This window comes from Rhodococcus sp. 5A-K4 (assembly GCF_046097995.1).
Taxonomy (GTDB): domain Bacteria; phylum Actinomycetota; class Actinomycetes; order Mycobacteriales; family Mycobacteriaceae; genus Rhodococcus_F; species Rhodococcus_F erythropolis.
Genome location: NZ_JBJURM010000009.1, coordinates 1 through 57,422, shown reverse-complemented (window position 1 = coordinate 57,422; position 57,422 = coordinate 1). Strand labels below are relative to the sequence as shown.

52 protein-coding genes and 1 riboswitch (1 of these 53 running past the window's edge) are annotated in these 57,422 nt (G+C 63.5%); of the genes, 25 read left to right on the top strand and 27 right to left on the bottom strand.

Annotated elements, in window-relative coordinates:
• A protein-coding gene (locus ACKAMS_RS14090; protein WP_019747082.1) for a response regulator transcription factor crosses the window boundary here: on the bottom strand, positions 1-130 show its 5' portion. 584 nt of this gene lie to the left of the window's left edge; the window shows 130 of its 714 coding nt (coding positions 1-130); it begins with the start codon at positions 128-130; its stop codon lies off the left edge, out of view.
• A gap of 215 nt (positions 131-345) precedes the next feature.
• Between ACKAMS_RS14090 and ACKAMS_RS14085 the strand changes: the two genes are divergently transcribed.
• Together ACKAMS_RS14085 and ACKAMS_RS14080 are read left to right on the top strand one after the other, a co-directional pair.
• Positions 346-996, top strand: coding sequence for a DUF305 domain-containing protein (locus ACKAMS_RS14085; RefSeq protein WP_019747083.1), 651 nt, complete (start codon positions 346-348; stop codon positions 994-996).
• A gap of 127 nt (positions 997-1,123) precedes the next feature.
• On the top strand, positions 1,124-3,202 hold the full coding sequence (locus ACKAMS_RS14080; RefSeq protein ID WP_197941707.1) for a heavy metal translocating P-type ATPase: 2,079 nt from the start codon (positions 1,124-1,126) through the stop codon (positions 3,200-3,202).
• Positions 3,203-3,220: 18 nt separating this feature from the next.
• Here the strand turns inward: ACKAMS_RS14080 and ACKAMS_RS14075 are convergent, their stop codons facing one another.
• The 4 genes from ACKAMS_RS14075 to ACKAMS_RS14060 all read right to left on the bottom strand — a co-directional run bounded on the left by ACKAMS_RS14075 (position 3,221) and on the right by ACKAMS_RS14060 (position 7,100).
• Positions 3,221-3,991, bottom strand: coding sequence for an alpha/beta fold hydrolase (locus ACKAMS_RS14075; RefSeq protein WP_197941750.1), 771 nt, complete (start codon positions 3,989-3,991; stop codon positions 3,221-3,223).
• Positions 3,992-4,134: 143 nt separating this feature from the next.
• Entirely contained in the window at positions 4,135-4,674 is a 540-nt protein-coding gene (locus ACKAMS_RS14070; RefSeq protein ID WP_197941706.1) for a hypothetical protein, read from the bottom strand.
• A 51-nt stretch (positions 4,675-4,725) separates the two neighbouring features.
• Positions 4,726-6,327 carry an ABC-F family ATP-binding cassette domain-containing protein gene (locus ACKAMS_RS14065; RefSeq protein ID WP_408989155.1) on the bottom strand — a complete coding sequence of 534 codons (1,602 nt, stop codon included), beginning with the start codon at positions 6,325-6,327 and terminating at the stop codon, positions 4,726-4,728.
• 218 nt (positions 6,328-6,545) lie between these two features.
• Positions 6,546-7,100, bottom strand: coding sequence for a hypothetical protein (locus ACKAMS_RS14060; protein WP_020968571.1), 555 nt, complete (start codon positions 7,098-7,100; stop codon positions 6,546-6,548).
• A 96-nt stretch (positions 7,101-7,196) separates the two neighbouring features.
• Here ACKAMS_RS14060 and ACKAMS_RS14055 point away from each other — a divergent pair, with 96 nt between their 5' ends.
• The 3 genes from ACKAMS_RS14055 (at position 7,197) to ACKAMS_RS14045 (ending at position 11,569) form a co-directional block, all read left to right on the top strand.
• The gene (locus ACKAMS_RS14055) at positions 7,197-9,014 is read left to right on the top strand and encodes a penicillin-binding transpeptidase domain-containing protein (RefSeq protein WP_408989154.1); all 1,818 of its coding nucleotides are present in this window, start codon (positions 7,197-7,199) and stop codon (positions 9,012-9,014) included.
• A gap of 107 nt (positions 9,015-9,121) precedes the next feature.
• Positions 9,122-10,801 (top strand): NTF2-like N-terminal transpeptidase domain-containing protein, encoded by a 1,680-nt coding sequence (locus ACKAMS_RS14050; protein ID WP_408989153.1) that lies wholly within the window; start codon positions 9,122-9,124, stop codon positions 10,799-10,801.
• 30 nt (positions 10,802-10,831) lie between these two features.
• Positions 10,832-11,569, top strand: coding sequence for a sulfite exporter TauE/SafE family protein (locus tag ACKAMS_RS14045; RefSeq protein ID WP_003945554.1), 738 nt, complete (start codon positions 10,832-10,834; stop codon positions 11,567-11,569).
• A gap of 6 nt (positions 11,570-11,575) precedes the next feature.
• Here ACKAMS_RS14045 and ACKAMS_RS14040 read toward each other — a convergent pair whose 3' ends face one another.
• From ACKAMS_RS14040 to ACKAMS_RS14025, 4 genes are all read right to left on the bottom strand, one after another.
• A complete protein-coding gene (locus ACKAMS_RS14040; RefSeq protein WP_019747095.1) occupies positions 11,576-13,048 on the bottom strand; it encodes a peptide MFS transporter in 1,473 nt (490 codons plus the stop codon).
• A gap of 57 nt (positions 13,049-13,105) precedes the next feature.
• Positions 13,106-13,483: a DUF3054 family protein gene (locus tag ACKAMS_RS14035; protein ID WP_172932313.1), complete on the bottom strand. Its 378-nt coding sequence runs from the start codon at positions 13,481-13,483 to the stop codon at positions 13,106-13,108.
• A 64-nt stretch (positions 13,484-13,547) separates the two neighbouring features.
• Complete coding sequence (locus ACKAMS_RS14030) at positions 13,548-14,096, bottom strand: YceI family protein (RefSeq protein WP_019747097.1); 549 nt, start codon at positions 14,094-14,096, stop codon at positions 13,548-13,550.
• A gap of 78 nt (positions 14,097-14,174) precedes the next feature.
• Complete coding sequence (locus tag ACKAMS_RS14025) at positions 14,175-15,911, bottom strand: 2-isopropylmalate synthase (RefSeq protein WP_408989152.1); 1,737 nt, start codon at positions 15,909-15,911, stop codon at positions 14,175-14,177.
• Between the two features lie 163 nt (positions 15,912-16,074).
• Here ACKAMS_RS14025 and ACKAMS_RS14020 point away from each other — a divergent pair, with 163 nt between their 5' ends.
• Positions 16,075-16,755 (top strand): FadR/GntR family transcriptional regulator, encoded by a 681-nt coding sequence (locus ACKAMS_RS14020; RefSeq protein WP_007734477.1) that lies wholly within the window; start codon positions 16,075-16,077, stop codon positions 16,753-16,755.
• Here ACKAMS_RS14020 and ACKAMS_RS14015 read toward each other — a convergent pair.
• Both ACKAMS_RS14015 and ACKAMS_RS14010 read right to left on the bottom strand, forming a co-directional pair.
• Entirely contained in the window at positions 16,752-17,828 is a 1,077-nt protein-coding gene (locus ACKAMS_RS14015; protein ID WP_408989193.1) for a YbhN family protein, read from the bottom strand. The two genes, ACKAMS_RS14020 and ACKAMS_RS14015, sit on opposite strands and share 4 nt — an antisense overlap.
• Before the next feature lie 39 nt (positions 17,829-17,867).
• Positions 17,868-19,346, bottom strand: a complete 1,479-nt coding sequence (locus tag ACKAMS_RS14010) for an adenylate/guanylate cyclase domain-containing protein (RefSeq protein WP_003945952.1) — start codon at positions 19,344-19,346, stop codon at positions 17,868-17,870.
• A gap of 192 nt (positions 19,347-19,538) precedes the next feature.
• Between ACKAMS_RS14010 and ACKAMS_RS14005 the strand changes: the two genes are divergently transcribed.
• The 4 genes from ACKAMS_RS14005 to ACKAMS_RS13990 are packed head-to-tail and all read left to right on the top strand — an operon-like array spanning position 19,539 to position 23,331.
• Entirely contained in the window at positions 19,539-20,717 is a 1,179-nt protein-coding gene (locus ACKAMS_RS14005) for an AI-2E family transporter (protein ID WP_019747101.1), read from the top strand.
• Positions 20,710-21,933, top strand: a complete 1,224-nt coding sequence (macS, locus tag ACKAMS_RS14000; protein ID WP_003945490.1) for a MacS family sensor histidine kinase — start codon at positions 20,710-20,712, stop codon at positions 21,931-21,933. Before ACKAMS_RS14005 ends, macS begins: the two co-directional genes overlap by 8 nt.
• A gap of 28 nt (positions 21,934-21,961) precedes the next feature.
• Positions 21,962-22,594 (top strand): response regulator transcription factor, encoded by a 633-nt coding sequence (locus tag ACKAMS_RS13995; RefSeq protein ID WP_047269712.1) that lies wholly within the window; start codon positions 21,962-21,964, stop codon positions 22,592-22,594.
• Between the two features lie 17 nt (positions 22,595-22,611).
• On the top strand, positions 22,612-23,331 hold the full coding sequence (locus ACKAMS_RS13990) for a DUF1707 domain-containing protein (RefSeq protein WP_019747103.1): 720 nt from the start codon (positions 22,612-22,614) through the stop codon (positions 23,329-23,331).
• 4 nt (positions 23,332-23,335) lie between these two features.
• Here the strand turns inward: ACKAMS_RS13990 and ACKAMS_RS13985 are convergent, their stop codons facing one another.
• Positions 23,336-23,788 (bottom strand): MaoC family dehydratase, encoded by a 453-nt coding sequence (locus ACKAMS_RS13985; protein WP_021333131.1) that lies wholly within the window; start codon positions 23,786-23,788, stop codon positions 23,336-23,338.
• 35 nt (positions 23,789-23,823) lie between these two features.
• On the bottom strand, positions 23,824-24,351 hold the full coding sequence (locus ACKAMS_RS13980) for a cupin domain-containing protein (RefSeq protein WP_283567140.1): 528 nt from the start codon (positions 24,349-24,351) through the stop codon (positions 23,824-23,826).
• 150 nt (positions 24,352-24,501) lie between these two features.
• Here ACKAMS_RS13980 and ACKAMS_RS13975 point away from each other — a divergent pair, with 150 nt between their 5' ends.
• Together ACKAMS_RS13975 and ACKAMS_RS13970 are read left to right on the top strand one after the other, a co-directional pair.
• Positions 24,502-25,074, top strand: coding sequence for a TetR/AcrR family transcriptional regulator (locus ACKAMS_RS13975; RefSeq protein ID WP_019747106.1), 573 nt, complete (start codon positions 24,502-24,504; stop codon positions 25,072-25,074).
• A gap of 121 nt (positions 25,075-25,195) precedes the next feature.
• Complete coding sequence (locus ACKAMS_RS13970; protein WP_408989151.1) at positions 25,196-27,040, top strand: DUF2339 domain-containing protein; 1,845 nt, start codon at positions 25,196-25,198, stop codon at positions 27,038-27,040.
• 1 nt (position 27,041) lies between these two features.
• Here the strand turns inward: ACKAMS_RS13970 and ACKAMS_RS13965 are convergent, their stop codons facing one another.
• The 3 genes from ACKAMS_RS13965 to trmB are packed head-to-tail and all read right to left on the bottom strand — an operon-like array spanning position 27,042 to position 31,421.
• The gene (locus ACKAMS_RS13965; RefSeq protein WP_141487721.1) at positions 27,042-29,948 is read right to left on the bottom strand and encodes an MMPL family transporter; all 2,907 of its coding nucleotides are present in this window, start codon (positions 29,946-29,948) and stop codon (positions 27,042-27,044) included.
• Positions 29,949-29,958: 10 nt separating this feature from the next.
• The gene (locus ACKAMS_RS13960) at positions 29,959-30,666 is read right to left on the bottom strand and encodes an NYN domain-containing protein (protein WP_003945733.1); all 708 of its coding nucleotides are present in this window, start codon (positions 30,664-30,666) and stop codon (positions 29,959-29,961) included.
• Positions 30,663-31,421: a tRNA (guanosine(46)-N7)-methyltransferase TrmB gene (gene trmB / locus ACKAMS_RS13955; RefSeq protein ID WP_019747110.1), complete on the bottom strand. Its 759-nt coding sequence runs from the start codon at positions 31,419-31,421 to the stop codon at positions 30,663-30,665. Before trmB ends, ACKAMS_RS13960 begins: the two co-directional genes overlap by 4 nt.
• A 163-nt stretch (positions 31,422-31,584) precedes the next feature.
• Between trmB and ACKAMS_RS13950 the strand changes: the two genes are divergently transcribed.
• The 6 genes from ACKAMS_RS13950 (at position 31,585) to epsC (ending at position 38,130) form a co-directional block, all read left to right on the top strand.
• Entirely contained in the window at positions 31,585-32,517 is a 933-nt protein-coding gene (locus tag ACKAMS_RS13950) for a hypothetical protein (RefSeq protein ID WP_397510420.1), read from the top strand.
• 181 nt (positions 32,518-32,698) lie between these two features.
• Complete coding sequence (locus ACKAMS_RS13945; protein ID WP_408989150.1) at positions 32,699-33,850, top strand: hypothetical protein; 1,152 nt, start codon at positions 32,699-32,701, stop codon at positions 33,848-33,850.
• Between the two features lie 133 nt (positions 33,851-33,983).
• The gene (locus ACKAMS_RS13940) at positions 33,984-34,322 is read left to right on the top strand and encodes a DUF6802 family protein (RefSeq protein ID WP_408989149.1); all 339 of its coding nucleotides are present in this window, start codon (positions 33,984-33,986) and stop codon (positions 34,320-34,322) included.
• 277 nt (positions 34,323-34,599) lie between these two features.
• Positions 34,600-36,429 carry a phosphoenolpyruvate carboxykinase (GTP) gene (locus tag ACKAMS_RS13935; protein WP_020906412.1) on the top strand — a complete coding sequence of 610 codons (1,830 nt, stop codon included), beginning with the start codon at positions 34,600-34,602 and terminating at the stop codon, positions 36,427-36,429.
• 181 nt (positions 36,430-36,610) lie between these two features.
• Positions 36,611-37,546, top strand: a complete 936-nt coding sequence (gene cysK / locus ACKAMS_RS13930; protein WP_019747115.1) for a cysteine synthase A — start codon at positions 36,611-36,613, stop codon at positions 37,544-37,546.
• A 5-nt stretch (positions 37,547-37,551) separates the two neighbouring features.
• Positions 37,552-38,130 (top strand): serine O-acetyltransferase EpsC, encoded by a 579-nt coding sequence (gene epsC, locus ACKAMS_RS13925; protein WP_019747116.1) that lies wholly within the window; start codon positions 37,552-37,554, stop codon positions 38,128-38,130.
• A 58-nt stretch (positions 38,131-38,188) separates the two neighbouring features.
• Here epsC and ACKAMS_RS13920 read toward each other — a convergent pair whose 3' ends face one another.
• Genes ACKAMS_RS13920 through ACKAMS_RS13910 form a run of 3 tightly spaced genes read right to left on the bottom strand, consistent with a single transcriptional unit; the run spans position 38,189 to position 40,428 of the window.
• Positions 38,189-38,491: a hypothetical protein gene (locus tag ACKAMS_RS13920; protein ID WP_020906413.1), complete on the bottom strand. Its 303-nt coding sequence runs from the start codon at positions 38,489-38,491 to the stop codon at positions 38,189-38,191.
• 28 nt (positions 38,492-38,519) lie between these two features.
• The gene (locus ACKAMS_RS13915) at positions 38,520-39,479 is read right to left on the bottom strand and encodes a cation diffusion facilitator family transporter (protein WP_019747118.1); all 960 of its coding nucleotides are present in this window, start codon (positions 39,477-39,479) and stop codon (positions 38,520-38,522) included.
• Positions 39,480-39,489: 10 nt separating this feature from the next.
• Entirely contained in the window at positions 39,490-40,428 is a 939-nt protein-coding gene (locus ACKAMS_RS13910) for an alpha/beta hydrolase (RefSeq protein WP_408989148.1), read from the bottom strand.
• A 52-nt stretch (positions 40,429-40,480) separates the two neighbouring features.
• On the opposite strand from ACKAMS_RS13910, the gene ACKAMS_RS13905 reads away from it, so the two are divergent.
• The 5 genes from ACKAMS_RS13905 (at position 40,481) to ACKAMS_RS13885 (ending at position 44,937) form a co-directional block, all read left to right on the top strand.
• The gene (locus ACKAMS_RS13905; protein ID WP_113682193.1) at positions 40,481-41,089 is read left to right on the top strand and encodes a TetR/AcrR family transcriptional regulator; all 609 of its coding nucleotides are present in this window, start codon (positions 40,481-40,483) and stop codon (positions 41,087-41,089) included.
• Between the two features lie 16 nt (positions 41,090-41,105).
• Positions 41,106-41,243, top strand: a riboswitch (cobalamin riboswitch).
• A 115-nt stretch (positions 41,244-41,358) separates the two neighbouring features.
• Positions 41,359-42,366 carry a FecCD family ABC transporter permease gene (locus tag ACKAMS_RS13900; protein ID WP_408989192.1) on the top strand — a complete coding sequence of 336 codons (1,008 nt, stop codon included), beginning with the start codon at positions 41,359-41,361 and terminating at the stop codon, positions 42,364-42,366.
• Complete coding sequence (locus ACKAMS_RS13895; RefSeq protein ID WP_172932321.1) at positions 42,363-43,181, top strand: ABC transporter ATP-binding protein; 819 nt, start codon at positions 42,363-42,365, stop codon at positions 43,179-43,181. The genes ACKAMS_RS13900 and ACKAMS_RS13895 overlap by 4 nt, the downstream gene beginning before the upstream one ends.
• The gene (locus ACKAMS_RS13890) at positions 43,178-44,239 is read left to right on the top strand and encodes an ABC transporter substrate-binding protein (protein WP_172932322.1); all 1,062 of its coding nucleotides are present in this window, start codon (positions 43,178-43,180) and stop codon (positions 44,237-44,239) included. The genes ACKAMS_RS13895 and ACKAMS_RS13890 overlap by 4 nt, the downstream gene beginning before the upstream one ends.
• Positions 44,236-44,937, top strand: coding sequence for a (2Fe-2S) ferredoxin domain-containing protein (locus ACKAMS_RS13885; protein WP_205907500.1), 702 nt, complete (start codon positions 44,236-44,238; stop codon positions 44,935-44,937). Before ACKAMS_RS13890 ends, ACKAMS_RS13885 begins: the two co-directional genes overlap by 4 nt.
• A 330-nt stretch (positions 44,938-45,267) precedes the next feature.
• On the opposite strand, the gene ACKAMS_RS13880 is transcribed toward ACKAMS_RS13885, so the two are convergent.
• The 5 genes from ACKAMS_RS13880 to ACKAMS_RS13860 form a co-directional block, all read right to left on the bottom strand.
• Positions 45,268-46,713: an aldehyde dehydrogenase gene (locus tag ACKAMS_RS13880; RefSeq protein ID WP_003945530.1), complete on the bottom strand. Its 1,446-nt coding sequence runs from the start codon at positions 46,711-46,713 to the stop codon at positions 45,268-45,270.
• Between the two features lie 4 nt (positions 46,714-46,717).
• Complete coding sequence (locus ACKAMS_RS13875; RefSeq protein ID WP_021333147.1) at positions 46,718-47,887, bottom strand: hypothetical protein; 1,170 nt, start codon at positions 47,885-47,887, stop codon at positions 46,718-46,720.
• Between the two features lies 1 nt (position 47,888).
• On the bottom strand, positions 47,889-49,076 hold the full coding sequence (locus tag ACKAMS_RS13870) for a phosphotransferase family protein (protein WP_408989147.1): 1,188 nt from the start codon (positions 49,074-49,076) through the stop codon (positions 47,889-47,891).
• A 139-nt stretch (positions 49,077-49,215) separates the two neighbouring features.
• The gene (locus ACKAMS_RS13865) at positions 49,216-50,103 is read right to left on the bottom strand and encodes an ROK family protein (protein ID WP_269577664.1); all 888 of its coding nucleotides are present in this window, start codon (positions 50,101-50,103) and stop codon (positions 49,216-49,218) included.
• A gap of 4 nt (positions 50,104-50,107) precedes the next feature.
• A complete protein-coding gene (locus tag ACKAMS_RS13860) occupies positions 50,108-50,878 on the bottom strand; it encodes a bifunctional 2-polyprenyl-6-hydroxyphenol methylase/3-demethylubiquinol 3-O-methyltransferase UbiG (RefSeq protein ID WP_003945692.1) in 771 nt (256 codons plus the stop codon).
• Positions 50,879-51,051: 173 nt separating this feature from the next.
• On the opposite strand from ACKAMS_RS13860, the gene ACKAMS_RS13855 reads away from it, so the two are divergent.
• Positions 51,052-52,266, top strand: a complete 1,215-nt coding sequence (locus ACKAMS_RS13855; protein WP_408989146.1) for a glycosyltransferase family 4 protein — start codon at positions 51,052-51,054, stop codon at positions 52,264-52,266.
• On the opposite strand, the gene ACKAMS_RS13850 is transcribed toward ACKAMS_RS13855, so the two are convergent.
• Positions 52,213-53,952, bottom strand: coding sequence for a hypothetical protein (locus ACKAMS_RS13850; RefSeq protein ID WP_400822708.1), 1,740 nt, complete (start codon positions 53,950-53,952; stop codon positions 52,213-52,215). The genes ACKAMS_RS13855 and ACKAMS_RS13850 overlap by 54 nt on opposite strands.
• 33 nt (positions 53,953-53,985) lie before the next feature.
• On the opposite strand from ACKAMS_RS13850, the gene ACKAMS_RS13845 reads away from it, so the two are divergent.
• Complete coding sequence (locus tag ACKAMS_RS13845; RefSeq protein WP_408989145.1) at positions 53,986-55,212, top strand: lipopolysaccharide biosynthesis protein; 1,227 nt, start codon at positions 53,986-53,988, stop codon at positions 55,210-55,212.
• On the opposite strand, the gene ACKAMS_RS13840 is transcribed toward ACKAMS_RS13845, so the two are convergent.
• The gene (locus ACKAMS_RS13840) at positions 55,193-56,149 is read right to left on the bottom strand and encodes an ABC transporter substrate-binding protein (protein WP_408989144.1); all 957 of its coding nucleotides are present in this window, start codon (positions 56,147-56,149) and stop codon (positions 55,193-55,195) included. The genes ACKAMS_RS13845 and ACKAMS_RS13840 overlap by 20 nt on opposite strands.
• Before the next feature lie 169 nt (positions 56,150-56,318).
• A partial coding sequence (locus ACKAMS_RS13835) for a DUF3068 domain-containing protein (RefSeq protein ID WP_408989143.1) occupies positions 56,319-57,422 on the bottom strand: 1,104 nt, incomplete at its 5' end.

The window sequence follows — 57,422 nt, the reverse complement described above, 5'->3', positions numbered from 1 at the left end:
CGTCGTGGGCGAGGCGCACGGTGAATCCTTCGCGTGTCAGATAGTTGGCGACAACCTTCGCGAGGGCAGTCTCGTCGTCGACGACAAGAACACGCCCCGGTTCCTCACCAGGTCGTAGTTCGGCGCTCATCAAACCGAGGTTAGTCGACTGCGTGTCTGCATTGCTGTCGTGTGGTGGTTTCCGCTCGACTGTGAAGATTCGATGAAGGAAGCCTGTTTGGGCCGGTTATCGGGCTTCGAGGCGGATTTTCGCCGGTAACGTGGCAACTGTGCATGTGCAGCATTGTTGTCAAATCAATTGTGGTGCAGTGCATATCGAACAGAATCAATTTTCGGGAGTGAAACATGTCTTTGACGGTCAGGAAGAGCGCCGCACGGTTCGTACCGGTTGTGGCAGCGGCAGCACTGTTGATTGCCGGATGCTCGGACAACTCCGGGGAGAGCGTCAACCATTCTTCCGAAACAACCAGCGTCGCAGCACAGTCGGAGATTCCTGCGGGTGTCAATGCTGCCGACATCGAGTTTCTCGAAGGGATGTACCCGCATCACGCGCAGGCATTGGACATGGCCAGAATGGTCGACGGTCGAACCGACAATGCCGAACTTCTCTCTCTTGCAGCGCAGATAGAGGCAGCGCAAGGCCCGGAAATGGCTCAGATGACGGAATTGCTGACGAAGTGGGGACGCCCCGATCCTTCGTCGAGTTCGATGGAGGGCATGGATGATTCGGCGCATGCGGGACACGGCGTCGGGATGGCCGAGATGCCGGGCATGATGTCGGCCGACGACATGACCGCCCTCACCGACGCCAGTGGCGCGGAGTTCGACAAGTTGTGGCTGACGATGATGATCGAGCACCACAAGGGTGCCATCACCATGTCCCAGACCGAACTCGACAACGGGCTCGATCCATCGGCGGAAAAGATGGCAGAAGCGATCATTGCCGGTCAGCAGGCGGAAATCACTCAGATGGAAGCGATGTTGAAGGAGAAATGAACGGTTGACCTCGGCCGCGTGACCTTGCTCGGTGGCCGAGTCGGGCATACGTTCGAGGCTGATGGTTTGACCGCTGCAGTGCCGAAATCACACGCGAGGGGATGACCGCCACATGGATCACAGTCAGATGGACCATAGCGAGACGGACCATAGCGAGACGGACCATAGCGCGATGGACCATGGCCAGATGGAGCACGGTGCACACGGTGGTCACGCGGATCATGTCGCACAGTTCCGGACGTTGTTCGCAGTCATGCTGGTAATCGCAGTTCCGGTTGTTGCGGCAGATGCGATGTTCGCTGATCTGGTCGGGTACACATTGCCGGAAAACGCTCTGGTGGAATGGATCTCACCGGTACTCGGCACCGTGATGTACTTCTGGGGAGGCAAGCCGTTCCTCACCGGCGCTGTCGCCGAAATACGTTCTCGGCAACCCGGAATGATGCTTCTGATCGCACTTGCCATCACCGTTGCCTTCTTCGCTTCTTGGGCTGCAAGTCTGCACTGGGTGGATCACACTCTTGATTTCTGGTGGGAGCTCGCGCTTCTGATCGTGATCATGTTGTTGGGTCACTGGATCGAGATGCGTTCGCTCAGTCAGACATCGAGCGCCTTGGATTCGCTTGCCGCTTTGCTGCCCGACGAGGCCGAACGGGTGGTGGGGGAGTCGGTGGAAACCGTGCCCACCGCAGCTCTGGCCACCGGCGACCTGGTGATAGTTCGTCCCGGCGCCCGCGTTCCCTCGGACGGAACGGTCGTCGAGGGAAGCGCCGACATGGACGAATCCATGATCACGGGCGAGTCGAAGACCGTCCGCCGGACTGTCGGAGATCAGGTGGTGGCCGGCACCGTAGCCACCGACTCGGCACTTCGGCTTCGAGTCACCGCTGTGGGAGAAGACACCGCGCTCGCCGGTATCCGGCGCCTGGTCGAACAGGCCCAGAACTCGTCGAGTCGTGCTCAGGTGTTGGCGGACAAGGCCGCTGCTCTGCTGTTCTGGTACGCACTGGGCGCGGCAGTGCTGACCGCGATCGCCTGGAGTATCTGGGGCACACCCGAGAGCGCAGTCACCCGGACGATCACCGTTCTGGTGATCGCCTGCCCGCACGCGCTCGGGTTGGCGATTCCGCTGGTCGTCTCCATCGCGACGGAACGGGCAGCTCGGGCTGGGATTCTGATCACCGACCGCATGGCCCTCGAGGCGATGCGCAACGTAGACACCGTTCTCTTCGACAAGACCGGCACTCTCACCAAGGGGGAGCCCGCAGTGGTCGGTGTGCGCGGCGTCGACGGGTACTCCGACGACGAAGTTCTCAGCGCAGCCGCTGCCGTCGAATTCGACAGCGAACATCCACTCGGGCGCGCCGTCGTCGCAGCAGCGCGGGAGTTGTCGCTCGAATTTACTTCGGGTTCCGACTTTCAGGCGCACAACGGGATCGGGGTTGCTGCGGACGTCGGCGGCGTTCGCGTCGGTGTCGGCGGACCGGGGATGTTGAGATCGGTCGGGGCCACAGCGATCCCGGGGACCGAAGAGTGGCTCAGTGACGGGTCGACGGTCCTGCATGTAGTGCGTGACGAGAAGGTAATCGGCGCATTGGCATTGGCCGACGAGATTCGCCCGGAATCAGCATTGGCCGTCGACGCCCTCCACGCTCGCGGTGTTCGAGTGGCCATGGTCACCGGAGACGCGGAGGCCGTGGCTCATTCGGTCGCCCGCAGACTCGGAATTGACGAGGTCTTCGCCGAGGTGCTTCCTCAGGACAAGGGCGCGCAGGTATCTCGGCTTCAGGCTGCGGGCCACCGCGTTGCGATGGTCGGTGACGGGGTCAACGATGCGCCGGCACTCGCCCAGGCGGATGTGGGTATCGCGATCGGTGCCGGAACCGACGTGGCGATCGCATCGGCGGGGGTTGTTCTGGCCAGCGATGATCCGCGTTCGGTGAGCTCGGTCATCGAGCTGTCCCGCGCCACCTACCGCAAGATGGTTCAGAACCTCTGGTGGGCAGCGGGATACAACGCGATCTCGGTTCCCCTCGCTGCGGGAGTACTGGCGCCCGTCGGGTTTGTGCTGCCGATGGAGGTCGGAGCAATCCTGATGTCGGTATCCACTGTGGTCGTTGCCGCGAATGCCCAGTTGCTGCGACGCTTGGACTTGCGGCAACCACCGGTGACCGCGTTCGAGTCGAGAGTGCTCACACCGCAGTAGTGAGCGGATGAAGGCGGACTACTGTCGGCTGAGGAACGGAACGAGCGCACGCAGCACAGCTTCGGAGTCCGCGACTGCGCTCGCGTGATCAGCCCCCTCGATCACAGTCAAGGCACTGTCCGGGATCAGCGACGCGAGATGCTCGGTATCCGGCAGGCGCTCGCGATCTCTCGATCCGACGAACAACAACGCCGGTGTGGTGATCCGTTGAAGCACGGCGTCGTCGATGCCCTGCTCCTTCTCGGCCCGGCGCATGTAGGCCGCGAGTGCGAGGGCATCGTTGATTCGAAAGGCAGTCGCAGTCTGTGGATCCACCGGTTTGCCGCGCCTCGCGCCCCAACCGCTCAGAAACCCCTCGATACCGCCGCTTTCGAGTGCGTCGATGCAGCCTGGGAAGAACAATGCGTCGAACGCCCCCGTCATCGGCCGGCTACTACCGCCCCCGACGGTCAGCGATCGCACCCGTTCGGAGTGCTCGACGGTCAGCGACATCACCGAGCGCCCGCCGAACGAGTATCCGAGGACGTGAGCCGGTTCGAACGGAGACTCCGTGTCGAGGATCTCCAGGAGGTCGCCGACCACCAGATCCATTGCATACGAATCGGAGTCGTGTGGTTTGTCACTGCGTCCGTGACCCCGCATGTCGACGAGGATCAGACGATACTGTTCCTGGAGCGCCTTGACGTACCCGAAGCCACGCCAGATGGAGCGCGACAACGCTGTGCCGTGCACCATCAACAGGGGTGGGCCATCGCCCACGATCTGATAGGTGATCCGCGCACCGTCCACCGGATTTCTCACGTCGTGCAACACCCGTCCAGTATGGGTGCCAGCTACTGCGCACACGAACTCGAGTAGTCGTCCGGAGCCATTCCGACGGATGCCGTGAACTTTCACGACCAGTCGAGCAATCAACTCGGCCTCCCTCAGAGCTACCGGTCACTGCCCGGCCGGGCAGTACCCACCGTTCCAAGCAGTGCATCGGTGAAGGGGTCTGCCGTGCTGACGCCTGCGCCTATGCCCCGAAGCAGAGCCTCGAAATCAGTGGCAACTACGGTGACCTCCTCGAACTCAGGCTCTCCCCCACGGACAACCTGACCGTCCGGTGCGAGCGCCAGGTACTCGTACCCATTGCGTACCGACAGCAGAACCGGGAGGTGAGTGGACCAGAAGGCGTTGATCGCCGCGCGCTCAGCCGGCCCGGAAGCGACCGCCAGGCTCTCGTGCCGGAACGCATTCCAAGGAAACGCCTCATCACTGACGCCGACTCCACCGGCATAGTTCTCCGCCGAGAGAAACCACACCTGGTCGTCGGAACTGGCAAGTACGGAGAACGAACTCGCCCACACGATGAGTTGATCACAAACGCCGACCAGCGGTTGCGGAACTGGGGCAGAGGCCGATCGAGTAGGTTCTTCGCGAACCCAACCTGCGATCGACAGCGCGGCGGTTGCGTCGAGGTGAAGGCACATCGCCCCACAGTAAGGCCAGACCGTCTCGCACCGATAGCGTCAACCGTCGGCCTACTCGGGATCGATGTCCTGAATACCATTCTCGTCCATGCTGATCCATCGCGTTATGCCGATGTCGCGCAGGAACGGCAGATCGTGACTCACCACCACCATGGCACCGCGGAAATCGGAAAGTGCCTGCGTGAGGTGAGCGAGACTCGGTAGGTCCAGGTTGTTAGTCGGCTCGTCGAGAAGAAGCAGCTGGGGCGCGGGTTCGGCCAGAAGGATCGTCGCTAACGCCGCGCGCAATCGTTCACCGCCGGAGAGCGCAGAAGCCAACACATCGGAATCCGTTCCCCGGAAAAGGAACCGTGCCAACTGCCCACGAATTTCCTCGGCTGTCGCGTGTGGCGCGGCCAAAGCGACGTTGTCCGCCACCGAGAGATTCTCGTCGAACACGTCGAGACGTTGGGGGAGCGCACGAGAGGCTACGAACGGAGTCGACGCAGCGAGTGCATCGAGCAATGTTGTCTTGCCGATTCCGTTGCGTCCCAGTAGCGCAATCCGCTCCGGCCCGGTGATCTGGAGCGATACCCCTTGGCCGCTCCGCAACGTAACCTCGGCGAGCCGCGCAACCTGCTGCCCCGGATGAACCTCTGTAGCAGGAAGGTCCAGGCGAATCTCGCGATCGTCTCGAAGGAGTTCCTCTGCCTCCGACAGGGCGGACTTGGCCTCGTCCACCTTCCCGATATGGTTGAGGGCCAGCTTTCCGGCCGAAACTTGGGCTTGGCGTTTTCGTTCCTGCGCGATAATCAGTGGCACCCGCTTGTTCTCGAACATCTTCTGCCCATAGCGCTTACGTCGGTCCAGTTTTGTTCGAGCGTCGATCAGCTCGCGGCTCTGCTTCGCCAGATCGGCCTTGGCGTCGCGAACAGTGGCGAGTGCGTTTTCCTGCTCAGCGGTCACGACCTCCTGGTAGTGCGAGTAGTTGCCGCCGAACACGCGTAGATCCCCCCGACGTAGTTCGACCGTGTACTCCGCGGTGTCGAGCAGTTCCCGGTCGTGGCTGACGATCAGTACGGTTCCCGGAAACTGTTGGACTGCAGCATGAACTCGTGATCGAGCGTCGCGGTCCAGGTTGTTGGTCGGCTCGTCGAGGAGCAGCACCTGCGGATTCTTCAGCAGCGTTGCGGTCAGGCCGAGTAGGACGGTCTCTCCGCCGGAGAGGGTGCCCACGGTTCGGCGCAGTGCCGCCGTATCCGGAACTACCTTCGCGAGGCCGAGTCGATGCAAGGTGGAGAGAGCGCTCTCCTCGATATCCCAGTTGTTGTCCACGAGTGCAAAGTCGGACTCGGATCCGTCACCGGTTTCGATGCGGTGCAATGCGTTTCGTAGTTCGTGGATACCGAGGATGCCGTCCACCCGAACACTCGGATCGAGTGTGATGTCTTGGCGGAGGTAGCCGACCTCGCCGGAAGCGGTTACTGATCCGGATTCCGGTGAGAGCTCTCCCGCGATCAATCGCAGCAGAGTCGACTTTCCCGATCCGTTAAGTCCCACGAGACCGACACGGCCACTGGGGAATACAAAATTAGTGCGGGAAAAGACTGATTCGCCGTCCGGCCAGATGAAGGTGAGATCCGAGAGCGACAGAGAAGGATGGGATTGGGTCATGAGTACTCCAGAGGGTGCTTGGACTGTGCGCCCGGCTCAGCAATTGCTGATGGGTGCGAGTGCCTTCGCGTGATGAACCTCTAGAGGAGCAACGGCCCGTTTCCTGTTCTGTCGGGAATGATTCGTGTTCCAGGTTAGAACACTCGAGTGGTCCCCTGCAATCGAATTAATTTGTGCTGTCGGTCTCGTCAGTCTTCGGTGCTGAGATTTTCTGGTCCTCAGATTTTCGGGCCTTCGGACCGAAGATCGTCGACCTTCGACATCGCTTCGCGGAGTTCCGTGAGCCATTGTTCGCTGTGCTTGCCCGCCAACCGGACTGTCCACATGAGAGCGTCCGCTCGCGAGCGAGCAACTCCCGCGTCCACCAAGGTGTCGAGAACCTTGCGTTCGGGCTGACGTAGTCGTGTCATCACCGGAACTGCGAGATGTGTGAACAGGACGGTCTTTTCGTCCAGGCGTACACCCCAGGCGACCTTGCGTCCGTAGCGAGCCTCGGCCTCGTCGGCGATGCGCATCCGGTCGGCGCGCGTGGTTTCACGAAAGCGCGAGATCCTTCCGTCCGCGGCGGCCTCGCCACCGTCGACTGACGGGAGTTCACCGATCACGACGATTTCTTCGCGGTCGACCTGGACGTCGGCGGTCCCGGTGAACCAGTCATCTGGAAGTCGACCGGCAAACCAGTCGGACGCATCACTCGCGTCGGGAACCGATGCTTGTTGCCAACCTCCGGGACGGCCGAACCTGCGGTCGCCGGAGCTTTGTGAGTTCTTCATGGCGTTCTCCTCGGAAAGCTGGTGGAGCATGACGTGCGTTTATTGCACTGATTACATGATTACACCGATAGTCGAACCGGCGCCACAAATTCGGGCATGATCGGAGTCGTGCGCCTTTCACACGCTCGTCAGAGCTTCCGAACTTTCCGTCGTCCCGTGGCTGCCGTGGCTCTGGGGGTATTGGCCGCAGGATCGGTAGTTGCCTGCAGTTCTGGCCCTGACCAGCCGAAATCAGTGGCGGAGGAGTTCGCCTCCGCGCTCACATCGGATGACGTGCAAGCGGCGGCAGCCCTGACCACTGATCCGGCGGCGGCCTCGACTGCGATTTCGGCTCTGATCGACGGGCTGGGCAAGGACGAGGGAACATTCACCGTCTCCGACGCCACCGAGTCCGGTGATTCTGCGGGGACGTTCACACTCGATGCGGCGTGGAAGTTCGGTGAAGGTCAGGACTGGAACTACTCGACGCAGGGAAACGCGTCGAAAAGCGGGGACAACTGGCTGATCCAGTGGGATCCGGCGCTGCTGGCTCCGGACCTGACCGCCTCGACCACGCTGCGCTACACGCCCACGACCGGTGCGCCGCCGTCCGTGCTGGACGCAGCAGGCCAGCCGATCATGGAGCAGCAGGTGGTGACGCTGGTCAATCTCGATTCCGCTGCGGTTCCTCCGGTGGACACGGCAGCCGTGGCCGCCCTGCTCTCGCCCATCGCACCGACGATCACGGCGGCATCGCTCAGCGGCGACCTTGCGTCGGCGAGCGGGAAGCCGGTCACCGCAATCACTTTGCGTGCCGAGGATCTTGCACCGATCGAGGAGCGGTTGGCGGCGATTCCCGGAGTGAGCTTGGCGCCGCAAGCGCGGTTGCTCTCGGTGGACAAAACTTTGGCGTCGCCGACGTTCAGTGGGCTGTCCGATCTGTGGCAGGAGGGGCAGGACAAATCCGCAGGCTGGGCGGTGCAGCAGGTGAAGCAGAACGGAACCGTCACCACCGTCGCCGGCCAAGACGGGCCGGTTGCTCCGAACATCGCGACCACCATTGACCGACCACTGCAACTCGCGGCCGAGAACGCGCTCGCCGGGGTGACGCAACAGGCGGCGATCGTAGCGCTACAGCCGTCGACCGGAGCGGTGTTGGCGGTGGCCCAGAATGCCCCCGCCGACGCACAGGGCCCCATTGCGTTGACCGGCCTGTACCCGCCGGGGTCCACGTTCAAGACCGTGACGACCTCCGCGGCGCTGCAAGCCGGCGTCGCTACACCGGACACCGTTCTGGCGTGCCCGGGTACCGAGAACATCGAGGGCCGTCAGATCCCCAACGACGACGAGTTCGACCTCGGATCGGTTCCGCTGCACACCGCGTTCGCGAAGTCGTGCAACACCACCATGGCCAGGATGGCCGTCGGTCTGCCTGCCGATGCTCTACACAACGCGGCTCTGCAGTTCGGGCTTGGCGTCGACTACGTCACTCCGGGCCTCACGACGGTGACGGGCAACGTCCCCGATGCGAACACACCCGCCGAACGCGTCGAGTCCGCGATCGGACAGGGCACGGTGACCGCCACGCCTTTCGGGATGGCTCTCGTGGCGGCCTCGATCGCCAACGGGACGACACCCGCGCCGATGTTGGTCAAGGGACAGCCCGGCGTGGCAGATCAGACCGTGGCACCGGCTCCCACCGAGGTGACCGAACAGTTGCGGGTGATGATGCGCGAGACCGTCACGGGCGGTACGGCAACGTCGTTGCAGGACATTCCGGGGCTTCTGGGCAAGACCGGTACGGCCGAAACCGAAGGTGGTCCAGCACACGGGTGGTTTGTCGGAATCAAGGGAGATCTCGCATTTGCGGTGTTCATTGCCGGCGCGGACAGCTCTTCGCCTGCGGTGCAGGTAGCGGGCACTTTTCTGCGCTGAAACCTGTTTTCCGTTGCAGTTGGATCACGCCGTCGTAGCTCAACCGTGACACGTTCGTAGGCATCCCGTGCTTGTTACTCGTGTGACAGAAGTAAAGAGTTACATGCATGGGGCCCGGAGGACAGCACAACCGTCGTGGAAAATATGTCGTTGCTTCGATAACTGCTGTCGTTCTGACAGTGGCGCTCGCGTCATGTGTCATCGGTGGGGAGAAGAAAACCGACGCCGCTTCGGTGGTGGAAGACTTCGTCACCGCCCTCAACAACCACGACGCCGAAGCTGCTGCGGCGCTCACGTCGTACCCCAACGCAGCCCGGCCCTCGATCCAGCAGATGTTCGACGGACTGGCCGCCAAGTCCACCGACTTCGACGTCGCTCAGGTCATGGATCTGGGTAGCGACTCCGGACTCTTCACACTCGACGCGTCCTGGAACTTCGGCGAAGGCAAGGACTGGAGCTACCAGTCGCAGGGCGAGGTTCGCGATCTTTCCGTCGGCTGGCGGGTGTCCTGGGACCCGTCAGTCCTGGTTCCCGACCTCGGAAACGGGCGCACCGTCTCGTACACCCGCACCGACGCAGCGCCCCCGAAGGTGGTCGACAGCACGGGCACCCTGCTCATGAACGAGCAGACCATCAACGCGATCACTCTCGACCCGACGACCATGCCGGACCCCGTCGACACCACTCGTCGCCTCGCCGCAGTTCTCGAGCCCGTCGCACCATTGGTGACCTCGGAGTCGATGCTGGCCGACCTCGCGGCCAACCCGGGCAAGCCCGTCACCGCCGTACTGCTCCGCGATCCCGACTACGCGTACCTGGAAAGCGATTTTGCAATCCCCGGCGTCGTCGTGGTCAAGACACCCAAGCTGATCGCCTCCGATCGTCGTATCAACTCGCCGCTCCTGGACCCGCTGCGGACCGTGTGGCAGGCCAACCGCGACGCCACCGCCGGCTGGGCGGTCAACCTGGTGGAGTCCAACGGATTCCCGATCAAACAAGCCGGCTTCCAAGGACCTCCCGGCCCCGACGTCGCCGCAACCCTCGACTCGCACGCTCAACTCGCTGCGATCGAAGCCGTCGTCAGTGCAGGTACTCCCGCCGCCATCGTCGCGATCCGCCCGTCGGACGGCGCCATTCTGGCTGCAGCACAGAACAATCAGGCCATCGAACAGGGCCCGATCGCATTCACCGGGTTGCGCCCGGCCGGCGGCGCCCTCGATCTGGTCCGCCTCGCATCGTCGATGCAGAACGGCGTCGACCCCGGATCTGTGTCACCCGAACAGTTGGCCGACACCGGGCAGCAACTCGGACTCGGCAACGGCTTCCACATTCAGGGACTCGATCAGCAGACGGCAGTACTTGCCGCGAACCGCCCCGGCGTGGACCAGGCGATGAACAACGTCATGGCCAACAAGACGTCCAACGACGCGGACGCGCCGACAGTGACTCCGTTCGGAATGGCGATGCTCGCGGCATCGATCGCCCGCGGCAGTGTCCCGCTGCCGATGATGGTATTCGGACAACCGGCTACCGCCGACGTCACGCCGACGGCATTGCCCGGCGACGTCAACAATCGTCTGCGCGACGCGATGCGAGGGGCCGGCGGACTCGCCGGGTACCCGGACATGATGGCGGCCGGTGCAGCGAGCGGTGACGATCGTTGGTTCTATGGATCACGTGGTGACTTCGCGTTTGCAGTGTTCGTCGCAGACGCCGACGGCGGCGATCGAGCAATGCAGATGACGGACAAGCTCTTCCAGGAACTCGGCAAGCCTGCCGACAAGTAGTACCAGGCACCGCGGGTAGATTCCTGGTTCGTGAACCTGCTCGATTTCCTTTTCCTCGTCGTAGCGGGATTCTTCAGCGGTCTAGTCGGTTTTGTCACCGGTCTCGCATCGATTGTTTCGTATCCGGCGCTGCTGAGCGTCGGGCTTTCGCCGGTCAGCGCGAACATGACCAATACCGTCGCGTTGGTGGCCGTCGGCGTCGGCGCATTGGCGAACTCGTCCCGTGAAGTTGCCGACACGGGTCCGAAACTTGTTCGCTGGTCTCTCTATTCGGCTGCCGGTGGCATCATCGGTGCCCTGATTCTGTGGCTGGCACCGGAAGGTTCGTTCGAATCCGTTGTGCCGGCGATGGTTGTGTTCGCCTCGCTCGCGTTGCTACTGCAACCGAAGATTCGTGAGTTGTCCGGCGGCGGTGACCGTCCCGGAATCTACTCGGCCGCACTGTTTGCCGTTGCGGTCTACGGCGGCTATTTCGGTGCTGGTGCCGGCGTCATCTTCCTGGCCGCGACGCTCATCCTCACTTCCGAAACGGTGTGGCGTGCAACGATCCTGAAGAGCTTCTTTCTCGGCATTGCCAATCTTGTGGCTGCACTCATCTTCGCCTTCTCCGGACAGGTGCATTGGGTGGCCGCGTTGGCGATGGCGCTCGGAGCGTTGGCCGGAGGTTGGTGTGGCCCGCCCGTAGTCAAGAAAATCCCGCCATCGGTACTGCGTGTGGCAGTAGCGATAGCGGGATTCGTGTTGGCTCTGTGGTTGTGGGTGAAGTGAGACCGTCTACTTCACGCCCTGCATCAGCTTCTTGATCCAGGGCGAGGCAAGAGCAAGAAGTACTCCGATTCCGATTGACGAGAAACCGATGATCAGGAAGAACGGGCGACTGTCGTCGATGTCGAAGTAACCGGCCAAGGTTCCCGCCATCGAAGAACCCAACGCAACGGACAAGAAGAACAACGCCACCATCTGGGTGTGGAAATGCTCGGGCGCGAGTTTGGTTGCAAGGGAAAGGCCGACGGGGGACAGGAAGAGTTCCGCGAAGGTGAAGAGCAGAAGCACTCCGGCAAGGCCGAGGAGCGGTGCACTGTTCGGTCCGCCACCGGTGATCGGGATGAATGCCAGGAACGCCAGACCCATCGTGCCGGTACCGAGCGCGAACTTGATCGGCGACGACGGCTGACGGTCACCGAGTTTTGTCCACATCGCTGCAAACACACCGGCAAAGATGATGATGAACACCGGATTGATCGACTGCACCCACGTCGGCGGGAAGTCCCAACCGAAGAGATTGCGGTCCAGGAGTTTGTCGGAGATCACCGGCACGGTGGTGAACTGCTGCTGAAACAGCGACCAGAAGGCCGCGCTCGCAATGAACATCGGGATGAATGCAAAGACTCGACTGCGTTCGACCTTGGTTACCTTCTTGCTGGTGAGCATGAGGAGGAAGTAACCGACCGAAGCGACGATCGTGAGTCCGACAACGACGTCGGACATGTTGTCCGCGGTGATCAAACCGGTGATCGAGGCAACCGCGACTACGACGATCGCGGCAATGCCGATCCCGATGTAGAGCGCGCGCTTGTCTGCAGGCAACGGGTTGCCGGGCTCGGCTCCGATTCCGTGAAGATGCTTCCGACCCAGCGTGTACTGGATCAGGCCGAGAGCCATGCCGACGGCGGCGAGAGCAAAACCGGCGTGGAATCCCCAGGCGTCCTGGACGGCTCCGGTGAGCAGTGGACCGACAAGACCGCCGATGTTGATGCCCATGTAGAAGATGGAGAATCCGGCGTCGCGGCGATTGTCCTGTTCGGAATATAGGTCTCCGACCAGAGAGGTCGCATTGGCCTTCAAGCCGCCGCTGCCGAAGGCGACCATGACCAGGCCGACACCCACACCCCACATGCCAGGAAGAACCGACAAGGCGATGTGGCCGGCCATCACCAGCGAAGCGCTGTAGAAGAGCGTGCGCTCGGAGCCGAGAAGTCGGTCGGCCACCCACGCACCGAGAATCGTCGACAGATAGACGGTGCCGCCGTATGCGCCGACGATGCTGGTCGCTGCCGCCTGACTGATTCCGAGGCCGCCGTCGCTGACGCTGTAGTACAGGTAGTAGATGAGGATGCCTTGCATCCCGTAGAAGGAGAATCTCTCCCACATCTCGACGCCGAACAGGTTCGCCAGCGCAAAGGGTTGGCCGAAGAACCCCCGGTCTTCTTTCTCGCTACGTTCGACGGGCTCCGTAGTGTTGCTCATTCGAAAAGTGTCCTACGTGCTCGGGCATTTCGGGTGGTTCCGAGCCGTGGAGTTTGGTTACGACTTGGCGCGGATTTTCACTACCAGCGGAGCGAGTGCGCGCCAACCGAGAAGGAACGCGCCGAGGACCAGCGTCGCGACGACGATGAAGCTGAACTGGGTGCCCTGGCCGCTCAACACTCGCAGGATCATGCCGATGACGACGGCGCCGAGCCAAACGACAATGCCGGTGGGAAGAAGGAGAACGGCATTGAACTTGTCGCGGTACAGCGCGAACGTGGCAGCCCATCCGATCACCAGGCCGGTCAGGAAGGGCCACGATGTCTTCGCCAGACCGGCGAGCGCATTGGCTTCTTCGTGGGTACGGCGCCCTATCGCGCAGAAGATTATGACAAGAATGGCGTCGATCAGCAGGAATGGTGCGTACTTCTTCACGCTCACACCATACGACTGTGCGCCTTTATTAACCGCGGGCGGTTAATAAAGGCGCACAGTGCTGTTAGGCCTGGAGGCCGGCTTCGATCTCGAGGGTGATCGTGATCTTGTCGCCGACAACTGCTCCGCCGCCTTCGAGGGGCATCTCGATGGAGATGTCGAAGTCCTTGCGGTTGATGACGGTGGTGGCTTCGAATCCGGCGACGGGGCCCTGGCCCATGCCCGGGTTGACGCCGTTGAACTCGAGGTTCAGCTCGACCTCGCGGGTGACGCCGTGGAGCGTGAAGTCGCCGGCGAGGACGAAGTCGCTGCCCTTGGAGCGCACTGCGGTGGACTTGAAGGTGGCCTTCGGGAACTTCTCGACGTCGAAGAAGTCAGCGGACTTGATGTGGCCGTCGCGCTGCTCGTTCTTGGTGTTGATGGAGTCCACGGAGATCTCGGCCTCGACGGCGGGGGTTCCGTCTTCGGCAACGGTGATCGTTCCCGAGAACTCGTCGAACGTTCCACGAACCTTGGAAACCATGAGGTGGCGAACCGAGAATCCGACAGTGGAGTGGACGGTGTCGATGACCCAGGTTCCGGCGGTCAATGTGGGCAAGGTTGCGGTGGTCATGGAAGCTCCTGAATAAGTAGTTGAATGTTCAAGTTCTTGTAGCTTCAACTATGGACCCCAGGAAATCCTTCCGCAAGATCATGTGAGCTGCATCACAGTGTTTGTGCTTGCGGCATAGACGGCGTGAAGCGCCGACGCTGTCACCGACTGATGCACCGCAATGCCCCAGCGCCCTTCGCTGTTCACCACGCATTCTGCGATGGTGACTGCCGAATTCGCACTACCGGAAGACTCCGGGTTGCGGGGCAGTGAATGCTGGGTGAGCGAGACGACCTCGACGGCCGAGCCCTGTTCGGTCAGGATTTTACTCAAGGCCTCGACCGGCCCGGACGCACTGGCTACAGCGGTGACCTCGCGTCCGTCGCGATCGATGGCGACGAACAACTGATCACCGTCGGCGGTGTGTTCCAGTGAGTACCGACGCACCCCTCCGTTGTACCCGTACTCGCGCAGCAGCAGTTTCCACAGCTGGTCGGCGGTCATTTCGGTGCCCGAGTCGTCGGTCTCGAGCTGCACCCGCGAGGCAAAGTCGATTTGCAGGCGCCGCGGGAGTTCGACCCCGTACTCGGTCTGCAACAGATAAGCGATTCCGCCTTTGCCCGACTGGCTGTTCACACGAATCACCGCCTGGTAATCGCGGCCGACGTCGGCGGGGTCGATCGGCAGATAGGGGACTGCCCACGGCGCCGATCCCGGATCGACGCCGGCAGCCTCCGCGCTCTCGTAGTGATGGGCGAAGCCCTTCTTGATCGCATCCTGGTGGGTTCCGGAAAATGCCGTGTACACGAGATCGCCGCCGTACGGGTGGCGCTCGTGGACGGGAATTCGGTTGCAGTACTCCACCGTTCGACGGATCTTGTCGATGTCGGAGAAGTCGATTTCCGGATCGACGCCCTGTGCATGCAGATTCAGCCCCAGTGTGACCAGGTCGACGTTGCCCGTGCGCTCGCCGTTGCCGAACAGGCATCCCTCGACGCGCTGCGCGCCGGCCAGTACTGCCAGTTCGGCACATGCAACCCCGGTGCCGCGGTCGTTGTGCGGGTGGACCGAGAGAATCACCGAATCGCGTCGGGCCAGGTTCTGGTGCATGTATTCGATCTGGTCGGCATAGATGTTTGGGGTGGCGATTTCGACTGTGGCAGGCAGGTTGTGGATGACCGGGCGATCGGGACTGGCGTCCCAGAGTTCGGTGAGGCTGTTGCAGACCTGCAGGATGTAATCGGGTTCGGTGAGGTTGAAGACCTCGGGGGAGAACTCGAATCGCCACCCGTCGTGGCCTTCGCCGCCACGGGCCACGTCCTGTGCCGCGCGGAAAATCATGTCGTGCAACTCTTCTCGCTCTTTGCCGAGAACCACGTTTCGCCACGTCGGCGCAGTCGCGGTGTACATGTGGACGACCGCGTTCGGCAGTCCCTCGATCGACTGGTACGTCCGTTCGATCAAATCCGTACGCGCGGCGGTGAATACGACGATGGTGACGTCGTCGGGAACGAGATCGAACCGCACCAGGTCGCGAACGAAATCGAAATCGGTCTGGCTCGCAGAGGGATAGCCGACCTCGATTTCCTTGTAGCCGATCGCCACCATCAGTTCGAACATTCGGCGCTTGCGTTCGGGGTCCATCGGTTCTGCGAGGGCTTGATTGCCGTCACGCAGATCGACGGGCACCCACAGGGGCGCCGCGGTGGTGCGATTGGACGGCCACGTTCGGTCGAAAGTCGGAATGTCGACGCGATCCCACGCGGCGCGATAGCGCTCGGACGGCATGCGTGACGGCTTCTGGTTGTTCCAGCGGTTGGCGCGGGTAGTACTCATCTTCGGTTTCTCCTGCGGTCGAGTCGAGAGACCGGCATGGCGAAACCCCGCGGAGGGGTGCCGGTCTGTCAGGCCCCGCCGCGGCAGTCGAGAAGGAGTGCTCCTGTAGCCATGCGGGCTACACTAGAACGAAATCACTTATCAGACAACCTGAGGAGTTCACGTGTCACCGATCGTCGAGCGTCGGCTGCTCACCGACCAGGCCGCGGAGTTGCTGCGAGCGCGGATCGTGAGCGGTGAATGGGAAGTCGGCGCCAAACTTCCAGGTGAAACCACTTTGGCTGCGCAGTTGGGTATCGGTCGGTCCACCATCAGGGAAGCGGTGCGGACCCTCGCGGGCCTCGGCATGCTCGAATCGAGACAGGGTGCCGGCGTCTTCCTACGGAGTACGACGCCTCCGGATCAGTGGCCGCGCGTGCTCGAAGCCGAGGCGATTCTTCATGTCGTCGAGGTGCGAAATGCGGTCGAGATCGAAGCGGCTCGGCTGGCGGCGCAGCGCCGCGATGCCGTTGACGTCGCGGCTCTGCGGCAGGCGCTCGACGGTAGAACTGCTGCCGCGCACTCTGGAGACGCAGCGTTTGTCGACGCCGATATCGCCGTCCACCGGGCAGTGGTGGATGCGGCACACAATCCCGTGCTGTCGGAACTCTTCGAGACTTTTGTGCCGCGTCTGCGGGCCGCGTTGATCGAGTTGATCGCGGTTCTGGACCTGCATCCACACAGTCAGCCGGATGCGGACGAGCATCGAATGTTGGTGGACGCCATCGAAGCCGGCGACGCGGAGGCAGCGGTACGGATCAGCCGAGCCCACCTCGACGACATGGCGGCAGCGTTGCGACGTTAAACGCCGGGCTGTTCGCGGCGTTCGAACTCGAGATCCATCTCGAGGTCTTCGTGGTGGGTTGCACGGAATGACACGAGGAAGATGAGCCATCCCACCAGAGCGACAAGTACGAAACTGATTATCCGATAAACGAATACCGCTGCTGCGGCTTGCGCCCAGGTAGAGCCCGCCATGGTCAGTGCTGTGATGAGCACGGGCTCGACATAGCCGAGACCGCCCGGCATGAGGGGAATACTGCCCACCGCTTTCGCCGCTGTGAACGCGATCAGCAGGCCGGCGAAGGACGGATCGGCTCCTACTGCCCAACAAGCGAAACCGAGACAGAGGACGTCGGCAACTCGGTGAACTGCCGACCATCCGAAGGTAACCGCAGTGTCGGTCCGACTGAGTTCAACCGAGTCCAGTTGCTTGAGGATTTCGGACCAACGGTGCATACCGCGCCCGGTCGGGTTTTTGCGGGAACGGTTGTACAGCGCCAGAACTCGGTGCCCGATGCGTTCGATGCTGCCGGGATTCTGGGCTACGTATCGCAACGCCAGAAACAGTGCTGCCATGCCGACGAGCGAAATCGTCAGCGTCACCGGGCTGACCTTGGTGCCGAACGCCACTGCGCCAGTGGCACCGAGTAGTGCCAGAGTCGCGGCGGCGATGACACCGCACATTGCCAACTGCCAGGACGCGACAACCGGCGTCGCCCCCCACTTTCGAGTCTGCTTGTACGTGAACGCTGTCGAGAAGACCTGGCCGGCAGGCAACGTCAACGCCATCGCCGTGCTGGCGTAGATGACCGAGAGGTTCTTGAGGTGACCGGCGACAACACCTGCCGCGTTGAGAAGGCGCTGCTGAACGGACGCGTAACCACTGAGGGACACCGCCTGGGCGGCTACACAGGCAGCCACCCAACCCCAATGGATTTCGGTGAGAGCTTGCCAGTACTCGTTGAGACGAGGCCACAGGATGATTCCCTCGACGATCAGAAGGGCGATCAGAGCCACCCCGAGCAGCCACTTCAACCACCAGAAGCGCCCTCTGGCCCGACTGGTCTCGGCCACGGGCGAGCGTGGTCGTCTCAGTCGCCGTGGGGTATTTCCAGGCTGAGCCATCGACTCACCCTAACCAATTTGATCCGGATCGACCTCTGGATACTTTTCGGGCCACGCCAGATGCGTCAGTCGTCGGCGCCCACGCAGTTGGACTTGCTCGCCGAGTTCCCACTCGGCCTGTTCCTCTTCGTCGGCGAAATACAGCGCGCTCGTCGACGCCAGCACCCGGCTGGGCCGAAGTTTCGCGAGCTCGGTGAGCCGTGATGCTTCGTTGACCGGATCGCCGATCACGGTGTACTCGAAACGTTCGGCAGCACCGATGTTGCCGGCGACCGCGAGCCCCGCGCTCACACCGATTCCGACGTCGAGGCCGGTGATGTCGTTGAGCTTGAACCGCAGCTCGCGAGCCGCAGCGAGGGCTGCCGTCGGAGCGTCGGGTCGATCGAGTGGTGCACCGAAGATGGCGAGCGCTGCATCACCCATGAACTTGTTGACAAAACCATGGTGACGATCGATGACGTCGACGACCACACGGAAGAACTCGTTGAGCAGTTCGACCACTTCACCCGGCGGGCGCTCGGCCGCGGCACCGGTGGATCCGACCATGTCGACGAACAGAACTGCCACGAATCGAGTTTCGCCGCCCAGCTCGGTACCGAACTTCAACGCGCGCCGGGCCACGTCCTCGCCGACGTGCTGACCGAACAGCTCACGCAGCAGACGACGCTCGTCGGACTCTTTCATCATGCGGTTGAAGCCGACCTGCAGCCGGCCGATCTCACTGCCGTCGAACACCTCGACGCGTACGTCGGTGGCGCCGCGCTGCACCCGCTCGATGGCGCGTCGCAGTTGGCGGATCGGATCGGAGATCTGGGTAGCCGTCAGCATCGACAGCGCAAAGGCCTGCACGATCGCCATGATCGAGATGAGCAGGATCGCCCACGCGAGTGAGTCGGGGGAGAACTCGAGATCGGTCGTGAGCTGCGTCGAGCACAGCAAGATGATGCCTGCGACGGGCATCAGCGTGCCGAGTCCCCAGGTCATCGCCAGCCGGGTTCCGACGCCCGGCGCCATGGTCCGATCGAATTCGCCCTCGCTCAACGCCTGGGCGGCGACCGGACGCAAGATGCGCTCGCCGAGCATGTAGGTGAACCCGAAGGTCGTGGTCGCGGCCATGCAGACCGTCACGATCACGGCGATCGCGAGTCCGGGCATCTCGGTGATGGTCAGGAACACGAAGATGATGCCGCCCAGAATCCACAGCACCAGGTGAACGATGGCCTGGCGAAGCGGCGCGTGAAGTGCCGCCATCTGCTCGGACCTCGTCGGTGGACCACCGCGCAGCCGCCAACGAATGACCGACTTCAACATCATGGCCGCCGCGGTGAGGCTGACGGCACCCGCGAATGCCAGGTAAACGCCGAAGATCGCGAAGTTGCGGACACGGTCGGCAACTATCGCGTCGGACTCCTGGATCGGAACGCCGTACCGCACGAAAGCGAAGACCAGTACCGCGCCGATCAGATTGGCCGCGAGCATGGAGAGCATATAGAGGGGCCACCGGCTGCGGATGGTCACCGCTATTGCTCTGTATGAGGCCCGCACAGGGTTCAATTTAGCTGGCAGAGCTCGAAGTGTTGGTACGCGCGTCCGATTATTGGTCCGCTCACCTGTGTCGGCCGGTCCGGTTAGGCTCGCGAGGTGAACGCAAACAGGGGGCGTGCGGAGCGAGCTTCGAGGATGAACAAACCCATCTCCGCCGACGCTCGGGCGGTGCATCCGGGCGTGCGTATCGCGGCAGAATGGTCGTGGCGCCTCATCGTGATCTTTGCCGGGCTACTGGTTCTCGGATACGTGGTTCTGCGCCTCGAGACCGTGCTCATCCCGGTGGGGCTGGCTCTACTGGCATCGGCTCTGTTGATTCCGGTTGTCGATCGGCTACAGGTGTGGGGAGTTCCTCGCTCGGCAGCTGTGATCGTCGTTCTGCTTGCCTCGATCGGACTGGTCGCGGGAATCATGACGTTTGTCGTCGAGCAGTTCATCGACGGGTTGCCCCAGCTCACCGACCAGTTCACGGCCAGCGTCACGCAGATTCAGAACTGGCTCACCAGCGGACCGCTGCACTTCAGCGAGGATCAGATCCGCCAGGCTGGTGATTCGGTCGTCAAGTCGGTGCAATCCAATCGTGAGTCCCTGACCAGCGGCGCCTTGACCACGGCGACAGTCATCGGCGAGATCTTCACCGGGGCATTGCTGACGCTGTTCACTCTCATCTTCTTCCTCTACGGCGGCGACCAGATCTGGCAGTTCGTCACCCGGATCGTTCCCACCGACGCGCGTCGTCGGGTGCGGATCGCCGGTTCTGCAGGTTTCGGGTCGCTGATCGGTTACGTGCGCGCCACGGTCGCGGTTGCCGCCGCCGACGCGATCGGTATCGGTGCCGGCCTGGCGATCCTCGGGGTGCCGCTCGCCCTGCCGCTGGCGTCGTTGGTGTTCATCGGCGCGTTCATCCCGATCGTCGGTGCATTTCTGACCGGTTTTCTCGCGGTGCTTGTCGCTCTGGTCACGAAGGGTTTCCTGACGGCACTGATCGTCCTCGGCATCATCATCGGCGTCATGCAGCTCGAAGCGCACGTGATGCAACCGCTGTTGTTGGGTCGCGCTGTTCGCCTGCATCCGCTGGCAGTCGTTCTCGCCATTACAACGGGCATCGTCCTCGCCGGAATCGTCGGCGGGCTCTTGGCTGTTCCGATCGTCGCGGTCCTGAATACCGCCATTCGTTCCCTCCTCGCCGACGACCCGGACATCGCGTACGCCGAACTGCACGTCGAAGATCCGGAGACCCCACTGTTCCCCGCCGAACCCGACGAGCCGCGCGCCGAGCCTCGCATCGTGAACCCCACTCCTCCCGATGACTGAGCCCACCCGCCGTCGTCGGCTGCACTATCAGCCGACCGTTCGCGAGGCGTCGGGCGTCGACACCGACCCTGATGCCCCGCTGTGGCGGGCGGCGCAGGCATTTCGCCTCGTCACGCTGGTGTACGCGATCAGCTACCAGTTCGCTTCGGCCTCCGACTACACCAACTCCCGGCTCAGCTGGTTCTTCGTCGCTCTGATGGCCGTGTGGACCGGGGTGTCGGCACTGTTGCTCGGGACCTCCGGTGCGTTGTTCGGGAAGAAGCTGCCGAGGTACCAGGTGGTGATCGCCGATCAGGTGGTCGTCATCTTGCTGATGGCGTCGACGAGGCTGGTCTCCGACCACGAGTGGTATCAGAATCACCAGACGCTCCCCACCACGCTGTGGGCCACCAACGCGGTCATCTCCGCGGCAATTCTCGGCGGGCCGTGGCTCGGTATGGCGTCCGGAGTTGTCATCTCGGCGGCCAGCGCGATCATCCGCGACCAGGTCAACCTGGACCTCTGGCGCGATGCGACGGCTCCCGTGCTCGTATCGGTCGGCCTGGCGTTGGGCTTGGCCACCACCACCGCTCGGCGCTCGCATCGACAACTCGAGCAGGCCGTACGTCTGGCGGCGGCTACCGAAGAGCGCGAACGTTTGGCACGCGAAGTGCACGACGGCGTTCTGCAGGTGCTGGCGATGGTGCGCCGGCGAGGAGCCGCACTCGGCGGCGAGGCAGCTGAGCTGGCCGCGCTGGCCGGCGAGCAGGAGGTCGCGTTGAGAATGCTGATTTCCGAGCAGGTTTCGGGTGCCGCGGCAGACGTCGGCGGACAGACAGTGGATCTGTGTCCGCTGCTGACCACGCAGGCCAGCACGTCGGTGTCGGTGTCGACGCCCGCGCACCCGGTCGTGATCGAGCGCGATCGAGCCATCGAACTGGCAGCCATCGTCGACAATGCCCTGTCCAATGTCGGGCTGCACGCCGGTCCTGCGGCGAAGGCGTACGTATTGCTCGAAGATCTGCCGGACGAGGTGATCGTCAGTGTCCGCGACGACGGCGTCGGAATCCCCGAAGGTCGCTTGGCGCAGGCCGAGGCCGAAGGCCGCATGGGAGTATCGAAGTCCATTCTCGGTCGAGTACAGGTGCTCGGCGGAACTGCAGTCCTGCAAACGGGGCCGGGGGAGGGCACCGAATGGGAGATCAACGTTCCGAAGGGGAAGAGTGAGCGTGGCTGACGAAAAGGGCGAGAATCCGGTGACGGTGATGGTCGTCGACGATCACCCGATGTGGCGCGACGGTGTCTCCCGGGACCTCGAAGCCGCGGGCTTCACCGTGAGCGCCACGGCGGAGGGTGTCGAGAGTGCGCGCCGCCGAGCCGCCGCCGTGCAACCGGCCGTGGTTCTGATGGACATGAACCTGCCGGACGGAAACGGTGCCGACGCCACCACCGCGGTGCTCGAGGTTTCGCCGAAGAGCAAGGTACTGGTGCTTTCGGCCTCCGCCGAGCGTGACGACGTCCTCGACGCGGTCAAAGCCGGAGCGTCGGGTTATCTGGTCAAGAGTGCTTCGGTGGCGGAACTACTCGAGGCCGTGCGAGCGACTTTCGACGGACAAGCCGTCTTCACACCCGGCCTCGCCGGATTGGTGCTCGGCGAGTACCGCCGGATGTCGACGGCACCGGCCGACGATCGCGCACCCGAGCTGCCTCGGCTCACCGACCGTGAGACCGAAGTGCTCCGTCTTGTCGCCAAGGGGCTGAGCGCAAAACAGATCGCCACGAGGCTCTCGCTCAGCCACCGGACCGTCGAAAACCATGTGCAGGCAACGCTTCGGAAGCTTCAGTTGGCCAATCGCGTCGAGCTCACGCGATACGCAATAGAACAAGGTCTCGAATAACGTTTATCCTGGAAATCATGGAGGCCAGGAATCTACGCGTATCCGATGCCGAACGAGAGCACGTCGGCGAGCTGCTGCAGAAAGCTGTCGGTCAAGGGATGCTCTCGCTCGGTGAGTTCACCGAGCGCATGGACACTGCCTTGGCTGCAAAGACGCGAGGTGAGCTCAACTCGGTTCTCGCCGATCTTCCGGGCATCACGCTGATCTCCGACTACGACCCACCCGCGTATCCCAATGCAGGTCAGCCGATGTACCAAGGCCAGCCGTATCCTGCGCCGACATACCAACCCCAGCCGCCGCCGGTTCACCCGAGCCCGCCTTACCGCGCTCCCGTCGGGGCTCCGGTAGTCGGTAACTACGGAGCGGCAAATGCTGCCGTGATTCGTGGACGAATGGCGACGGTGACGCGAAACGGCGCATGGATCGTTCCTCCCGCTGTCGTGGTCGATACCAGAATGTCCAGTGTGACTATCGATTTCACGCGCGCTGTGATGCAGACGCAGGTCGTGAACATCTCGATCGACGACTACGCCAGTTCGATTTCACTGATCGTTCCCGAAGAGGCGACGGTGGACATGAACGGTGTCGAGGCAGTCGGGGGAAGCGCGTCGAACAAGGTTCGTTCCGGCCCGCAGATGGGCCCGCTGCATCTGGTGGTGCACGGCAAGGTGCGATTCGGCAGCGTCACCGCGAAGCATCCCTTCGGTACCACGATCCGAAAGATGTTCGGCTCCTGACCTTTCAGTGATACGCGCGGGTCAACATCTCGGCGACGCACACGGGTTTGTCACCGTGTTCTCGTTCGAATGTCTGCGTCACCGTGATCTGGACGCCGCCATTGATCGGTTCGACTTTGCTTAACGTCGCACGCATGCGGACGCGAGAGCCAACCGGAAGCGGAGCAGGCAACCTGACCTTGTCGAATCCGCAGTTGAGAGCAAACGCAAAACCCTCGAGCGAGAACATCGCATACGAGAACATGGGTCCGAGTGAGAGCGTGTAGTTGCCGTGTGCGATCGTTCCACCGAACGGTGACTCCTTCGCGCGATCCTCATCGACGTGGATCCACTGATCGTCGCCGGTGACCCGGGCGAACTCGTCGATGGACTCCTGCGTGACATCGTGCCAGTCGCTGACGCCCAACTCTTGGTTCAGGTTGGCGCTGAGGTCTTCTGCTCCGGTGAGTACAAGCATGAATCTTCCTTTGATCGGTAGGTGCTGGCAGTCGGTCAGTGACTTTCGATGCCGAATCCCACACCGTGCGTCTGTGCGATCTCGGCGGTGGCAACGAGATCGAATTCGATCCCGAAATCTGCTTCTACCCGCGCTGCAACCGATTCCGCGGCGGAACCTGCTTCGGTCAGTAGTTTCGGCATCAGTTCGAACAGGTCTTCCATCCCTCCGGGCGTGATGATTTCGAGAATCCGTGCTGGAGCGTCGTCGGGATTCCACACGGCGTGCCACTGGCCACGCGGTTTGAAGATCATGGCGCCAGTCTCCGCGTAGACGACCTCGTCTCCGACCATCGCTGCGACGCGGCCACTTTGAACCACCGTGTACTCGTCTTCGCGGCTGTGGCGATGGACCGGTGAGGTCATCGAATGCGGAGCGATGCGGTGTTGTACAAGAGAGAATCCTCCCTCGGTTTGTTTGCTTCGAACCATCATCCGGACGCCGGTGGCCGCGAGAGTCCCGGCGAGATCTACGTCCGGTCCGAGGACGGTCGTCGTGGTGTGGTTTGCGGAATTCGGTGACATCGATTTGGTCCTTTGCCGTCGTGAGCGTCGTTGGCTGCGCTCCGGTTTCGATTCTCGAATCATGTACCAATCGGTCTAGTGATGCAAGGCTTTGGCTATTTATGCACTTCAAGTGTTGTCGATATGTGTACTGATCGGTATGTTGAACTTATGTCTACAAGGGATTTGTTGGTCGATGCCGCTGCCGACTTGTTGCAGCGGAAGGGGTACGCGGGAACGGGTGTGTCGGAAGTGCTCTCGGCGAGCGCGACCACCAAGGGGTCCTTGTACTTTCACTTTCCCGGCGGCAAGGAAGAACTCGCAGGCGAGGCTCTGAGGCGACGCGGTGAGGCAATGGCCGATTTCATCCGGCATCTCCTGGAGAGCTCACCCGATGCCGCCACCGCGATCTCGGCATTTGCTGCCGCACTGGCTGCGCGTTTGTCGGATTCGGACTACGAACGTGGATGCGCCCTGGCTACGGCAACACTGGATGCCGCAACCGAATCAGAGGTCATCCGTGGTGCTTGTGCGGACGGGTACAACTCGTGGCTGGGGCTGCTGGCTCAGCGCCTCGAAGCCGACGGTTGGTCCCGCGAAGACGCAGAGTCCGAGGCAATTCTCGCTCTGTCCGCACTCGAGGGCGCGCTTGTCCTCGCTCGGGCGCGTCAGGATCCCGCTCCGCTTCACACTTCGGGTCGGTTGCTCTCCGAACGATTGCGGAATGCAGCGCCTCGGCGATAGTTCCCTGTCGGTCGATGGTGCCGTCAGTCGAAGGTGTCCTCAGTTGAATACGAGAAGTCCCCAGGCTGATCGAGTAGTACTACTCATCTGATCGGTTCGGCCACGCAGCAAGCTCGTAGCCATGACCACACCGAGTTCTTCCGCCGTCGATCCGCGACTGGTGACCGCCCTCTCGGCCGAGTGCGACAGCATCGGCCGGCAGTTGCGTCACATGGGCCAGAACCTGTCGATCCTGCAGACTCAGCTGGCCTCGGCTACTGTTCCCCCGCCCATGCCGGTAGTTCCGGCACCCGCAGCTCCGGCGCCACAGATGCCGCCAATGCGTCCTCAGCAGAACGTGCCCACCTGGCAGCCGCCGACGTATCCGGTTGCCGCACCTCGCCAGCCCTGGTGGCAACGCGACGGTGTCATCAGTCGACTCCTGGCCGCGGCCGGTGTTGCCGTCACACTGATCGGTGTCGTGATGCTGCTGGTACTTGCAGCGCAGGCCGGATTCTTCGGACCGCCGCTGCGGGTGCTCGGTGGCGCACTCCTTTCCGGCGCCTTGGTGTTTGCCGGAGTGCGGGTCCACGGACGACCAGGTGGCAAAGTGGGAGCGATTGCTCTGGCTGCCACCGGTTTTGCGGGAATGTACCTCGACGTCGTCGCTGCCTCTGTTCTCTACGGTTGGGTGACGACGCCGCTCGCGGTGGTGATTGCCTTCGGGATTGCCGCGGCCGGGGTTGCTTTGGCGGTGAAATGGGATTCCGAATCACTGGCACTCATGATCGTTCTGGGCGCAGCGGTGCTGGCTCCCGTGTTGACGTCGGGAATATCGTTGACCCTCATCGGTTTCCTCTTCGCGATCCAGTCGGCGACATTCTCCGCCCAGCTCGGTCGTGACTGGAAGTACCTGGGTATGGCGCGCACCGTACCCGTGGTTCTCGCGCTGCTCGTAGCGGTAGCGTCGAATGCAATCTTCAGCGAATCCGGTAACAGTGCAGTGCAATTGGTGATCAGTGCCGGCGTGGTTGCAATCGTGGGGGCCGGCTGCGCGATGGCCGTGCAGTGGAGGGGTTCGCCCTCGCGTGACGGCATTGCAGGGGCGTGGTCCACCGCTACCTTTGTTGTCTCGTCTCTTCCGCTGATGAGCGTCGGAGCCGTGCTCGGGCGCACCGAATCCGCAGTGCTGTACGGAATTGCAGCGCTACTACTACTTTCCGCTGCAGCGGCGGCCAAGCCTTTGCCGACGCAACTACGATTCGGACTGGGCGCAACCGGCGCTCTCGCATTGTTGCTGTGCTGCTTGTCCGGGGCGACGGAATCTCTGGCCGTACCTCTGGTCCTCACCGTCGGCATGATCTTCCTCGGAGTCTCGCTGTATGCGGGTTCGCGCTTCGTCTTCGCCCTCGGAACCGCCTTTGCGGCAATCGGATCGATCGGATACCTCACGACGGTTCCGCCGGAAGCGTTGACGACTGCCCGTGCCGCATCCATGCAACTCGGTGCGATCACGGCACTCTCGAGCCTGACGGCGATAGGTGCACTGGTGACGCTGGTGTGGGCGATTCACCGACTGAAGTTGATCGCCGATTCGAATGCGGCGGTTCTATGGGCGGCCGCAGGGTTTGGTGTCCTCTACGCGGTGACGTGTGCGCTCGTCTCGTCCGGCGTCGAAATCTTCGACAGTGCAACCGGATTTGTTGCCGGGCACAGCGTTGCAACCATCGTCTGGATGCTTGCCGCCACGTCAGCGCTGGTGCTCGGCCTGAACAACCGTCAGCACGCTCGCGTTTTGCTCGGAGCTGGTCTTGCTCTCACCAGCGCGGCAGTGGCCAAGCTGTTCCTCTTCGACCTGGCCACGCTCAGTGGGCTGGTGCGCAGCGTTGCCTTCCTGGTGGTCGGCTTGCTGCTCCTGCTGGTCGGGACTCGTTATGCACGAGCCTTCGCCAAGCAGGAGCAGGTCAGCTCCGCTTCTGGATCATGAGTCAGCTTCGCTTCTGGCGAGCGATGAGCTCGCTGACACTGATGGCGCCTGCGTCGTCAGGTCGGTGCCTGCCGGTGGCGTTGTCGTCGCCGTCAGAGGCATCCGAGACTCGGGGCTCGGTGGGACGACGCTCCGGAGCGATCGGTGGAGGCGGCGACTGGGGGGTCGCCTCCACCGAGGTCGGGGCCGAGCCGTTTGTTGCAGCGCCATTTGTTGCAGAACCGTTGGTAGCACCGTTTGCAGAGCCATTCCGGCTCGAGCCGTTGGTACCTGAACCGCTGCTTGCCGAACCGTTAGTACGCGAAGGCGTCCGGACCACCGGCAGCGGCCGTGAGGCCGGGGGAGTCTGTTCCCGAGCCCGCAGGTCCGACAACCAACTCTCGATGGGACGCTCGGCCGGCGCAGCGGGCGTCGGGTTTCTCCGCTTGTCGGTGGTGTTCGGTTGCGGTCGGTACGAAGGATTGGGGACCGGTGCCTCGATCAAGTTCTGGGGCGCGCTGGCTGCACTCCCGATATCGAGACGACGTCGCGGTGCCGGCTTCTCCGCGGCAGGTGTATCCGTGTTCGGTGCCTTGATCGTCATTTCGCTGAGCGGAATGGGCTCGGTGAGAGGATCGGGAACACGAGGTCCGCTTTCCGGCTGTGCAGCCGGGGCAGGCGGCGGCATGACCCGCGAGGCCGCTTCGATCTTGCGCGGCTGACCCGGTCCGGCGATCGCACCGACGGGCGCGATCTGCGGGACGTTTGCGAGCACAAGTTCGTTGTCGAGGATCGGCTCACCCAGCCCGATCTTCTGCTGGATCCGCTTCATCCAGGCCGGGGCCCACCAGCAGTCGTCGCCGAGCAGTTTCATGGTCGCGGGGACCAGGAACATTCGGATCAGTGTGGCGTCGATGATCAGCGCGGAGATCATGCCGTACGAGATGTACTTCATCATCACCAGATCGGACAGGCCGAATGCACCGGTGACCACGATCAGAATCAGTGCGGCAGCGGTGATGATCCGGCCGGTATGTGCCGTGCCGATTCGGATGGATTCGGTAGTACTCGCGCCCTGCGCTCGCGCTTCGACCATGCGGGAGAGCAGGAACACTTCGTAGTCGGTCGACAGGCCGTAGACGATCGCGATGATCAACACCAGGACGGGAGACATGATCGGTCCCGGCGTGAAGTTCAAGAGACCGGAACCGTGCCCGTCGATGAAGATCCAGGTCAAGATTCCGAGCGTCGAACCCAGGCCGAGCGCGCTCATCAACGCAGCCTTGATGGGCAGGACGAGCGAACCGAACGTCAAGAACATCAGCAGCGTCGTCAGCAGGATGACCGATACGACCATCAGCGGCAGACGGTCGAGCAACGCGTCGACGCTGTCCTGCTCGATGGCCGGAGTACCGCCGACGAGCACAGTTGTGCCCTCGGGCCAATCCGCGGATCGCAGATAGTCGATGGTGGGACGTGCCTCGTTGCGCTCGGTCAGACCGGCTTTGAGGACGTTGACACCGTCCTTGGTCGCAACCTCCGGGGTGAACTTCTCGACCAGACCCGGCGCAGCGTTTGCGGTCTTGGAAATCTGACCGAGAGTGGTGTTGTCCGCTCCCTCGATGACGAGTCGAACGGGCTCGGTGCGATTGCCGGGGAAGAGTTCGTCGAACTGCGCCTGCGCGACACGCGTGGGGCTGTCCGGGGGCAGGTACGTCTCGTTGATACCGCCGAACTTGATGCCCGTCAGCGGAATGATCATCAGCAGTAGAGCCGCGACGATCGGGACCGCGACCTTGAGCGGATGCTGCATGACCCAGCGGGTGAGCTTGCCCCAGAAACCGTTCTCGATTTCCTCGTTGGTCTTGGTCTGGCGCAGTTTCTTGAAGGTCAGCGCGTCGATCCGCTTGCCGAGAATGCCGAGAATCGCGGGAAGAATCGTGATGGACGAGATCGCGGCAAGCATGACGGCGGCAATGGCGCCGTAGGCCACCGATTTGAGGAAGCCCTGCGGGAACAACAGCAGACCGCCGAGGCTGACGGCAACCATGGTCGCCGAGAACATGACCGTTCTACCCGCCGTCATGACCGTTCGGCGTACTGCGGTCGGGGTGTCGTACCCCTCGGCTATCTCTTCTCGGAAACGGCTGACGATGAACAGTCCGTAGTCGATCGCGAGACCCAGGCCGACCAGAGAGACCACGGGCGCAACAAACGCGTTGACCTCGGTGAAGTTGGTGATCAGTCGAATGATGCCGTTGGCGCCGATGACGGTCAGACCGCCGACGATCAACGGGAGGGCCGCAGCGACGACGCCACCGAAGACGAAGAACAGCAGGACACCGACGGCGGGAATCGCGAGCATTTCCATGCGCTTGATGTCGTTGGCCATCGTGTCGTTGAGCGAATTCGCGACAGGTTGCAGGCCGGCGAGTTGCACGTCGACGCCGTCGATGTAGAACTGCGACTCGACGTCGCGGAAGTTGTTGGACACCGCGGTGTCGTTGTCGCCGGCGATCGCGATGCTGGTGACCGCGTGTTGCTTGGTCTTGTCCGCCAGGGCCGCCACCGAGAGACCGTTGTCGACCTTGAAGTACGAGCCGTTGATCTTCATGATCTGGTCGGGGTTGTCGGCGACGAGCCGCTGCAGATTGTCGATGACCTTCGCTTGGAACTCGGGGTCGTCGACGGTCTTGCCCTCCGGCGCCGTGTACAGCGCCAGAACGTCACCCGTCGTGCTGCGTCCGAACGTGCCGTCAGCGAGTTTTGCAGCCTCTACCGATTCCGACCCCGGATCGTCCCAGCCGCTCTGGCTGAGATGATCCTGCAGGCTCAGGCCGTACGCAGCGAGCCCGAGGAGCCCCGCCACCATGACAGCGATGACGGTGAAGCGGGCTCGATAGACGATGCTTCCCCAGCTGGCGAACACTGATCAACTCCTACTCGGCAACACTTTTTCGCCCGATGAGCAGGGCAGAAAGCGGTCGGAACGGCTGCAACCAGGCGCCCTCGTCGGGCAGGGTGTCCAGGCTTACCCGTGGCAGAGGCTCACGGAAGACACCTGGGATGTCCTCGAGATCGACGAAGTCCAAGATATCGGACGACACAGCCCAGCTGGCGTGTTCACGGAACCCGAGAACCTGGACCGGGATACCGGTTGCTGCGATGTCCTCGAGAGGTTCGCGGAACGCTTGGCCGTCGGCGGACGCGACCATGATTCCGGCGAGGCCCTCGCCGTACCGGAGCGCGATGTGCTCGAGCATGTCCGAATCGACATCGCTGTCTTCATCGACCTTCGGCTTGGCGAACACCGCGAAACCCACGTTACGCAAGGCTTCGACCCAAGGACGAACGACGTCGGCGCTGCCGGACGCGATGTTGGTGAAGACGGTCGCTTCAGGCTCGAGCGTGCCGCTGTTCTGTGCGGACAGTTCGGCGGTGCGAGAGAGCAGCCAACGACCCAAAGCGTCGAATCGTGGCCGGTAGGCGGCGGTAGGCCGGCCACCGAGGATGGCGCCGAGGCCCATGTCGAGGTTGGGGGCGTCCCAGACCAGAAGCACCCGCTTGGGGTGGCGGGAGTCACGACCGAAGTCGAGAGGAGATTCCGACGACGTCACGTCGTCGGATAGCTGTTCGCTGACGCTCATGCTCTGATCTTCCCCCATATAAGCTCGGTGATTGCACTACCGACCTTATGGGCTTTGTCCTCGAACTTGGTGACCGGACGCTCGTGGGTCATCGGAGACTCCCAGTCGAGTGCGGTCAGCAGTGGCTCGGCATTGCCGGCTTCTTCGATCCATTCGGCGTACTCGGCGTGATCGGTTGCCACGTGCAGGACTCCGCCGGGCTTGAGGCGGTTGGCGATCAGCGCGAACGTCGGCCCCTGCAGGAGGCGACGCTTGTGATGGCGGGCCTTGGGCCACGGGTCCGGGAAGAACACCCGGACGCCCGTCAGGGACTCGGGGGCGACCATGTTCTCGAGTACGTCCATCGCGTCACCGCGTAGTACGCGGACGTTGGGAATCTCTTCACGCTCGACCTGCTGGAGAAGCTGCGCGAGCCCCGGGCGGTACACCTCGATCGCGATCAGGTTCACGTGCGGTTCCGCCTTGGCCATAGCGGCCGTCGCGGTGCCGGTACCCGAACCGATCTCGATGATCAGGGGTGCCTCGCGTCCGAACCAGGCGTTCGCGTCGAGCGGTGTGTCCGAGACGTCGGCGCCGATGAGCGGCCACTGACGGTCCCAAGCCTGCTGCTGCGCGTCGGTCAGCGCACCCCGGCGAGAGCGAAAGCTGGTCACTCTCGGATGGAGACGGGACCCCTTGGCGTGGTCCGTCTGCCCCGTGTCAGGGGTCTGCGGTGCATGCTGATCGGCTTCGTTCACGAACCCATTGTCACGCATGACCCCCGTTTAGCGCAGACGGGTCTGAAGTTTGAGTTGAGACTTTCTGCGGAAAGTCCTGAAACAGCCGACTTCGGACAGCCAGCGAAAGAGTGGTGTCACCTGCCGTCCTTGCCGAGAACCTGACAGAATCTCACCGACACGATGGGGACGTGGGGTGGGGATGAACACAGGATTTGCATGCAGTAATTGGTCACGAATGTTGCCCGCAGAATCGATCGACGACGCCTGCGCGGAGCCGATCGACCACTTGCGCGCTCTGGCATATCGGCTGACGTCGATCGATTCGGGAGCCGCAGAGGCGGTTCACTCGGTGCTCGGATCGCTGAGCGCGCCGCTCGAATTGGTGGTCGCCGGGCGAGCCGGGGTGGGGCGGTCGTCGTTGGCGCGGATCCTGGGGCGCGACGACCGGTTCTCGCGCAGAGTCGTCGGCGCACCGGTTGTGGTGACCGAGTCGCGCGCGTTCGACGTCCCGGGAACGTCGAACCCCGATCTGGGTCGTCGTTGCGTTGTCTACGTGGTGGTCGACGCGGTCCGCGACGTCGACGGCCGAGCCATTGCCCGAGTTTCCGATCGTGTGGTCGTCGCTGCGAACAAGGCTGACTTGTTCGGGCCGCGCTGGGACGAGGCGCTGGGACGGGCCGCGGAGATCTCGGAGACCGTCGGCGTGCCCACGGTTCCGGTGGAGACACTGACCGGGCGCGGCGTCGAAGAATTGTTCGAGGCTCTCGGACCTGTTCTGGAGGCGCAGTGGTGGGGCCGGGTCGAGCAGATCGGCCCGGCGCTGAGGCGGTCTGCCTCGCGCAGCGCTGCGGGCAGGGACGAGATCGAGTTGTATCTGAGTTCGGACTCCGCGGTGCTGTTCTGCGCCGCGGCGGCGATGATGAGCCCCGAAATTCGAGCCCTGCGTCAAGGCGAGCCTCCCGATCCTCGTACCGCCGACGACGCGGGCACATGCAGCCGGTGGTGGGGCGAGCTCGTGGACGAGTCGGAACAGGCTCCGCAACAAAGGGTCTCACTGATTCGCCGCGGGTATGTGCGTCGGTGGGCGCAGCTCGGGGGCGATCGCTCCGCTCCGGCGGTGACCGATGGATAGCGTTTCGGTACTTCCGGATTCGGTGCTGCGCGTGGTGCAGCGATGGAATCCGGCATCCGATCCGGGTCGCCAGGTCGCCGCCGAAACATCCAGTGGCACTGGAATTTACGTTGTCGGCCCACCGAGGTGTGGACGGGAAGACGTCGCCCGGATGTTCAATGCTTCTGATGACTGTTCGACAGTGACACGCGAGGTGGACGCCGACGTCGTACTTCTGGTCGTCGACGCCGCCAGTGTGATCGGACGCGAGGATCTTCTACTTCTCGACGACGCTGCAGAGAGCGGGATTCCGGTGGTGGTCGCGCTGACCCGCATCGACGTCTACCGAGACTGGCAGGCTGTGCGCCGGCGTGATGCCGAGATTCTTGCTTCGCACTGCACCGCTTTTGCTCAGGTCCCGGTGGTTCCGATTGCGCCTGGTCAAGAGCAGTCGCTCGTTGCCGTCGTGAGCCGGGCGGCACGGGAGAGGGAAGCAGGCGGTTCGGATTCCGGTGTCATCGCGCAGACGCGCCGGATGATCGAGATAGAGATCCGGAATCTGCGTGACAGCGTTTCTGGTGCCGAACTGCGGGCCGAGCGATCACAGTTGCTCGCAGACCGTGACGGCCGGCGAGGCGAACGCCTGGTGCAGGTGCGAAGCCGACTGCAACGAGCGCGCGGGGATCTGTCACAACAAATCGCCGAGGCAACCCGGGCGACGGTCGCCGGGGCACGTGCCTGGGTCGATGCGGCCTCGCGAGCCGAATTGGGCAGCGTGCCGACGCGACTGCAGCACGAGGTCGACCATCACACCCGGGTGTTCGATGCCGCGATGGCGGCAGCGGTGGAAGTGGCGGGCACGACCGGATACATGCCTTCCCCACGGATTCCGGAGGGCCCGCCGCGCCGTCAGCGCGGAAACGAGGACCGGGTGACAATTCTTGTCGGCGCGTCCGCGGGTCTCGGCCTCGGCCGTATCGCGGTGACTCCGCTGGAGATGATTCCGGCCCTGGAGTTCGCGAGTATCCCCGTGACGTTGGTTCTGGGTGGCGTCGCGGCGTGGTGGTTGGCGCGAACTCGCGGGCTGACGGCGGATCGTGCCTACTCGAGGTCGTGGATCGTCGAATCGATGTCGACGGTTCGCGCACAGTGGGAGCAGCGAGTCCAGAGCGTTCTGCTCGAGGCCGAGGCGGATCTGGGAGCGGCGATCATGGCGGAGAGCCGCGAGCAGGTGGCGTCGGCGCAGGCCCGAATCGTGGAGATCGACGGTGAACTTCGTGAGCTTGCCGCGGCCAGATCAGGGCAACTGGCGTCGTGCGAGCGCGACCTCGCCGTTTTGAACGCCGCCTACTGACATTCCGCGAGTGCAGAGTTCTCCACAGCGCCGCAATTTCGGCCTCGACTGATCGTCGGGGTCTGGTAATACTGAGCGGACGGTTTCGGTAGGGGTTGCCGAAGCGGTAGGTCACCATCCAGTAGGGGGAGTAATGGACGCATTTCTGATCACGGCCGGACACATCGACGGGCACGAAGCCGAAGCGCTCGATCCTGGGCGTATCGAGCCCGAGACCTTCGGGCCCTCGTCGGGACCGGTCGATGCCGGCGACCTGAACTTCGACGCCTTCGACTTGGACGGTGACGGAACGGTCGACAGCCGTGTCGTCCACTCCGACGACGACGTCGTGATCGTGTCCGATTTCGATCGCGACGGTAGCGCCGATCGCCTCACGATGATCGAGTCGGACGGCGAGTACTCGGCCTGGGAATGCAGTCGAGACGACGAAGGCGCCCTTGTGTGGCAGAAAATCGATGCCGGAGCGCTCTGAAAAGGTTCCGTTTATGTGCTCTGAGCGCCGGGTAGGCACCTGAACACACCAACTGAATCGTTTCTGTGACATTTCTGACCGCACCCGATTACCTGCAGGTGAACAGCCAGCGTTAACCTCAATACATAGGACACCCGGCGTCCGTGAAATCCACGTGAGTGGATGACGCGGCTGGACCCCGTCGAGAGGGGGACACCGGGATCGACTGGTATCGGGGCGCTGCAGTTTGCATCCGGTGTCACGAGAACCCGGTTCCGGCTCACCCCAGGAGAGTTTGATGACCTCAGCGACCATTCCCGGTCTCAATGGAACTGACGGCACGCCCCCCACGCAGCACAAGGAACTGCTTGCATGGGTGCAAGAGGTTGCCGAACTCACCCAGCCTGATCGCGTCGTCTTCGCAGACGGCTCGGACGAAGAATGGGACCGACTGACAACGAAGTTGGTCGAGGCAGGAACCTTCACCCGCCTCAACGACGAGAAGAAGCCGAACTCTTTCCTCGGCAACTCCGATCCGTCCGATGTCGCGCGAGTCGAATCGCGTACGTACATCTGCTCGAAGGAAGAAATCGACGCAGGTCCCACCAACAACTGGATGGATCCGGCGGAGATGCGCACCCTCATGGGTGACCTGTACCGCGGTTGCATGCGTGGACGCACCATGTACGTCGTGCCGTTCTGCATGGGCCCCCTCGACGCCGAGGATCCGAAGCTGGGCGTCGAGCTCACCGATTCCGAGTACGTCGTCGTCTCCATGCGCGTCATGACCCGCATGGGCAGCAAGGTTCTCGACAAGCTCGGCACCGACGGATTCTTCGTCAAGGCGCTGCACTCGCTGGGCGCTCCGCTGGCCGATGGCCAGGAAGATGTCGCGTGGCCGTGCAACGACACCAAGTACATCACTCACTTCCCCGAGGATCGTGAGATCTGGAGCTTCGGTTCCGGCTACGGCGGAAACGCTCTCCTGGGCAAGAAGTGCTACTCGCTGCGTATCGCTTCGGCAATGGCGCACGACGAGGGTTGGCTGGCCGAGCACATGCTCATCCTCAAGCTCATCTCGCCCGAGGACAAGGCCTACTACATCGCGGCGGCATTCCCCTCCGCTTGTGGCAAGACCAACCTCGCGATGATCCAGCCGACCATCCCCGGATGGCGCGCCGAGACCCTCGGTGACGACATCGCCTGGATGCGTTTCGGTGAGGACGGACAGCTCTACGCCGTCAACCCGGAATTCGGTTTCTTCGGCGTGGCTCCCGGCACCAACTGGTCGTCGAACCCCAACGCCATGCGCACCATCGACCAGGGCAACACGGTCTTCACCAACGTCGCTCTGACCGACGACGGTGACGTCTGGTGGGAAGGCCTCGAAGGCGACCCGCAGCACCTGATCGACTGGAAGGGCAACGAGTGGACGCCCGAGTCGGGCACCCATGCGGCTCATCCCAACTCGCGTTACTGCACCCCGATGTCGCAGTGCCCGATCATGGCTCCCGAGTGGGACGACCCGAAGGGCGTGCCGATCTCGGCAATCCTGTTCGGTGGACGCCGCAAGACGACGGTTCCGCTGGTCACCGAGGCTCGCGACTGGCAGCACGGCGTCTTCATGGGTGCAACGGTCGGCTCCGAGCAGACCGCAGCAGCCGAAGGCCAGGTCGGTACGGTTCGCCGCGATCCGATGGCAATGCTGCCGTTCCTCGGCTACAACGTCGGTGACTACTTCCAGCACTGGATCGACCTCGGCAAGTCCGCGGACGCGTCCAAGCTCCCCAAGGTCTTCTACGTCAACTGGTTCCGCCGTGGCGACGACGGACGCTTCCTGTGGCCAGGCTTCGGCGAGAACTCTCGCGTCCTGAAGTGGATCGTCGAGCGCATCGAGCACAAGGCTGCCGGCATCGACACCCCGATCGGCGTCGTTCCCACCGGATCGGCACTCGACATCGACGGCCTGGACGTGTCGGACGCCGACATCACCGAGGCCCTCGCGGTCAACATCGACGAGTGGAAGGCCGAGATCCCGCTCATCGAAGAGTGGTTCGACTTCGTCGGCGAGAAGCTGCCGACCGGCATTCGTGACGAGTTCGAAGCCCTGAAGCAGCGGTTGGCCTGATAAACCGCCCCCGTATGTAGTGGCCTGATGCCGCATTGGTTCAATTTGATGAACCGATGCGGCATCGGTCGTCTGTATGCCCTTGCCTGTAGCCGTTAAGCAGTTCAGCCGTTATGCAGTTCAGCCGTAAAGCAGTGATCAGCGAGCGGGTCGACACACTCGATCCTCAGGAGGACCAGATATGAGCGGGATCTACAACAACGTGACCGAATTGGTCGGGCGCACCCCGATCGTGCGGCTCAACCGTCTGACCGAGGGCCTGGACGCACAGGTCGCCGTCAAGCTCGAGTTCTACAACCCGGCCAACAGCGTCAAGGACCGGATCGGCGTGGCAATCATCGACGCCGCCGAGAAGTCCGGTGCACTCAAGCCCGGTGGCACCATCGTCGAGGGCACCAGTGGTAACACCGGTATCGCACTCGCCATGGTCGGTGCTGCTCGCGGCTACAAGGTCATCCTGACCATGCCGGAGACCATGTCCACCGAGCGTCGCGTGATGCTGCGTGCTTACGGCGCCGAGATCGTCCTTACCCCGGGCTCCGAGGGCATGGCCGGTGCAGTCGCCAAGGCCAAGGAAATCGTCGAGCAGACCGAGAATGCTGTCTCGGCCAGCCAGTTCGCCAACCCGGCCAACCCGGCCATCCACGAGGCAACGACGGGCGAAGAGGTCTGGGCCGACACCGACGGCGCCGTCGACATCTTCGTGTCCGGCATCGGCACCGGCGGCACCATCACCGGCGTCGGACGCACCCTTCGCAAGTACAAGCCCGAGGTCAAGATCGTGGGCGTCGAGCCCATCGACTCGCCGATCCTCAACGGTGGCCAGCCCGGTCCCCACAAGATCCAGGGAATCGGCGCGAACTTCGTGCCCGACGTCCTCGATCGCGAGATCTACGACGAGATCATCGACGTCTCGTTCCCCGATTCCATCGAGGTCGCTCGCGCACTCGGAACCCAGGAAGGCATCCTGGGCGGCATCTCGTCCGGTGCCATCGTCTGGGCCGCACTCGAGTTGGCGAAGCGTCCGGAAAACGCCGGCAAGCTGATCGTGGCTGTCGTGTGTGACTTCGGCGAGCGTTACATCTCCACCCCGCTGTTCGAACACATCCGGGACTGAGACTTGTGAGTATCCTCGGGACAATTCGCGAGGACCTGCAGGCTGCGCGCGGTCAGGATCCTGCCGCGCGCAGCAATGTGGAGAACGCGCTCGTTTATTCAGGGCTGCATGCCATTTGGGCGCATCGGGTTGCGCATCGCATGTGGGTCGTCCCTGCGCTACGCGGCCCGGCGCGAGTGCTCTCGCAGCTGACACGCTTCGTTACCGGCATCGAGATTCACCCCGGTGCCACCATCGGTCGACGGTTCTTCATCGACCACGGCATGGGCGTCGTGATCGGGGAGACGGCCGAGGTCGGTAACGACGTGATGCTCTATCACGGCGTCACCCTGGGTGGTCGCTCGCTCGAGCAGGTCAAGCGTCACCCGACGCTGGGAGACCGGGTCACCGTCGGCGCTGGTGCCAAGATCCTCGGACCTGTCGTCATCGGTGAAGGTAGCGCTATCGGCGCCAATGCCGTTGTCACCAGAGATGTTCCGGCCGAATCCATCGCGACGGGTATCCCGGCGGTGGCGCGGCCACGGACCACCAAGGAAAAGCTGGTGGACCCGAACAGTTACATCGATCCTGCGATGTACATCTGAAGCATTCCTTCTTCGATGGCCACCCTCGTGTAGACGGCGGGTGGCCATCGGCGTCTGTTCAGGCTCGCGTCAGGTGCCACCCGCGACGTCCCAGTACGACGGCCGTCGCTGCGCCCAGTGCCGCCCCGATCAGGGGATAGCAGGCCAGGACGAGCCAGCGCGGTCCGTCTAAGGGTTCGTAGGCGGTGGCTATCGTCGATTCGGTGTCCCGAGCCATCTGCATGTCCCGAAATGGTACGTAGGAACCCTGATAGACGATGGTCTTGTCTTGACTGGTCATCACGTCGATCAGACTGCCCACCAGGGGAATCCCCCCGACGACAAATCCCAGAACCGCCAGAATCACGATCAGTGCGCGCATCGAACGAGCCTATCGCCCGGCCGGAAGTTCAGACTGCGATCGACGGTTCTTCGGGCGTCGAGAGGGTCAGGATCGCCCGCACGACGCGTGGACTCTGCTCGAGTGAGCGTTCGAGTTCGCGCAACGTGTGGGCCACTCGGGATTCCGCGTAGTCACCGACCAGATCGACGCTGGCCACCAGGTACACCTGCCGTGGCCCGAGGTATTCCATGCGTAGGAACGTGATTCGGTTGATTTCGGGTAGTTGGGTGAGAGCTTCGACGGCTGCTGCCCGCAGCGTCGGTGAGGCCTCTTCGCCGACCAGGAATCGGCGGTTGCGATCGATCAGGATGATCGCGATGACTCCGAGAAGTATGCCGACGAAGATGGAGCCGAGGGCGTCGGGGATCGGTGAACCGGTGATCTGGTGCAGTAGGACGCCGACGAATGCGATGACCAAACCGATCAGTGCCGCAGCATCTTCGGCGAACACGGCCCGGGTCGTCGGGTCGGACGTGTTGAGCGCCTGGGCCATGACGTCACGGTTCACGGCGGACGCTTCGGTTCGGAGTTGCTTGTACGCCTGCCGGAACGAGATGCCTTCGAGGATGAACGAGACGCCGAGGACTGCGTAGGCGACACCGAAGTCGGTGGCCGGTTCGGAATGGAACAGTTCCTGGATGCCGTGGGTGATCGACACACCTGCACCGAGCGCGAAGAGTCCGAGGGCGGCGAACATCGACCAGATGTAGGCCTCCCGGCCGTACCCGAGTGGCTGGTCTCGGTCGGGAACCCTTTTCGAGCGGCGGTTCGCGATCAGCAGCAGCACTTCGTTGCCGGTATCGGCCCAGGAGTGGGTGGCCTCGGCGACCATCGATGCAGATCCGGTGACGATGGCGGCCGCCGTCTTGGCCCCGGCGATCAGCGCGTTAGCCGCAAACGCCAGTACGACTGTCGTGGTGCTCTCGTCGCCGTTTCCCGTCGGCTCGGCCTTGGGTTCGATGCTCACGAACTTCAGGCTAGGCGGGTGGCGACGGTTTCGTGCGGTGACGCTCGGCGACGGAGCGCAGCAGTGTGTCGACGGCGTCGTGGAACTGCGTCAGGCCCGGCTCTTCGACGGGAAAGTGCCCGCTCCCGTCCAGCATCACGAATTCGGTGGGTGCGTTGATGCGGCGGAGGGACTGCAAGCTCAGTTCGGGTGGCGTCCATCGGTCGGCGGCCGGGTGGGTGAGCAGAACGGGCGTCGTCCGAAATGCTTCGGGTGCGGTGTGCTCGAACGAGAAGTAGCTGCTGAGGAATCCGAGTGGCACCCGAACACCGCCACCGCGCGGATCGGTTGCGCACAGCGTCGCGAGTTCACGGTTGCTGCTCATGTTCGCGACGTCGGCGACCCAACGGATGGGCACGCGGATACGGCCCACCAGTCGTTCGGTGCGGCGCATCAGGGGAGCGCCGTAGACACCCATCGGGCCGAACCGCGCCGCGGCAGCTCTGGCCGACGGATTCGAGGGATCGAGCAGGCAGGTAGCGACGACGGCGTCGGCCAGACCGGTCCGCGCGGCTACCTCGTAGGCCAGCAGACCGCCGATGCTGGCGCCCAACAACACCAGCGGCCGATCGTCGGCTGCCTTCTCGGCCCGGACGAGATCGCAGAGGAGATCGACCCACTGCTCGTACCGGACGCCGGCGGGATCGGCTACGACGGTGTCGCCGTACAGCGGAAGATCGGGGAAGAGGACTTCGGCTCCGAGTTTCACGCCGATCCCGGCGAACGGCCACAACGCGCCCGAGTAGCCGCCGGCGCCGTGGATGCCGAGAACACGAACCGGTGCGTCTGGAGCCACTGCCCGTGCGACGTGGACGGTGTTGCCGTTCCACTCCCACCACGTCGGGGTCGGCGCCGGCATGTGGTCGGTGTACCGGTCGGGCATAAACTTCGAGTAATCGGCGCTGGTCACCTACACAATTCTCGGTATCGGCGCCGCGGCTGACAACTCGCATCGGAGGACCGTGTCGACTCGGCGGAAAAGGCCCTCCCAGCAGCGGTCGAGGGCTACCTACGACGCGATCCTGGAGGCAGCTACTCGCGTTTTCGCTTCGGAAGCCATGGCAGCGACCACCAACCGGATCGCTGACGAAGCAGGGGTGTCGGTGGGCTCGCTCTACCAGTATTTCAGCGACAAGTACGAGATCCTTGCGGAGTTGGCGAACCGTCACGTGAGTGCTGCGCGGGAGAGTTTTGCGCTCTGCCTTGCCGACATCGTCGAGCGCGAACTCTCCCTGGACGAGGCCGTGAGAATGTTGGTGGAGTGCGCGGTCGAAGTGAACAGTAAGCCGCGAGAGTTCTTTCACCTGCTCTACGATCAGGTTCCACGTACGCGTGAGCTCATCGAGCAGGTCGAAGGAATGAATCGGCAACTGGTACTGGGTTTTTCGGAGTACCTCCAGAGCTACGGTTTCAGTGCGGAGGATGCGTTGTTGACGTCGCGGCTGACCGTGACTGCCGTGGACAGTCAGGTGCATCGGGTTGTGCTGGAATCGGATTCACCCGAAGAACTTCGAGTGCGAACGGAAGCCGTCGTGCGGCAGGCGAGATCGATGATCGCGTCGGAATCCTGATCCGGTGTGCGGAATGGTGACCACAGTCCGTTATGGTTCTGACGTCATCATCGAGGTAATGGGAAGTCGGTGCAATTCCGGCGCGGTCCCGCCACTGTGAGGTCGTCCATGCGTCGACCGTAGCCAGATACCACCCTCGTTGACGTTGTGTCATGCCACGAGGATGGATCGGTCACACCATGAATGCTGTTGGCGGAGCTCTGTCTCCACCTACCCACCTGCCTTCGCCGAAGGCTGGTGCGCCTCGAGGACGGCTCAGTCCGGGTATCGTGCTGCCCGCTCTGCTGGTCGTCACCGTGCTCTCTGCTGTGTGCGCGTTGGCATTCGGATCCGAGATGCTCCCCGTGTCCACTGTGGTGGACGTGGTGCACTCGCGCTTCGGAGGCCCACCCGTCACGCGTTCCGAACTTGCGATCGTGTGGGGGATCAGAGCACCGGGGGTACTGCTCGGTCTGGCCGTCGGCGCTGGTCTTGCCGTCGCCGGCGCGGTGGTGCAAACCCTCGTCCGTAACGCTCTTGCCGATCCCCACCTGCTGGGAGTGTCGTCCGGCGCGAGTGTCGGTGCCACCGCCGTCATCACCACCGGACTGTTCGCCGGCGCGGGAGTGTGGGCGCTCAGTTTCGGCGCGATGATCGGGGCGTTGGGAGCTGCGATTCTCGTCTTCACCATCGCGACGCTGCAAGGCGGTATCACTCCACTGCGATTGGTTCTGACCGGCACCGTTACCGCATCCGCCCTGTCGGCGATCGCGAGTTTTCTGGTGCTGCGTACCAATGATTCCCAGGCCGCGCAGTCCGTATTGTTCTGGCTCCTGGGAAGTTTGGCCGGGGCATCCTGGGACAAGTTGTGGGCGCCGGTCATCGTTGTGTTCCTGCTGACGGCAGCGGTGTTCGCCCTGCACGGTTGGCTGGATGCGCTGGCGGCCGGACCGGACGTCGCGGCTTCGCTCGGTATTCCCATCCGAACCCTGCGAAACGTGCTGTTCGGCGTGCTGGCAGCGTTGGTCGGCACGATGGTTGCAGTGTCCGGCGCGATTGCCTTCGTAGGCTTGGTCATACCGCACGTCACACGCATGCTCGTCGGAGCCAGACATCGAGTGGTGTTGCCGGCGGCAGCGCTGATCGGCGCGTCGTTCCTGGTGTGGGTCGACGTCGTGGCGCGGACCTCGTTGCGGCCGACCGAGATCCCGCTGAGCGTGGTGACCGGGGTGATCGGTGCCCCGCTGTTTCTCCTGCTTCTCGGCCGTCGGCGCTACCGATTCGGTGGCAGTTCGTGAGCGCCCGCGCCCTGGCGCTGACCGCGTCCGGAGTCGTTGTCCACATCGACCGCCGAACCGTCGTCAAGGGCGTCGACATCGCGGCGGACGCCGGTGCAGTAGTCGGCGTCGTCGGTCCGAACGGATCGGGCAAGTCGACTTTGTTGCGTGCGCTTGCCGGTCTCGGACCGATCGCCGACGGTGACGTACGCGTCGGCGGCGAGTCCGTGCACGCGATGTCCGCGCGTTCGCGGGCCAAAGCCATTTCTTTTGTGGCGCAGGAAGAGCAGAGTCCCGCCGATTTGTTGGTTCACGAGTACGTGACTCTGGGGCGCACGCCACATGCAAAGCCCTGGAGTGTCGGCGGAAAGCTCGAGAATGCCGTCGTTGATCGTGCTCTGGGCGAGGTCGGAATGATCGAGCACCGGTTCTCTTCGATGGACACGCTTTCCGGCGGCGAGCGTCGGCGGGTATTTCTCGCCCGAGGTCTCGCGCAGGATGCCGGCGTGCTCATCCTCGACGAGCCGACCAATCATCTCGACATCCGGCATCAACTCGAACTGCTCGATCTGGTCCGGTCGTTGGACCGGACGGTCATCATGGCACTGCACGACCTCGATTTGGCTGCGGCAGTGTGCGATCGGGTGCTCGTGCTCGCGGATGGAGTTGCCAGGGCGTTCGGACATCCATCCGACGTACTCACCACCTCGGTGGTGGCAACTGTCTTCGGCGTCGAGACTTTCGAGCTCGTGAACCCCGCGACAGGCCGTTCACACCTCGTATTCGAATCACGAAATTCTCAACTACAACAATCATTTTCGGAGAGTGCACTTTGATACATGTCAAGACTCGAGCGTCGTTCGGTGCGGTTGTAGCCGCGACAGCGTTGTTGACAGTTGCCGGCTGCTCGGCAACCGCGCCCGTCGACGAAGCTGCAGACAAGACTTCGGTGACATTGGAGAACTGCGGGACCGAAAGCACTTTCCAGCTTCCGATCGAGAACGTCGTTGCGACAAGCAATGCGGCCAATATCGGCACCATTCTCCGAGTCGGCGGTTTGGATCGTCTCGCGGCCGTCGTGTTGAACACGAACAACGACGCGATCATGGAGTCGATGTTCGGCCCTGGAATTGCGGACGTCCCACACCTGGACGGAACGATCACGATGGAGACGATTCTGGGTAAGCAGGCGGACCTGGTGGTCGGCTCCTACAGTGGCTTGTTCAAGGGAGCCTCCGGTGTGACGCCGGAATCGCTGCAGAGCAACAACATCGATGCATATGTGATTTCCGATAGTTGTAGGCAGAGTGCCGCAGCGGATTCCGCGCTCGGCACGATGGGTCCGTGGGATGCCCTTCGTGCGGACGTGACCAATTACGGAAAGCTGTTCGGAACCGAGGACACTGCCGCCGAGGCACTGAACGAATTGGATTCACGTTTGGCACGTCTGGAGTCCGCGCCAGATGCCGCCGACAAGCCGAAGGTCTTGATCTACGACAGCGGTGAAGAAGATCTGTACACCAGCGGAGGCAACGGAGCCCCCAACGGAATCGTCGACGTCGCCGGGGGAACCAACGTGTTCGCCGACGTCGACAACACCTGGTTCAAAGCGAGCTGGGAGACCGTCGCGAAGTCAGAACCCGACGTCATCGTGATCATGGACTACAAGAAGAGCGCTGACGAAGTACAGGGCAAGATCGACGCGATCAAGAGCCGAGAAGGCCTACGCGATCTCGATGCCGTCAAGCAGAACCGCTTCGTCGTACTCCCGCTCGCCATGTTCACCAGCGGATTCCCCAACGTCTACGGCGCGGAAGAGCTGCGCGCGAAGATCGAAGAGTTCGGACTCGCTCCGTCGAGCGGGATCGACTGGACAACCGCGCCGTCGGCATGAGTGTCGACAGTGGTTCGCATCGGGTGATCGTCGTACTGCGGCCGACCGTCAGCGGCCTCGACGAGTCGGCCGCGCGACGGATGTTCGACGCTGTTCGGGCCGGCACCGACGCCGACGTTCGTATTGCGTACCTCGATGTCGCGTCGCCGAGCCTTCACGAGGAACTCGATCGAGCGCATACCGATGACGTGGGCAAGGTCGTGTTGATTCCAGTTGCGGTGCCGAGGGATCGGTACCTGCTCACGTGGACCAGCAAGGCTGTTGCGAACTGGCGCGAAACCCGGATCGGTGCCGAACTGGAAGTCTCGCTCCACGAATCGGAAACGCTCGAAGGTGCCGTGGCCGCGCAAGTGATCGATGAACTCGGCGCGGCCGGAAAGCCGATCACTGCCAGTCCGGCGTCGTATCGCAGTCCGGCTTGGTCGGTGATCGAGCAGCACGATACACATCTGTTGGTGTGCAAGGGGCCCCGCTGCATGGCGTACGGAGCAGGGCCTCTCCACCGGGCCATGAGTGCGGCGGCCAAAGGCACTTCGGCAAAGGTGACGGGAACCGGTTGTCTGAGCCCGTGCAACCTGGGCCCGTTGGTGATCGCGAACCCCGGTGGCACCTGGTTCGGTCATGTGGACGCCGGTGACGCTGAAGCATTGGTCGTAGGTCAGGAGAATCAATTGGTGGATCACGTTCTGGACCGGTAGATACAGGTCGGCGAAACAGAGAACCCGCTGAGCGCGAAGTGCGCTCAGCGGGTTCTGTTGTCCTGTCTCAGGAACCGAAGGGAAGGGTTCCCGGCGGGATCTGGTATCCACTGCTGCCGACGGAGGCGCTGCCCCAGAGTGCGAGGAAAGCGTTGATGGCGTTGGTGAGCATATGAATGTCCTTTGTGAGATGACTGATTCGTTTTCGACGGTACCGGGTGGATCTGTGGATTCGCTGGGAGTTGGCACCCATTTCATGGGGCTGGCACCCGTTCCGGCAGGTCGGAACGGGTGCCAACTGTCAGCAAAGGGTGCCAACTCCCGGGTGGGTCAGCCCACGTAGCCGGGCGGCATGAGTACGGACTTGGTCTCGCAGAAGGCTTCGAGGCCCTCAGGTCCGTTCTCGCGCCCGATACCGGAGTTCTTGTAACCACCGAACGGTGATCCGGGATCGAAGGCGTACCAGTTGATCGCGTAGGTACCCGTGCGGATCTGCGCGGCAACTTCGAGTCCGTGATCGATGTCGGTGGTCCAGACTGATCCGGCGAGGCCGTAATCCGAATCGTTGGCGATCTTGATGGCCTCGTCCTCGGAGTCGTACGGGATCACCGAGAGAACGGGTCCGAAGATCTCCTCGCGTGCGATGGTCATCGAGTTGTCCACGTCGGCGAAGATCGTCGGCTCGACGTACCAGCCCTTGTCCAGGCCGGCGGGACGTCCACCACCGAGTACGACGCGCGCGCCTTCTTCCTTGCCCTTGGCGATGTAGCCCTCGACGCGCTCGCGCTGCTTCTCGGAGATCAGCGGGCCGAGTTGTGCTGCGGGATCGGACGGATCGCCGACGGTCATGAAGCCTGCCGCGGTCTTCATTCCCTCGATGACCTCGTCGTAACGCGAACGGGGAGCGAGGATTCGGGTCTGAGCGACACAGGCCTGGCCGGTGTTCATCAGGCCGGACATGACGAGCATCGGCATTCCGGCGGCGATGTCGGCATCCTCGAGGATGATCGCGGCGGACTTGCCACCCAGTTCGAGGGAGCAGCGCTTGAGGTTCTGCGCGGCGATGGCACCGATCTTGCGACCGACGGCACTGGATCCGGTGAACGTGATCTTGTCGATGCCCGCATGAGAGACCAGGTATTCGCCGGTCTCGGCTCCGCCGGGGAGCACGGAGATGACGCCTTCGGGAACGCCTGCCTCGGTGAAGATCTCGGCGATCACGTGGACGGAGAGAGGGGATTCGGGTGCGGGCTTGAGCAGTACGGTGCAGCCGGCGAGCAGCGCGGGGGCCAGCTTGTTGATCGCCAGGAACAGCGGGACGTTCCAGGCCAGCACGGCGGCGACGACGCCGACGGGCTCACGGGTCACCTTGGTCTGCCCGAACGCACCGGTGCGCTTCTCTTCCCACGCGAACTTGTCGGCCAGCTCGGCGTAGTAGCCCAGCGTCGCCATCGACGGGGTCTGCTGCATCATGCCGACCATGGCGGGCGGCTGGCCCATCTCGTTGGAGATGAGCTGGTTGATTTCCGCGCTGCGCTCTTCGATCAGCTTGGCGGCCTTGGCGAGGATCGCGCCGCGCTCGGCGGGGGTGGTGCGTGACCACGGTCCCTCGAACGCCGCGCGGGCTGCGGACACGGCCGCGTCGATGTCTGCCGGTGCTGCGATGGGACAGCTGCCGACGCGCTCCTCCGTTGCGGGAGAGAACACTTCGAGTACCTGGTCGGTGGCCGGGGCCACCCATGCTCCACCGATGTAGAGCTTGTCGTAGTCAGTCATCAATTCATTCCTCGGTGTTGTCGGTCGCCGCGAGGGCATACGCGTCGTCTGCCTGTGCGGTGTCGGTGAAACTGGTGAATCCGTATTTCTCGTGCGGTCCGATGGCGGCTACCTCGAAAAGACCGGTGCCGGTGTTGGTGTTCGTGCCTTCGGTGAGCGTGAAGGACGCGAGGTTGTCGACGGGGGAGAACATGCGTTGGAACGGTTCGATCTCGTGGACCTTGTGGCGGAGCCCCTGTACGACGAGTTCGCCCTGCCACATTCCGTGACGCCAGTCCTGTTCGAGCCCGTAGCCGGTGCCGATTCCGATGTAGTTGGCCAGCAACAGTTCGCAGGTGACGGTGAGGACTTCACCGCCTGGCCGGTGGAAGGTGATGGTCGCTCCGGTGACGTCGCGGGTGTCGGGGCAGAACGTCAGCTCGTGTTCGGGTCGGCCGAGCCATTCGTTGTCCCTGGCTTCGTCCGGCCACACTCGCATGGCTTCTTCGACGATGCGCCTGCCCTGCTCGTCTTCCTGCATGATCACCGAGATCGTGAACTCGTCGAACTGCATGACCGCGTAGATCCAGAAGAAGTTCTGGATTCCGTCGACGGCGCGTCTGCCTTGCGGTTCGGCTTCACCGACCGGACGCACACCCCACGAGCGGTCGCGGTTACCTCGCCACGTCTTCGGGTCGATCGCGAAGTCCTCCCCGTCGACGGTGAGCGATCCGGTCCACGTGCCGGTCTGCAGGAAGCGTGAGGTGTCGAACGTGACTCGTTCGAGTTGACGGCGAAAGTGCTTGGGCTCGAGCGCCGCGGGGATGGTGGCATCGAAGGTGATGTCGAAGGAGAGATCGTATTCGCTGCCCGGTTCGAGTACGACGCGGAGCTTCTGCAGCCCTTCGAGCACTTCGACGCGCAGAGGTCCGACGGTGGTGTCGGTACGGTCGGCACCCAGCGCCTTCGACATGCGAGCAACGATGTGGTCGTCACCGCGGCGAAGGACAGCGAATGCGTCCATGACGCCGAGGTTGGGGTACTGGCCGAGTCCGACGATGAGGAACACGTCGGGGGATTCGGTGGGGTAGCAGTTGAAGTAGTAGCGGTCGTAGAAGTTTCGATCCGAGGTGGCTACGTGACGGATCGGTTCGGCGATCTGGTGAACGGGATAGTCGTCCATCGGTGAGAGCATGTCAGGCCAACCTCTCCCAGTAGGTGCCGTCGAGCATCGCGGCGAGCGAAGCGCGGTGCATGATCATGTCGTCGGGGTCTTCGGGTCGCTGTGACTGGCCGAAAGCTATGGCGCGGGCCTGGATTCGCCACATGATGACCGCCTGACGCAGTGCGGCATAGGTAACGTAGAACTCCAGATCGTGTGGGGTGTGGCCGGTGATCTCGGCGTAGGTGTGCGCGAGATCCGGCAGTCGAAGGAAGTCGGGAAGGCCGGGTAGGTTCGCCAACCCGGCGATGTCCTCGAAGAACCTGTGCAGGAATGCCATCCAGCCCAGATCCATCTCTCGCGGGCCGAGAGTTGCCATTTCCCAGTCGAGTACGGCTACCGGCGCGAAGTCCTGGTACATGACGTTGCCGATGCGCGAGTCGCCCCAACAGAGCACCGCCGGAGAATCGTCCGCGGGATTGTTCTCCTCGATCCAGTCGAGGGCACGTTCGATGAGCGGTGATCTGATGCCGTCGGAGACCACCCACTCGTAGTACGCGCGCTGCTCGGCGATGTGCGCCGTGAATGCGTCTCGTGCAGTCGTTCCCGAATTCGGGAGTCGGAGGAAGTCGAAACGCTCGCACGGCTTGTCGATGGCGTGCAATTGAGCCAGGACGTCGACCGAGCTGCGCTGGAGGGTTTTTCGCTGGTCGGGGGACGCTTCGGTGACCCACGATCCGAAGTTGTACGGCATGACGTCTGGCGGCACGTCGCCGGAGATTCGTTCCATCACGAAGAACGGCGCACCCAACGCGTCCGGGTCGGATTCTGACCAGTACACCGCGGGTACGGGCACCGCCGAGTGCTCGCGCACCTGAGCCATGGTGCGGAACTGGGATCCGAGGTCGTAGGCAGGAAAGACCGGCATGGTCGATTCCGTCGGTGCCACCCGAGCGACCAAGGGATGATGATCGCCGTCCCAGGTGGCGTCGAAGAGGATGGTTTCGCTGGACATGCCGTTGGCTGCGGGCAAGGTGACGTCGGCGACGGTCACAGTGGATCCGCTCGGCACCTTGCCGGCCATCCACCGTTCCAGGCGCTCACGGAGGTCTTCGGTGTCGCGGAGGGAATCGCTCGGTCGGGCGACCTGGGCGTGATGCTCGGTTTCATCGGTCGAAGAAGCAGTCGAGGCAACGTCAGATGAGGAAGCGTCTGGGCTCACGGTCACCTCCTTCCCGTAGGCGTCACGTGCAATGCCCGTAACGGTGTGAGTCAGAACACTAAAACACGTTACAGAAATTGGGAACAGGTGGCACCCGTTTAGTGGGACTCCCTGCGGATTTATCGGGGAAGAACGCGTGTCAGATAACGGCGGTGAGCGCGAGCAAGCCCGCACCGGTCAGAGTTCCGGCGCCACCCAGCTCGGCGGGAACGATCCGGAGCCCGGCGATGAACGACAAACGGGCATGTCGGGCAGCCGCGTCGAGCATCGGTTCCCACAGCGGTGCACCCGACTGGGCGAAACCGCCGCCGATCACCGCGAGGTCCACGTCCAGGAGGGCAGCCGCCGAGGCGATGGCACCACCGAGCGCCGTGCCTGCGCGGTGGAGCGCGTCCACGGCGATCGCGTCGCCGCTGCGTGCACCCTCGGCTAGTTCACGGCCGGTGTTTCCCGACCAGCTCTGGCTACGAGCCCATCGCACCGCGGACGGTCCACTGGCCACCGTCTCGAGGCAGCCGACGCCCCCGCAGCTGCACGGTTCGGAAGATCCTGGAACGACGAGGTGGCCGATGTGACCGGCGTTCCCCGTGCGACCCCGAGCAATCTCACCGCCGAGGACGATTCCTCCGCCGATTCCCGTCGAGACGACCAGGCTCAGGAGGTTCGGGGTTCCGCGTCCGGCGCCGTGGTGGAACTCCGCCAATGCCGCTGCGGCTCCGTCCATGGCGAGGGCGGTTCCGGCATCGGGAAAGACGCTGCGGACGCCCGCTACGAGCTCGAATCCCTGTGCCCACTCGGTGATGTTGATGGGGGCGACGACGCCGGCGACGGTGTCCACCGGCCCGGCGCAAGCGATGCCCACACCGTCGACGTCGCGGCCGTCTGCGACTCGTTCGAGCAGCGCCGCACACGCTCCCCACGGGTCGGTCTGCGGCGTCGGCACACTGTCGAACACGGGAACACGGCCGTCCTCGGACACGACGCCGGCCGCCATCTTGGTGCCACCGATGTCGAGTGCGAGGCGCATGTCGCTATCGCTTTTCGAGAACCACGACGAGGTTGCTCACCAGGAACTCCCGAAGACCGGGGACTCGGACCATCCACCACGCCCACGATGGGTGGTAGCGCGGGATCGCGGCGAGCAACGTGCCCTGGCTGGTTCCACGGGCCCAGCGTAGGCCGTCGGTGGCGCCGACTTTGAACAACGACACCCCGAATCTGTTCTTCGGTTCGCGTCCGGTCTTGCGGAGGTACCGCTTGGCTGCGTACTCGCCCCCCAGCGCGTGCCACGGTCCGGTTTCGTGGCCGCCGAACGGACCCCACCACAGGGTGTACGAGAGAACCATCAAGCCGCCGGGCTTGGTCACGCGCAGCATTTCCTCGGCCATCAGCCACGGCTCGCTGACGTGTTCGGCCACGTTGGAGGAGAAGCAGATGTCCACGGACGAGTCCAGGAACGGCAGTGCCAAACCGGATCCACGCACCGCGCCGCCCACGGTCAGACCCGCGGCGTGCATCTCCGACGGATCGGGTTCGACGGGAATGTAGCGGGCACCTGCGGCTTGAAAGACCTCCGCGAAATAGCCCGGACCACCGCCGACGTCGAGGACAGTGAGACCGTCGAGGGATCGTCCGGTGTGACCTTCGTGCAGGTCCGAGATCAACTCGACGGAGTCGCGCGCAAGCGCGCCGTAGAAGATGTCGGGCGCGGACTGCTCGTGGCGGAAGTCGCTGAGCAGGCCGAACGAGCGTTTCAGGGTTGCCCGTCGGCCGAAAATGCGGGTCACTGCGGGCTTGGTCACGGGTAGCAACTTTAGCCACTGGGTCGCCCGGTCCACGAACACCGTCAGGAGCGCGGCAATACGGACGCTCGAACAGTTAGGGTGTTCGGCAGGGTTACCGGCCGGTCAGGCGGGGCATCCCGCAGGATCGCCCGAACCGGGGTGGCCACCGACCGACTCAGGGAGTAACGCACGTGCGCGAGGTTCTGTTGCTCTGCTGGCGCGATACCGGGCATCCCCAGGGTGGTGGAAGCGAGCGTTACCTCGAGCAGGTCGGATCCCAGTTGGCCGAGCGCGGTATCAAGGTGACGCTGCGGACGGCGTCGTACCCCGGGGCGCCCGCGTCGGAGGTTCGAGACGGCATCACGATCAGCCGGGCCGGTGGACGTTTCAGCGTGTACCCCCGCGCTCTGGCCGCCATTGCCGCCGGACGTCTGGGTTTCGGATCGCTCAAGGGCATTCGCCCCGACGCGGTGATCGACACCCAGAACGGCATCCCCTTCTTCTCGAAGACCGTGGCGGGTGCGCCGGTCACGCTTCTGGTCCATCACTGCCATCGTGAACAATGGCCGGTGGCAGGCAAGCTCGTCGGCCGGATCGGCTGGTGGGTCGAATCGCGATTGTCACCGCGCACCCATCGACGTAGTCAGTATCTGACGGTGTCGCTTCCTTCGGCCGAAGAATTGGTGGACCTCGGTGTCGAGCGCGAACGAATTGCCGTGGTGCGCAACGGTGCCGATCGGCTCCCCGTCGGCGTCGACGCAGGTGGATCGATCACCAGGGCCGAGCGTCCCACCATCTCGGTTCTCTCACGACTGGTGCCGCACAAGCAGATCGAGGACGCACTCGAGGCAGTCGCAGCCCTGCGTCCGACGCTTCCGGACATCCATCTCGACGTCATCGGTGGTGGTTGGTGGGAGCAGAACCTGCGAGATCGCGCCGCCGAGTTGGGAATCGGTGACGCCGTCTCGTTCTACGGTCACGTCGACGAGGCTCGTAAACATGAACTCCTTGCGCAGTCGTGGATTCACCTCATGCCTTCGCGGAAGGAAGGGTGGGGCCTGGCGGTCATCGAGGCTGCGCAGCACGGCGTTCCGACGATCGGCTACCGCAGTTCCAAGGGCTTGACCGATTCGATCGTCGACGGAGTGACCGGGCTGTTGGTCGGCGGTGAGAACGCCGGCGACGGTGACATCGCTGATCTGACGCAGGCGGCAGGCACCCTGCTCCGCGACCACGAACTCCGCACGGTGCTCGGTGAGAAAGCTCGGGTGTGGTCGGGCGAGTTCTCCTGGGAGCAGACCGGCACCGGGGTGCTCGAGGTGCTGACCGCACACAAGGACGGTCGTTGGGCCTCAGGACTGGCCGCGCCTCGCGAGACGAATTCGGTTCTGGTTCAGTCCGACTGAGATCAGCGCGATCACGCCCATCAGTATCCAGGCGAGATGCGCAGCGATGACGGCAGTTCGGGCGCCGGTCGACGCTTCCTGCGCGGCAACATCTCCCGGTACCCGGTAGAGCTCGAGATCGTTGTCGGCAAAGACCTGTTCCAACCCGTCGAGTGTCGCTGCCGCCTTGCCGAGCTGGCCTGGTGTCTCACGCTCGATCAGTACCCATCCGACTCCGAGATCGGCCAACTGCGTAGGACTCCCGCCGGCAAGCAGCACATCCTCGACCTGGGTGGCCCGGGTTCCTTCACCGCCGACAGCACCACCGGCAACCACCAGTTGGCCGGTCTGCAGCACGTCGAGGGGTAGGAAGCGTGGTGCTGGATCGAGTACCGGCGCATCACCGCTGTAGGGGAAGGCGCGGAACATCCCGGCGGGAAGCACTGCAACGTCACCGGTTTCGTCTCGTAGTTGCTCGGCCACCACGGTCCAGGACCCGGGATAGTGCACGGGCTTCAACGCGCCGCCGACACCCCACACCAGATCCGGTAGCGCCACGATCGTCACCACGGCGGCGGCGATCGAGAATGTCGGGCGGGGAAGGGAGAACCGATTGCCCGCCCACATCACCGCGGCGGCGGCAGCGAGTGCGTAGAACGGTACGGCCAGCGCGACCCACTTCTGGGCGTCACGCAGTAGACCGGCGCCGGTGAACACCTCGACCGACCATCGGCCGACGTCGAGCCCCCACGGAGTAGCGCCCAGGGTCGGAGCGAGCACCGCGAACAGGGCCAGCGCGCCGAGTCCACTGACAACGGGGTTCCGGCGTCGGCGCCATAGAGCGGGCACACCGGCAAACACCACGACAAGCAGAAGAACTGTTCCGACCAACGCGAAGAGTGTTGTGCGCGTGGAAGGTACCGCTGCCGAGTTCCAGATACCGCCGAGCCCGGCGAGGCTGCCGAGCGTCGCGAGTCCCGGTTCTGCTCGGGCGGCAAAGGCGGCGACTCCCGCTGGATCGGAACCGTCGCCTGCTGCTCCGGATACGAAGGTGGCGACCAACCACGGCGAGGCGGCGACGAGGAACAGCCCGATAGCGCCGCAGACGCGCCGCATGGCCGAGGTTCGGCCTCCGGGGGTGGCAACCACCACCAGCGCGGCCGTCAGAGCGAGCAGAGCGCCGGTAGGTGTCAGGCCCGCGAATGCCAGTGACGCGGCCAACGCCCACCAGGACCCGGGCGTGGCTCGGCGAACTCCGATTCCGGCACACACGATCCACGGCAGTGCGGCATAACCGGTCAGCAGGCTCCAATGTCCTTGCAACAGGCGCTCGGCCACGTAGGGGTTCCAGAGCATCACCGTCGACGCGACCAGTTGTGGACCGAGACCGGCCGTCGGCAGCAGGACGGCGACCATGCGCGCCGCACCCCAACCGGCGAGCCAGAGCGCCACGAGCAGGATGAACTTGACCACCAGTCCGCCGTCGATCACGGTGCTCAACGCTGCGATCAGCGCGTCCTGGGGAACGGCGCGGGCTGCGGCGTCGGTGAGTCCGAGGGCGGAGTCGGTCAAGTACGAGCGCGGCGTGCTGACAGCGTCGCGCAGCAGGAGGTAGCCGGGGCCGAGCAGCGGTCCGAGGATCAACAGTGCCAGCGCCAGGCTGTACGCCGCAGGCAGGTAACGGCGGTATCCGGCTTGCACTGTCATGACGCGCACGATACGTGGTGCATCATTACTGCCATGCCTCGCCAACCACTCGATCGCGCCGCCGCGGCCGGGGTCGGCATGGTTTTGGTGGGATCGATGACGGCCAATGTCGCGTCGTACCTGTTGGCATGGTTGGCCAGCCGATGGTTGGGTCCGGTCGGCTACGGCGAGTTCGCGAGTCTGCTTGCCGCCCAGTTGGTACTTGCGGTTCCGGCTTTGGCGTTGCAGACGGTGGTCGCCCGCGAGGCGGTGCGTGGCAAGAGCACAGATGCGTTGCGGTCGTTGGGGTATCGATGCACCGCGATCGTCGCCGTCCTCGCGGTTGCGCTCGCTCCGGCGATGGCGTGGCTGCTCGACACCGGAATCGTGGCGTCGTTCTCGGCATTGGTGACCGCGCCCATGTTGGTTCTACTGGCAACGGAGCAGGGGTTGTTGCAGGGTCACGGTCGATTCGGCACTCTCAGTGCCGTGCTGGCCGGAGCCGGGGTGATGAAAGTCCTTCCGGCAGTAATCGTTCTGGCTTTCGGCGGCGGGGCAGGCGCGGCATTGGTCGCGGGCGCGGCCGGAACTGCGTTGCTGGTGGCGATAGTCCGAGTGGTCGACCGAACCGTCTCGGTGAGCGAGGACCGTGCGGTGCGGATCGGCGTCGTCTCCGTGCTCGCGGCGTCACAGGTCCAGCTCGCGCTGATCGCGTTGTCTTCGCTGGACCTGCTGATCGTCCGCGTCGTCCTCAGTGAGTACGACGCCGGTGTCTACGCACTCGGCGCCGTCGCGACGAAGGTGGCGTTCTGGCTGCCACAGGCAGTGGGCGTCGTGCTGTACCCGAAGATGGCGAATCCGGCGCACTCGGCGCAAGCGGTTCGCTCGGCGTTGGCGGTGCTCGTCGGTATCGGCGCCGTGTTGGTTCTGGGGGCGGCGGTTGCCGGCCCGCTGGTGCCGATGCTCGTGGGCGACGCGTACGCCGCCGTGGCTCCGATGCTGTGGGCCTTCGCCCTGCACGGTGCAGCGTTGGCGGTACTCCAGGGTGCCTTGCTGTCCGCAATCGCGTCAGAACGCACGCGAGTGGCCCTTCTGGCGTGGGCAGGACTGGTTGTGGAGGCGACGGTCATGCTGGTGTGGGCGAAGACGCCGGGAGAGTTGATCGGCGTCGCCGTGGTGGTTGCGTCGACAACGGCCTTGGCGGTGTCCATCGCCGCAGTGCGAAGTGCCGACCGCGCCCGGCCGGCACCTCACAGCGACGTCAGTTCTCCAGACGCGTGAACAAATCGTCGAAGTAGTCGAGCGTACGCATCGCGGTGTAGACGGATCCGTAGTTGATGTTCCCACCCGTGTAGACGACGTTGTCGCCTTGTACTGCGCGGATACGGTTCCACATCGCGCGGTCGTCGGTGACGGGATCCACGCCGGGCGCGGTGGTGACGATCATTCCGTCGGCCGAGTCGAGGGAAGTCACCAGATTTTCGGTAGAGATCTCCTTCTGTCCCTCGACCGGCCACTGGAGCTGGACGCCGAGGTCTTCGGCCACCTGCGTGGAGATGCCCTTTCGGTTGACGCCGTTGACCTTCTGATTCACGTAGTTAAGCAGCACGATCTGCTTGCTCGCCAAATTCCGGGCGTGGCGTTCCTTCAATCCGGCTGCCTTGTCCTCGTACGCTCCGATGACCTGACGGACTTCGGGGTTCTCGGTGCGATCCAGCCAACTCGCCAACTGATCGATGTTCTCGCGCCACGGACGGGTGAAGTCCATCGGAAGCACAGGAGCCGTCTGGCTCAACTGCTGCAGCGGCCACATGTCGGAGGCCTCACCGATGTCGGTGCAGATGATCAGGTCCGGTTCCAGCGCGAGAATTGCCTCGACGTTGACCGGTGCCTCGAACACCTGCGCCGTGGGATCGGCTGGAACCCACGGCTCGGCGGCGTCGAAGCTGTACGCGATGACCGGCAGGCCCATCGCAACGGCTGGTTCGAGGTCGAGTCGGGAGTCGATGGCGACGACGCGCTTCGGTGTCACCGGAATGTCGTAGGTTCCGAGCGAGGTCGTGACCGTGCGCATCCCGGACGCATCGCCCTCGGTACCGGCGGACCTTGCGCAACCGGCGGCGAACAGCCCGGAGAATGCAGCACTGCCGACAACAAATCTCCGACGTGTCAGATCGCTGACACAGATGTGCGAACCCAGAACTGTTGATGCGGGCATGTGACTCCTCGTGTTCGGGGTGGTGTGGACTCCCAGAAAACGCTAAGTCCGCGACCACGCGGAGGGAACGACCCGTTGCGCCAATCCGTACGCCGATCCGGCAACAAAGTCCCGAAATGCAGCAGAGCGCCCCTTCCGTGTGGAAGGGGCGCTCTGCTTACTGCCTGAATCAGTCCTTGCGCAGATCCGGACGCGGAATCACCTGAGTGTCGTCCGAGGTCCAGTCGTGCTCACCCGGAGCCGGCTCGGGCGAACCCTGGCCGCTGGGATTCTGGTTCGTTCCGCCGTGTGCAGCGCGGGCCGGAGTTCCGCCCTTGCCGCCGCGAAGGCCGAGGAAGATACCGGCGATCAGCGCGATGACGCCGAGCACACCTGCCACGATCGGGACGGTGCGGCCGAACAGCGAGAGCTTGTCCATGCCGTCACGCGCCTGCTGGACCTGGTACTCGATGGTCGCCTCGTCGAAGGGCAGCGTGACCTTGAGAACCTCGACGTCGACGGCATCCTTGTTGCGGCCGTAGTACTGGTGCAACTGCTCCTGGCCCTTGACGACGACACCGGTCTTGGGCTCGACCCACAGGTCACGGACGTTGGTGTACCAACGCGTCATCGTGATCGGGGTTGCGCCGCCGGGAACGCCCCAGGTGTCAGCGGGAAGGCTCAGCTTGTTGGTGGGGGAGTTGACGACCTTCGACAGGTCGACGGGATCGATCGTCTGCTGGAAGTGGTACACCTTCAGACCGTTGATCTCGGTCTCTTCGACGAAGTCGATGTCCTTCGTGGCGCGAGCGTTCAGGTCGAAGTAGGGGTAGCTCTTCTGTTCCGTGTTGAACGGGAACTTGTACTGCAGACCGTCGCGGGAAACTTCTTCGGCGGGCTGGTCGCTGGACGTCTGGACGGTTCCGACCGGATCGTTGGTCGGCATCGAGCTGACGCGATCGAGCGTGACGCGGTCCAGGGTTGCGGTCAGCAGTCCGGTATCGCCCTGCTTGTCGGTACGACGGACGGTCTGGCCGGCTTCGACGGTGATGATGTCGGCGTCGGACGGGTCCTGCGTGGTGACGTAGCGCTGAGCGACGATCGGCACGTTGGTGTCGACCTGTGCCTTTCCGCCGAGGAGGGCCGCCGAGTTGAGGACGCTACCGGTGCCTGTGGCGACGGTGGTCACCTCGAGGTCGAGTGGCGTCTTCTCCAGCTTGCCTACCGTGTAGGTAGGACTGAGGATGGCGATGGCCAAAAGGAAGGCACCGAGGCCCACCAGAATGCAAGGAAG

What these genes read in the sequence shown, in the direction of transcription:
- ACKAMS_RS13970 (WP_408989151.1), top strand. Translation starts at nt 25,196, where the DNA reads ATGACCACACCGAGTTCTTCCGCCGTCGATCCGCGACTGGTGACCGCC.
- ACKAMS_RS14030 (WP_019747097.1), bottom strand. Translation starts at nt 14,096, where the DNA reads ATGACCACCGCAACCTTGCCCACATTGACCGCCGGAACCTGGGTCATC.
- cysK (WP_019747115.1), top strand. Translation starts at nt 36,611, where the DNA reads ATGAGCGGGATCTACAACAACGTGACCGAATTGGTCGGGCGCACCCCG.
- ACKAMS_RS13840 (WP_408989144.1), bottom strand. Translation starts at nt 56,149, where the DNA reads ATGCCCGCATCAACAGTTCTGGGTTCGCACATCTGTGTCAGCGATCTG.
- macS (WP_003945490.1), top strand. Translation starts at nt 20,710, where the DNA reads ATGACTGAGCCCACCCGCCGTCGTCGGCTGCACTATCAGCCGACCGTT.
- ACKAMS_RS14065 (WP_408989155.1), bottom strand. Translation starts at nt 6,327, where the DNA reads ATGACCCAATCCCATCCTTCTCTGTCGCTCTCGGATCTCACCTTCATC.
- ACKAMS_RS14025 (WP_408989152.1), bottom strand. Translation starts at nt 15,911, where the DNA reads ATGAGTACTACCCGCGCCAACCGCTGGAACAACCAGAAGCCGTCACGC.
- ACKAMS_RS13885 (WP_205907500.1), top strand. Translation starts at nt 44,236, where the DNA reads ATGAGTGTCGACAGTGGTTCGCATCGGGTGATCGTCGTACTGCGGCCG.
- ACKAMS_RS13880 (WP_003945530.1), bottom strand. Translation starts at nt 46,713, where the DNA reads ATGACTGACTACGACAAGCTCTACATCGGTGGAGCATGGGTGGCCCCG.
- ACKAMS_RS14050 (WP_408989153.1), top strand. Translation starts at nt 9,122, where the DNA reads ATGGGGCCCGGAGGACAGCACAACCGTCGTGGAAAATATGTCGTTGCT.
- ACKAMS_RS13920 (WP_020906413.1), bottom strand. Translation starts at nt 38,491, where the DNA reads ATGCGCGCACTGATCGTGATTCTGGCGGTTCTGGGATTTGTCGTCGGG.
- ACKAMS_RS14060 (WP_020968571.1), bottom strand. Translation starts at nt 7,100, where the DNA reads ATGAAGAACTCACAAAGCTCCGGCGACCGCAGGTTCGGCCGTCCCGGA.
- ACKAMS_RS13845 (WP_408989145.1), top strand. Translation starts at nt 53,986, where the DNA reads ATGCCTCGCCAACCACTCGATCGCGCCGCCGCGGCCGGGGTCGGCATG.
- ACKAMS_RS14080 (WP_197941707.1), top strand. Translation starts at nt 1,124, where the DNA reads ATGGACCATAGCGAGACGGACCATAGCGAGACGGACCATAGCGCGATG.
- ACKAMS_RS14070 (WP_197941706.1), bottom strand. Translation starts at nt 4,674, where the DNA reads ATGTGCCTTCACCTCGACGCAACCGCCGCGCTGTCGATCGCAGGTTGG.
- ACKAMS_RS13935 (WP_020906412.1), top strand. Translation starts at nt 34,600, where the DNA reads ATGACCTCAGCGACCATTCCCGGTCTCAATGGAACTGACGGCACGCCC.
- ACKAMS_RS13940 (WP_408989149.1), top strand. Translation starts at nt 33,984, where the DNA reads ATGGACGCATTTCTGATCACGGCCGGACACATCGACGGGCACGAAGCC.
- ACKAMS_RS14005 (WP_019747101.1), top strand. Translation starts at nt 19,539, where the DNA reads ATGAACAAACCCATCTCCGCCGACGCTCGGGCGGTGCATCCGGGCGTG.
- ACKAMS_RS13960 (WP_003945733.1), bottom strand. Translation starts at nt 30,666, where the DNA reads ATGAGCGTCAGCGAACAGCTATCCGACGACGTGACGTCGTCGGAATCT.
- ACKAMS_RS14055 (WP_408989154.1), top strand. Translation starts at nt 7,197, where the DNA reads ATGATCGGAGTCGTGCGCCTTTCACACGCTCGTCAGAGCTTCCGAACT.
- trmB (WP_019747110.1), bottom strand. Translation starts at nt 31,421, where the DNA reads ATGCGTGACAATGGGTTCGTGAACGAAGCCGATCAGCATGCACCGCAG.
- ACKAMS_RS14040 (WP_019747095.1), bottom strand. Translation starts at nt 13,048, where the DNA reads ATGAGCAACACTACGGAGCCCGTCGAACGTAGCGAGAAAGAAGACCGG.
- ACKAMS_RS13875 (WP_021333147.1), bottom strand. Translation starts at nt 47,887, where the DNA reads ATGCTCTCACCGATGGACGACTATCCCGTTCACCAGATCGCCGAACCG.
- ACKAMS_RS13950 (WP_397510420.1), top strand. Translation starts at nt 31,585, where the DNA reads ATGAACACAGGATTTGCATGCAGTAATTGGTCACGAATGTTGCCCGCA.
- ACKAMS_RS14010 (WP_003945952.1), bottom strand. Translation starts at nt 19,346, where the DNA reads ATGCTCTCCATGCTCGCGGCCAATCTGATCGGCGCGGTACTGGTCTTC.
- ACKAMS_RS13985 (WP_021333131.1), bottom strand. Translation starts at nt 23,788, where the DNA reads ATGCTTGTACTCACCGGAGCAGAAGACCTCAGCGCCAACCTGAACCAA.
- ACKAMS_RS13850 (WP_400822708.1), bottom strand. Translation starts at nt 53,952, where the DNA reads ATGACAGTGCAAGCCGGATACCGCCGTTACCTGCCTGCGGCGTACAGC.
- ACKAMS_RS13865 (WP_269577664.1), bottom strand. Translation starts at nt 50,103, where the DNA reads ATGCGCCTCGCACTCGACATCGGTGGCACCAAGATGGCGGCCGGCGTC.
- ACKAMS_RS14085 (WP_019747083.1), top strand. Translation starts at nt 346, where the DNA reads ATGTCTTTGACGGTCAGGAAGAGCGCCGCACGGTTCGTACCGGTTGTG.
- ACKAMS_RS13990 (WP_019747103.1), top strand. Translation starts at nt 22,612, where the DNA reads ATGGAGGCCAGGAATCTACGCGTATCCGATGCCGAACGAGAGCACGTC.
- ACKAMS_RS13995 (WP_047269712.1), top strand. Translation starts at nt 21,962, where the DNA reads ATGGTCGTCGACGATCACCCGATGTGGCGCGACGGTGTCTCCCGGGAC.
- ACKAMS_RS13980 (WP_283567140.1), bottom strand. Translation starts at nt 24,351, where the DNA reads ATGTCACCGAATTCCGCAAACCACACCACGACGACCGTCCTCGGACCG.
- ACKAMS_RS13975 (WP_019747106.1), top strand. Translation starts at nt 24,502, where the DNA reads ATGTCTACAAGGGATTTGTTGGTCGATGCCGCTGCCGACTTGTTGCAG.